We start from the raw sequence: 57,671 nt of genomic DNA, 5'->3' as shown, positions 1-57,671 counted from the left end.
ATGCCTCCGGTCGTCACGAGTCGGTCACGCATCGCCGCGTCGTCCGCCCGTGGGGTTCCTATGAGGGCATCGACCAGGGCGACCGCTTCCAGGTCAAGCGCATCATCGTGAACCCCGGCGCGCAGCTGAGCCTGCAGATGCACCACCATCGCGCCGAGCACTGGATCGTCGTGAAGGGCACGGCGATGGTCACGAACGGCGACAAGGAAATCATGCTGACCGAGAACCAGTCGACCTACATCCCGCTCGGCGCGACCCACCGGCTGACGAACCCCGGCAAGATCCCGCTCGAACTGATCGAAGTCCAGTCGGGCGCCTACCTCGGCGAGGACGATATCGTCCGCTTCGAAGACACCTACGGCCGCGCAGCGTCGTAAACACGGCGACTTCCGGGTCGTGCGCCGCAACTGGCGTCGATCCGATGCACCAAACGGGCAGCACGCACACGCGTCCTGCCCGTTTCTCATTACGTCAAGCAATGTCAGGCAGGTTGCCCGCCCCGCACAGGTCAGGTTATAAAAGCGCCACCCATCCGGTGCATGCGCCGCCCTTTCTACTCTTGACTTCGGAGAACGCATGATCGATCTCGCCACAGCCCAGCAATTCCTGATGACCCGCGGCCTCGACTTCGGCCTCAACCTCCTCGCCGCGATCGTATTGTGGTTCATCGGCCGCTGGGCGATCCGCATCGGCACGCGCCTGCTCGGCAAGGTCGTGCGCCGCAGCGGCAAGGTCGACCCGACGCTGACCGACTACCTGACCTCCGTCGTCGGCGTGCTGCTGACGATCCTGCTGATCCTCGCGATCCTGCAGATCTTCGGCGTGCAGACGACCTCGTTCGCCGCCCTGCTCGCCGGCCTCGGCCTCGCAATCGGCACCGCCTGGGGCGGCCTGCTCGCGCATTTCGCCGCAGGCGTGTTCATGCAGGTGCTGCGTCCGTTCAAGATCGGCGACGTGATCAACGCGGGCGGCGTCACGGGCACGGTCAAGGAGCTCGGCCTGTTCGGCACGACGATCATCACGCCGGACAACATCGTGACCATCGTCGGCAACAACAAGATCTTTTCGGACAACATCGCCAACTACAGCGCAACGTCGCATCGTCGCGTCGACCTGACCGCGAAGATCGCGAACGGCGTCGATGCGGTCGACGCGATCAACCGCCTGAAGGCGTCGATCCAGCAGATCCCGAACGTACTGACCAACCCGGCGCCGGACGTCGGCGTGCTGCAGTTCACGCCGGAAGGCCCGCTGCTGTTCGTGCGCCCGTCCACGGCACCCGAGAACTACTGGCAGGTGTACTGCGACACCAACCGCGTGATCCTCGACACGTTCCGCGACGCGCAATACCCGACGCCCGAAACCCCGTTCTCGCATCGCAACGCGTAACTGCGGCACCGGACGAAAAAAAAGCGCCCCGCAGGGCGCTTTTTTATTGTGCCGAAAAGGAAACGAAGCTCACCCGCTCAACGCCCCCCCGTCTTCTGCACATGATCCGACTGCCGCCCGCGCACGAGCTTCCACACCGCGCCGAGCGCGACCGGCACGATCGCCGCGCCGATCCCGACCAGCACGATCACGTTCAGGTACTGGCGGATGAACGGAATGTTGCCGAAGAAATAGCCGAGCAGCACGAGCAGCAGCACCCACACCAGCGCACCGATCACGTTGAAGAGCTGGAAGCGCGCGGCGCTCATCGACGACGCACCCGCAACGAACGGCGCGAACGTCCGCACGACCGGGATGAAGCGCGCGAGCACGATCGTCTTGCCGCCGTGCTTGTCGTAGAACGAGTGGGTCTTCTGCAGCGCGGCGCGATCGAGGAAGCGCTCGAGCACCGGGATATGCGTATTGAACACCTTCGGGCCAACCCAGCGGCCGATCATGTAGTTCACGGTGTTGCCGGCAATCGCCGCGACGAGCAGCAGCCCGATCAGCACACCGACGTTCATTTCCCCGGCCGCCGCGAACGCGCCGCCGATGAACAGCAAAGAATCGCCGGGCAGGAACGGGAACACGACGAGCCCCGTCTCGCAGAACACGATCAGGAACAGCACGAGATAGACCCATGCGCCGTATTGCCGGATGAAATCGCCGAGGAATGCGTCGATATGCAGGACAAGATTGACGAAATGAAGCAGCGTATCCAAATGCGATTCCTCGAAGGCGATGGGGCCGGAACGGCCGAAAAAGGCTGAAGCGCCCACCGGTCAAGGCGGCGCGTGTTACGGACCCATGATACCGAAACTACCTTAAGGCTCCGTGAAAAAACGTAACCGCCGGTCGCCCCGGCACGCATTCGCCGCCTCGCTATAATTCGGCCATGTCCGATATCACCGAAACGGCCGCGGGCGCCGCGCCCGCCCCCGCCCCGCGCCCGCTGCGCGCGATCCAGCCCCTGCCCGACCAGCTGATCAGCCAGATCGCCGCCGGCGAGGTCGTCGAACGCCCGGCGTCGGTCGTCAAGGAGCTGCTCGAGAACGCGATGGACGCCGGCGCCACGACGCTACGCATCGTGCTGGAAGAAGGCGGCGTCAAGCGCATCTCGATCACCGACGACGGCTGCGGGATTCCGCCGGACGAGCTCGCGCTCGCACTGATGCGCCATGCCACCAGCAAGATCCGCTCGCTCGAGGAGCTCGAGGCGGTGGCCACGCTCGGGTTCCGCGGCGAAGCGCTCGCGTCGATCGCGTCGGTCGCCGAGATGTCGATCACGAGCCGGACGGCCGATGCCGCGCATGCGATGAAGATCGACGCGCAGACGGGCGTGCTGTCACCCGCCGCCGGCGCGACCGGCACGACGATCGAGGTGCGCGAGCTGTACTTCAACACGCCCGCACGGCGCAAGTTCCTGAAGAGCGAGCAGACCGAGTTCGGCCACTGCCTGGAAATGATCCGCCGCGCGGCGCTCGCGCGGCCGGACGTCGCGATCTCGGTGCTGCACAACGGCAAGGCGGTCGAGCACTGGAATGCGACCGAGCCGGCACAGCGCGTCGCGAAGATCCTCGGCGACAGCTTCGCAACCGCGCACCTGCCGCTCGACGAGCAGGCCGGCCCGCTCGCGGTCTACGGCTGCGCCGGCCTGCCGACCGCGAGCCGCGGGCGCGCCGACCAGCAATACTTCTTCGTCAACGGCCGCTTCGTGCGCGACAAGCTGCTGACGCATGCGGTGCGCGCGGCCTACGAGGACGTGCTGCACGGCGACCGCTATCCGTCGTATGTGCTGTTCCTCGACCTGCCGCCCGAAGCCGTCGACGTGAACGTGCACCCGTCGAAGATCGAAGTGCGCTTCCGCGATTCGCGCTCGATCCACCAGTACGTGTTCCATGCGGTCCAGCGCGCGCTCGCGCGCCACGCGGGCGCGTCGCCGGAAACCACGGCGGGCGGCCATGCCGCGCAACTCTCGCCGGCACCCCGCGGGCCGGCTTCGTTCCTGGCTACGCCGCTTGGCCAGAGCCAGCAGGGCAATGCCATCGGCGGCAGCGGTTTCTCGCCGTCGTCGTCGCCCGCGTCATCAGGTAACACGTGGATGCGTCAGGCGCGGATGACCCAGGGCACGCTGCCCGTCGCGCAGCCGCTCGCGCTCTATGACGCGCTGTTCGGCCGCAAGGACACGGGCGCGGGCACACCGGACGGCACGACGATCATCGCCCGCGATTCGGCCGACGCGCCGAGCGCGCCGCTGCCGGGCTTCACCGCATCGCCGATCGCCGCCACCGCGCACGACGAGCAGCCGCTCGGCTTCGCGCTGGGCCAGATCCACGGCATTTACGTGCTCGCGCAAAACGCGCACGGCCTCGTGATCGTCGACATGCACGCGGCCCACGAGCGGATCCTGTACGAACAGTTCAAGAATGCGCTCGCCGACCGGACGGTCGCCGTGCAGGCACTGCTGCTGCCGATCTCGATGACGGCCACGCCGGTCGAGATCGGCACGGTCGAGGAAGAACGCGACACGCTCGAATCGCTCGGCTTCGACCTGGCGGTGCTGTCGCCGACGACGCTCGCGATCCGCGCGGTGCCGGCGCTGCTGAAGGATGCCGACCTGCAGTCGCTCGCGCGCGCGGTGCTCGCCGACCTGCATGCGTTCGGCGGCTCGCGCGTGCTCACCGAGCGTCAGCACGAGCTGCTGGGCACGCTCGCCTGCCATCACGCGGTACGCGCGAACCGGCGCCTGACGCTCGACGAGATGAACGCGCTGCTGCGGCAGATGGAGGCGACCGAACGCGCGGACCAGTGCAATCACGGCCGGCCGACGTGGTATCAGCTCACGCTGAACGATCTCGACCGCCTGTTCATGCGTGGCCAATGAGCGCTTCTCTGCAGTCCCCTCCGACGACGATCGCCTGCCTGCTCGGCCCCACCGCATCGGGCAAGACGGCCGCGGCGCTGGCGCTCGCCGCGCGCCGCCCGATCGAGATCGTCAGCGTCGATTCGGCGCTCGTCTATCGCGACATGGATATCGGCACCGCGAAGCCATCGCGCGAAGAACGCGCGAGCGTGCCGCATCACCTGATCGACATCATCGATCCGGCCGACGCGTATTCGGCCGCGAGTTTCCGCGCGGACACGCTGCGCCTGATCGGCGAGATCGCTGCCCGCGGTCGCACGCCGCTACTCGCGGGCGGCACGATGCTGTACTACAAGGCGTTGACGCAAGGGCTCAACGACCTGCCGGGCGCCGATCCGGACGTGCGCGCGGCACTCGATGCCGAAGCCGCGCGCGACGGTTGGCCCGCGCTGCACGCACGGCTCGCGCAAGTCGATCCCGACACGGCCGCGCGGCTCGCGCCGAACGATTCGCAACGGATCCAGCGGGCGCTCGAAGTGTTCATGCTGAGCGGGCAGCCGATGTCGGCGCTGCTCGCCGCGCCGCGGCGCACCGACGATGCGGCCGCCGCTTACCGCTTCGTGCCGGTCGCGCTCGAACCGTCGGATCGTGCGGTACTGCACGCACGGATCGCGCAGCGCTTCGATGCGATGCTCGACGCGGGCTTCATCGACGAAGTCGAGCGGCTGCGCCGTCGCGAAGACCTCCATCCCGACCTGCCGTCGATGCGCTGCGTCGGCTACCGGCAGGCATGGGAATTCCTCGACGGCGACACCGACTACCGGACGATGCGCGACAAGGGCATCTTCGCGACGCGCCAGCTCTGCAAGCGCCAGATCACCTGGCTGCGTGCGATGCCGGAGCGGATCGTCGTCGACTGCATCGCGCCCGATTCGACAGCCCGCGCACTCGACGCGCTCGAACGCGTGCTCGACGGCAGCACGCCGGGCTGACCGCGTCAGCCGCGCTCGCGCGCTGCCAGGCGCGCGCGGGCGCCATCGACGATCAACGCGACGCCACGCTCGAACGCTTCGTCGCCGCCGCGCGCGTGCAGCGCCGCCCAGCCCTTCGCGAGCAGCGGATACTCGGCCGCGTCCGGCAGCGGCGCATCGGCCTCGCCGCTGGGTTCCGCCTGCTCTTCCAGCACCCATCCGACCACGAAGCGGCCCAGCGCATACATCACGTCGACCGCCTCGTCCGGCGCGAATCCCGCGTCGCCGAGCAGCGCGACCTTGCGTTCGATCGAGCTGAAATGCAGCGCGCGCGGCCGCGTACCGGCATGCAGGCGCGCGCCGTCGCGATAGGCCAGCAGCGCGCGGCGGAAACTGCGTGCGTTGTCGAGAAGCCACGCATCCCACGCTTCGCCCGCTCGCGGCAGCGATGCATCGTGACGCTCGAGCATGATCGCCTCCGCCATCGCGTCGAGCAGTTCGGCCTTGTTCCGGAAATGCCAGTAAAGCGTCGGCGACTGCACGCCGAGCCGCTCGGCGAGCCGCCGGGTGGACAGCCCATCGATGCCGACGTCGTCGAGCAGTTCGAGCGCCGCGCGCAGTACGGTGTCGCGCGTCAGCCGCGCCCCAGTGTCCTTCATCTCTATCACCGATAGGGAAAGCTGTGGAATAATCACCACTCTATCACCGATAGAGTCACGCTCTTGAATCCGTCCCTGATTGCCATCCTGGCCACGGTCCTGCTCGACGCGATCGGCGTCGGGATCGTGATGCCGATCCTGCCCGGGTTGCTGCGCTCGCTGGCCGGCGCAGGCAGCACCGATACCCACTACGGGATCCTGCTCGCGCTGTACGCGTTCGCGCAGTTCCTGTGCGCACCGCTGCTCGGCGCGCTGAGCGACCGCTTCGGCCGCCGGCCCGTGCTGCTCGTGTCGCTTGCGGGCGCCGCGCTCGACTACCTGCTGATGGCGCTCGCGCCGACACTCGCCTGGCTTTACGTCGGCCGGCTGATCGCGGGCATCACGGGCGCGAACGTCGCGGTCGCGACTGCATACATGACCGACGTCACGATCGAACCCGATCGCGCCCGACGCTTCGGCCAGCTCGGCGCGATGATGGGCATCGGCTTCATCGCCGGCCCGTTGATCGGCGGCCTGCTCGGCGCGCTGCATGTGCGCGCGCCGTTCGTCGCGGCCGCCGTGCTCAACGCGCTCAATCTCGCGCTCGTCTGGCGCGCGCTGCCGGAATCGCGGCCGCGTTCGGCCCGCGAAGGCCATCCTGTCGGCGCACTCAACCCGTTCGCAAGCCTGCGCCGGCTGAGCGGCGCACCGGCGCTCGTGCCGCTGCTCGGCATTTACGTGGTCGTGGCGCTGGTGTCGCAGGCGCCCGCGACGCTGTGGATCCTGTACGGCCAGGAACATTTCGGCTGGTCGACGCCGGTCGCCGGGCTGTCGCTGGCGGGCTATGGCGCGTGTCATGCACTCGCGCAGGCATTCGCGATCGGGCCGCTGATCGCGCGGCTCGGCGAGCGCCGCGCGCTCGCGCTGGGCCTCGCGGGCGACGCGCTCGGGCTCGCGGCGATTGCGTTCGCGACCGCCGCGTGGGTGCCGTTCGCGCTGCTGCCACTGTTCGCGGCGGGCGGCATGACGCTGCCGGCACTGCAGGCGATGCTCGCGCGGCAGGTCGACGATGCGCGCCAGGGCGAACTGCAAGGCGCGCTCGCAAGCGTGGCGAGCCTGATCGGCGTCGCGGGGCCGCTGGTGGTCACGGCGACCTATGCGGCGACACGCGCGACGTGGCCGGGGCTCGTCTGGGCCGCGGCAGCGCTGCTTTATCTGCTTGTACCACCGCTGCTGGCCGGTGCACGCGCCTCGAACTCAGGCGCACCGCGCCCGTCGGCATGAAAAAAAGCCGCCCGGATCGACTCCGGGCGGCTTTCCTTGCTGGATCTGCTGCGGGCAGTGCGTCAGACCACGACCGTCTGCGCCTCGCCATCGCGAGTCGCGCGCACGGTGCCGATCTTCCACACCTGTTCGCCGGCGGCGGTCAGGTCGGCGATCGCTGCGTCGGCATCGGCCGCCGAAACGATCACGGCCATGCCGATCCCGCAGTTGAACACGCGGTGCATTTCCGCGTCGGCGACGCCGCCATGCTCCTGCAGCCACTTGAACAGCGGCGGCAGCGGCCATGCGTTCTGGTCGAGCTCGGCGGTAAGGCCTTCGCGCAGCACGCGCGGAATGTTCTCGACGAGACCGCCGCCCGTGATGTGCGCCATGCCCTTCACCGGCAGCTTCTGCATCAGCGCGAGCAGCGGCTTCACGTAGATGCGCGTGGGCGCCATCAGCGCGTCGGCCAGCGAGCGGCCATGGAAATCGGCCGACAGGTCGGGGTTCGCGCGCTCGATGATCTTGCGTACGAGCGAGAAGCCGTTCGAATGGATGCCGCTCGAGGCGAGGCCCAGCACCACGTCGCCTTCTGCGATCGTGCTGCCGTCGATGATCTTGCTCTTCTCGACCGCGCCGACTGCAAAGCCGGCCAGGTCGTATTCGCCGTCGGGGTACATGCCCGGCATTTCGGCCGTTTCACCGCCGATCAGCGCGCAGCCCGACAGTTCGCAACCCTGTGCGATGCCCTTGACGACGGTTGCAGCGGTGTCGACGTCGAGCTTGCCGCACGCGAAGTAGTCGAGGAAGAACAGCGGCTCGGCGCCCTGCACGAGGATGTCGTTCACGCTCATCGCGACGAGATCCTGGCCGACGGTGTCGTGTTTGTTCAGATGAAACGCCAGCTTGAGCTTGGTGCCCACGCCGTCGGTGCCCGACACGAGCACGGGCTCCTTGTACTTCTTCGGCACTTCGAACAGCGCGCCGAACCCGCCGATGCCGCCGAGCACGCCGTCGCGCAGGGTTTTCTTCGCAAAAGGCTTGATCTTGTCGATGAGCGCGTCGCCTGCGTCGATGTCGACGCCTGCGTCGCGATAGGACAGACCCTGAGCGTCAGGAGCGGATTTCGGAGGATTCATGGGGGAATGCGAGAAGGTCGGTAAAATGCGATTTTACCCGAAGCCGGCCGGTTGGCCGGAATTCCCAGCACCGAATCGTCAGGGATTGCATCTTGGTCAACACGTCCCCGTTTTCATCGCCGAGCAAACCGCGCCTAAACCGGCGTGGCGCCGTGCGTGCGGTCGCGCGTGAAGCCCGTGAAGACGCAGTCCCCGGTGCGTGCCCGGCGTATGGCACGCGTATTTTCAACCGACCCGCATTGTGACTGTTGTGTCCCGTCAACTGACGCTCGATCTCGGCACGCCGCCGCCCGCCACGTTCGACAACTTCATCATGAACGAGGAGAACGACGAGCTCATCTCGCGCCTGCAGAAGCTCGACCTCGCGCTCGCGGCGGGCCCCGTGCCGGATCGGTCGTTCTACATCTGGGGCGAGCCCGGCAGCGGCCGCACCCATCTGCTGCAGGCGCTCGTGAGCGACGCGTCGTACGGCTATGCGCGCTACCTGACGCCGCAGAGCCCGCTCGGCGCGTTCACGTTCGACCCGCGCATCGGCATCTACGCGATCGACGACTGCGACCGGATGAGCGACGCGCAGCAGGTCGCGCTGTTCAACCTGTTCAACGAAGTGCGCGCGCACCCGTCGAGCGCGTTCGTCGCGGCGGGCCCCGCGGCGCCGCTCGCGCTCGACGTGCGCGAGGATCTCCGCACGCGCCTCGGCTGGGGGCTCGTGTTCCACCTGTCGCCGCCGTCCGACGCCGGCAAGATCGCGGTGCTCAAGCTCGCGGCGAAGGAGCGCGGGATCGCGCTCACCGACGACATCGCCGCCTACCTGCTGACTCATTTCCGCCGCGACATGCCGAGCCTGATGGCGCTGCTCGACGCGCTCGACCGATTTTCGCTCGAGCAGAAACGCGCCGTCACGCTGCCGCTGCTGCGCCGCATGCTGGCGCGTCCCGGCGACGACATCACACCACCGGGCACGGGCCCGAACCGCTTCGAGTAAAATGCGCTTCCATGACTAATCTGGCACTCTTTGACCTCGATCACACGCTGATCCCGACCGATAGCGACCACGAATGGGGCCGCTTCATGGTGAAGCTCGGCATCGTCGACGCGGAAAGCTTCTCGCGTCAGAACGATCAGTTCTTCGCCGACTACAAGGCCGGCAAGCTCGACATTCACGCGTACCTCACGGCGATGCTCACGCCGCTCGCGAAGTATTCGCGCGCGCAACTCGCCGAATGGCATGAGCAGTACATGCACGAGGTGATCCGGCCCGCAATGACGCCTGCCGCGCTCGAGCTCGTGCGCAAGCACCTCGATGCAGGCGACCTGTGCTGCGTCGTGACGGCCACCAATGAATTCATCACGCGCCCGATCGCAACCGCGTTCGGCGTCGACACGCTGATCGCCTGCGAGGTCGAAACGACCGACGGGCATCCCGATTCGCCGTACACGGGCCGGCCGACCGGCACGCCGAGCTATCGCGAAGGCAAGATCGTGCGAACCGAAGCGTGGCTCGCGTCGCTCGGCAAACAATGGAGCGACTTCACGCACACCTACTTCTACAGCGACTCGCACAACGACATCCCGTTGCTCGAGAAAGTCACCGACCCGATCGCGACCAACCCTGACGACACGCTGCGTGCGCATGCAAGCACCCGCGGCTGGCGCATCCTCGATCTCTTCTGAACGTCGTGATCAAAAAATTCATCCGCAAGCTGCTCGGCCAGGACGAAACCGAGCAAACTTCTCCCGCAGCGGCCCCGGCCGACGAAGCGGCCCCTGCTGCCCCGCGCGCGCCGAAGGGCGCCCGCGGCGGCGGCGCGAAAAAGCCGCGCAGCAACCATGAGCCGACCGTCGTGCCGGCCAGCGTGCACGGCATCAATCCGGCGCTGATCTCGAGGAACGCCGTGCGCGTGACCGACACGCTGCAGCAGGCGGGCTTTCGTGCGTTCATCGTCGGCGGCGCGGTACGCGACCTGCTGCTCGGCATCGCGCCGAAGGACTTCGACGTCGCGACCGACGCGACGCCTACTGAAGTCCAGCGCCTGTTCCGCCGCGCGCGCCTGATCGGCCGCCGCTTCCAGATCGTCCACGTGCAGTTCGGCCAGGAACTGATCGAGGTGTCGACGTTCCGCGCGCTGGTCGATGCGCCGCCCGAGGCGGCCGCGGCTGCAGCCGAGCCGCCGAAGCGCCTGAAGCGCGACGAACTCGATCGCCGCACGCACGCGGTCGACGCGAGCGGCCGCGTACTGCGCGACAACGTGTGGGGCGAGCAGCACGAAGACGCCGCGCGCCGCGACTTCACGATCAACGCGATGTACTACGACCCGTCGACGCAGACGGTGCTCGACTACCACGACGGGATGGCCGACGTGCGCGCCCGCCTGTTGCGGATGATCGGCGATCCGGCCACGCGCTTCCGCGAGGATCCGGTGCGGATGCTGCGCGTCGTGCGCTTTGCGGCAAAGCTCGGTTTCGAGATCGAGCCGCATACGCGCGAGCCGATCAACGCGCTCGCCGACCTGATCAACAACGTGCCGGCCGCGCGCCTGTTCGACGAAATGCTGAAGCTGCTGCTGTCGGGCCATGCGCTCGCGTGCCTGCAGCGGCTGCGCAAGGAGGGCCTGCACCACGGGCTGCTGCCGCTCCTCGACGTCGTGCTCGAACAGCCGCAAGGCGAGAAGTTCATCACGCTCGCGCTGAACAACACCGACGCGCGCGTGCGCGCCGGCAAGCCGGTATCGCCGGGCTTCCTGTTCGCGACGCTGCTGTGGCACGACATGCGCCAGCGCTTCGAGCAATACACGGCCGAAGGCGAAATCCCGGTGCCGGCGCTCCATCGCGCGATGGACGACGTGCTCGACATGCAGACCGAGAAACTCGCGATCCACAAGCGTTATTCGGCCGACATGCGCGAGATCTGGGGCCTGCAGCTGCGCCTCGAGAAACGCTCGGGCCGCAGCGCGATGCGGCTGCTGGAACACCAAAGGTTTAGAGCGGGGTATGATTTCCTCCTGTTACGCTGCGAATCCGGCGAGCTCGATGTGGAAGTCGGACAGTGGTGGACGGATTTCATCGAAGGCGACGCGGCCGCTCGCGAGGCATTGCTCACGCAGGGCGGCTCGAAGGAAAAATCGCCCCGCAAGCGGCGCCGCCGCGGCGGCGCGCGAAACCGCAACCAGGGCGAAGGTGCCGCCGAGCAGGTACCCGGCGCCGCGGACGGTTCCGACGACTGACGCGCTCGCCGGCGAACGACGTAGGAAGTGATGCCATGACGGTTGCATATATCGGACTGGGGGCGAATCTCGGCGATGCGCGCCAGACCCTGAAGGACGCGGTGGTGTGCCTCGCGCAGCAGCGCACCATCTCGATCCTCGGCAAATCGAGCCTGTATCGCACGGCGCCCTTCGAAGCGGGCGGCGACGACTACTACAACTGCGTCGTCAAGCTCGACACGACGCTGTCGGCCCGCGAGCTGCTCGCGCTTTGCCAGAAGATCGAACATCACTTCGGCCGCGAGCGCCCGTATCGCAACGCGCCGCGCACGCTCGACCTCGACATCCTGCTGTTCGGCGCCGACTCGATCGACGAGCCCGACCTGATCGTCCCGCACCCGCGCCTCACCGACCGTGCGTTCGCGCTCGTGCCGCTCGTCGAGATCGAGCCGGCACTCGACATCCCCGCGCGCGGCCGTGCCGACGCCTTCCTCGCCGCCGTCGCGGACCAGCGCGTCGAGAAGGTGCAGACCTGCCAGTGCCTGATGCAGAAGGCGCTCGCTGCCAGCGAAGACGCCGACAAGAACCGCTGCCGATGACCCCCACTCCCCTCACCGTCACCGCGCCCGACCTGCGCGCCCCGCATCGCTATCTCGTGATCGAAGGCCCGATCGGCGTCGGCAAGACGACGCTCGCGCGCCTGCTCGCCGAACGCTGGTCGATGCAGACGCTGCTCGAGCGCCCGCAGGACAACCCGTTCCTCGAACGCTTCTATCGCGACACCGCGCGCTACGCGCTGCCCGTGCAGCTGTCGTTCGCGCTGCAGCGCGCGCAACAGGCGCGCGAGCTGATCGGCGCGCTCGAAACGGGCCGCCCGGTCATCGCCGATTTCATGCCGCAGAAGAACGACATCTTCGCGCGGCTGAACCTGCCGGAAGACGAATGGCAGCTCTACCGCTCGGTCGCGACGCACGTGGATGTGCCGCAGGCGCCGTCGCCCGACCTCGTCGTCTACCTGCAGGCCAGCCCTGAAGTGCTGTTCTCGCGCATCCAGAAGCGCGGGTTGCCGATGGAGCTGCAGATCAGCGATGCGTACCTGCGCTCGCTCGTCGACGCGTACAACGAATTCTTCTACCACTACGACCGCACGCCGGTGCTGACGGTCGCCGCGGAACATCTGAACCCGCTGGATTCCCCCGAAGATCTCGCCCTGCTGGTCGAGCGCATCGAGACGATGCGCGGCCGCAAGGAATTCTTCGTCAAGGGCGAGACGACGCGCTGACGCGTCCTCGCCTGTCGTTCCTCACCCATTCGAACCGGATTTCCCATGACCTATCTCCAGGAATCGAGCCGGCCTGCCGTGACGGTCCCCAAGCTGCAGGCAATGCGCGACGCCGGCGAGAAGATCGCGATGCTCACCTGCTACGACGCGAGCTTCTCCGCGCTGCTCGACCGCGCGGGCACCGACGTGCTGCTGATCGGCGATTCGCTCGGCAACGTGCTGCAGGGCCATACGACCACGCTGCCCGTGTCGCTCGACGACATCGCGTATCACACGGCCTGCGTCGCACGCGCGCAGCCGCGCGCGCTCGTCGTCGCCGATTTGCCGTTCGGCACGTACGGCACGCCGGCCGAGGCGTTCGCGAACTCGGTCAAGCTGATGCGCGCGGGCGCGCAGATGGTCAAGCTCGAAGGCGGCGAATGGCTCGCCGACACGATCCGCTTCCTCGTCGAACGCGCGGTGCCGGTGTGCGCGCACATCGGCCTCACGCCGCAATCGGTGCACGCGTTCGGCGGCTTCAAGGTGCAGGGCAAGACCGAAGCCGGCGCCGCGCAGCTGCTGCGCGATGCGCGCGCGGTCGAGGACGCGGGCGCGCAGCTCGTCGTGCTCGAGGCCGTGCCGACGCTCGTCGCGTCGGAAGTCACGCACATGCTGAAGATTCCGACGATCGGCATCGGCGCCGGCGTCGACTGCTCGGGGCAGGTGCTCGTGCTGCACGACATGCTCGGCGTGTTCCCCGGCAAGCGGCCGCGTTTCGTGAAGGATTTCATGCAGGGCCAGCCGAACATTCAGGCGGCCGTCGAAGCCTACGTGAGCGCGGTGAAGGATCGGTCGTTTCCGGGCCCCGAGCACTCGTTTTGAAGCACGGCCGGCGATCGCTGCAGCCCACTCACTGACGTGACCGGCAATGCAGGAGGGCATTTCTCGTACTGCATTGCCGGTCAGCGTGAATTTTTCTAACTCGTCCTATTTCTACTCGCCTTCGTCGCGATGACCATCAAACCTTCGTCAATCGAAGGAGTGGTGAAAGATGGCTCATGTGTATGAAAAGGCGGCTGAACTCGTCGGGCAAAAACTCGCGGGCGACGGAGAGTGCGTCGCGCTGGTCAAAATCTATACTTCCGTCGGTCCCACCTCCATCTGGCGCCCGGAAAAAAAGCTGGCGGCGATCGAAGTATTCGCGCCGGAACCGTCATTGCAACTTTCAAGAACGATCGTTACCCGAGCCGATCGCATGGCAACCATGCGGCGTTCTATCTGGGTCAGGATGTGCGCGGTATCCACGTCGTCGAACAATGGCGCTCACTCAAGGCAATTCAGAGCAGATGCATCCCGTTCAAAGGCACGGATAAGCATGGACGTTACATCGATCCGAGCAATAACGCCGATGCATTTTCGGTCGTGAAATGACGATGCTCATTCGCCAAACGTCGTACATGCTGCTCGCCATCGTAGTGCTCGCGTGCGGTCCGCTCGTTGCACTGCCCGCGTCCGCTGCGACAGCGGACTGCCCCGCGCGCATTGCAGTTACCCAGCAGCTCGACGGTCAGCCGCCCGAGGAGTGGAAAAGCTTCGACACGCAAAGCACCTATCCGCTTGCCAGCGTCACCTTCTGGTCGGGTCCGCCTGACAGGATGATGTCATTGTTGCCGAACCGCTCGCGCTCGGAATCCAAGAGCGACGTTTATATCTGGTCGCTCGCCGAAAACCGTGAAGACTACTGGGTATCGTGTGACTACGGCAATACGAGCGTCGTGATCGCACGGCCACTGGGCAAACACGCACAGACTTGCGTTGCACGCTACAGACGCGGACACGCCATCGTACAAAGCTGGCAATGTACGCCGCGGAAATAATCTGCGTTCAAGCCGGTGCGCAACCGTGAAGCAACCGCGCTGCCATCGGCCCGCGCAATGCATTGCAGATCATCAACTCTTCCGCGTTCAGCACGTCGTCAAGCGTCAGCGCACGCTCTTTTGCGCCTACTGCCGGATCATCGAGCAGCACGCCGCGCATCACGCCCGGCAGCACGCCGGACGCCAGCGGCGGCGTCACCCACTGGCCATCGAGCTTCACGAACAGGTTCGAGCGCCCGCCCTCCGTCACCTCGCCGCGCTCGTTGACGAACAGCATGTCGAAACCACCGAGCGCCTCGGCCGCCTGCCACGCGCGGTCGTATTCGGCGCGGCGTGTGGTCTTGTGCTGCAGCAGCGCATCGCCCGCACGGGTCGGCGCGAAGCCGTGCGCGGACGCCAGCATCACGCCGACCGCCCCGGCCGGCAGCGGCTTGAGCGGCGCCGCGGTGATTTCGATCGCGCCGTCCTTCGCGAGCGCGAGTTTCATCCGGTACGCATCGTCGCCGTCGAGCGCTGCACAGCGCGCGTCGATCTCGCGCCGCAACGCATCGGCGTCGAAGCGGAAGCCGAACGCGTCCGCGCTGCGCTGCAGCCGCGCGAGATGGCGGTCGAGATGCCGAATGCCGTCCGCACGCGTGGCCGCGGTCGTTTCGAACAACTGGAAACCGGGATCGGCATCCGTCAGGAATCGCGCTTTCAATTCGCACTCCGCATATTCGTCGGCCGCGACGCTGTCGAGCACAATGCCCGCGCCGACACCCATCGTCCCATGGTGCCGCGTTGCCGAACCAGCCATGTCGATATCGGTATCGGCCCCGTCGAGCGTCAGCGTGCGGATCGCGACCGACAGGCAGAAGTCGCCGCAGCCGTCCGCATGATCGCCGGGCGCGTCGAGCCAGCCGATCGCGCCCGTATAAAGCCCGCGCGGCGTCGATTCGATCGCGTCGATCAACTGCATCGTCTTGTACTTCGGCGCGCCCGTGATCGATCCGCACGGAAACAGCGCACGCAGCATCTGCGCAAACGTCGTCCCGTCGCGCCAGCCGGCCTCGACCGTCGACGTCAACTGCCACACCGACGCATACGGCTCGACGGAGAACAGCGCCGGCACGCGAACCGTCCCGGTGCGCGCGATCCGCGACACATCGTTGCGCAGCAGATCGACGATCATCACGTTTTCCGCGCGGTTCTTCGGATCGTTCGCGAGAAACACAGCCGCCGCCGCATCGTCGCGCGCGTCGGCCGAGCGCGGTGCGGTGCCCTTCATCGGCCGCGCACGCAGCACGTCGCCGTGCTTCTCGACGAACAGCTCGGGCGAGCACGACACGACCCACGCGCCGCCGGGCAGCGCGATCAGCGCGCCGTACCGCACGGGCTGGCGCTCGCGCAGCCGCCGGTACAGCGCGAGCGGCGTGCCGAACACGTCGAAATTCAGCCGGTACGTGTAGTTGACCTGGTATGAATCGCCCGCGCGCAGTGCGTCGTGCACCGCGGCGATCGCCGCGTCGAACGCGTCGCGCGACACGCTCTTCGCGACATGCGCGACGCCCGCGATCGACGGCGTGCCGCCGCCATCCTGCTGCGCGAGCCATGCGTCGACTTCGCCGCGCGACAGGCGCTCGCAGCGCGCATACAGCAAAAAGCGCAGCGGGGCATGGCCCGGCTGCGCTCGTTGCAGATTGCGTCCGAATTCGTAATCGCCGACGACGACCGCATGCAGCCCGTCGCGCAGATCCTGCGCCACCGCCGCATCGACTTCGTCGAGCCGCGCCGGATCCGTGCACACGCGTTCACGCACGAATCCCGAATACAAACGACTCGACCGCGCGAGCGCGGTCGAGTCGCAATCGTCCAAGAGCGCGAAGGACACGCTCTCGTTGCCTTCAGTCATGCTGTTACTCGCGTTACTTACTCGAAGAAGCTCTTCACACGATCGAACCAGCTCTTGCTCTGCGGGCTGTGACGCGCGCCACCCTCGGCCAGCGACTTCTCGAACTGCTTGAGCAGGTCGCGCTGGTTGTCGGTCAGCTTCACGGGCGTCTCGACCTGCACGTGAACGTACAGATCGCCCGCGATGCTCGAGCGCAGCCCCTTGATGCCCTTGCCGCGCAGGCGGAACGTCTTGCCCGACTGCGTGCCTTCCGGCACCGGGAACGACGCACGGCCGGCCAGCGTCGGCACCTCGATCTCGCCGCCGAGCGCGGCGGTCGTGAACGGGATCGGCATCTGGCAGTGGAGATCGTCGCCGTCGCGTTCGAACACCGAGTGCGGCTTGATGTGGATCTCGACGTACAGGTCGCCCGGCGGCCCGCCGTTGATGCCCGGCTCGCCGTTGCCGGCCGAGCGGATCCGCATCCCGTCGTCGATCCCGGCCGGAATCTTCACTTCGAGCGTCTTGGTTTCCTTCACCTTGCCCGACCCGTGGCAATGCACGCACGGCTCCGGGATGTAGGTGCCCGTGCCGTGGCACTTCGGGCAGGTCTGCTGGATGCTGAAGAAGCCCTGCGACATGCGCACCGTGCCCTGGCCGTGACAGGTCGGGCAGGTTTCCGGCTTCGTGCCGGGCTTCGCACCCGACCCGTGGCAGACCTCGCACGATACCCAGCTCGGCACGCGGATCTGCGTGTCGTAGCCGTGTGCGGCCTGCTCGAGCGTGATTTCCATGCTGTAGCGCAGGTCGGCACCGCGATACACCTGCGGGCCACCGCGGCCGCCGCGCGCGGCGCCGCCTGCGGCCTGGCCGAAGATGTCGCCGAAGATGTCGCCGAACGCGTCCGCGAAGCCGCCGAAGCCCTGTCCGCCCGCACCGCCCATGTTCGGATCGACGCCCGCATGGCCGTACTGGTCGTACGCCGCACGCTTCTGGCCGTCCGACAGCATTTCATAGGCTTCCTTCACTTCCTTGAAATGCTCTTCCGCATCCTTGCTGTCCGGATTGCGGTCAGGGTGATACTTCATCGCAAGCTTGCGATACGCCTTCTTGATTTCGTCGTCGCTCGCGTTCTTCGCGACGCCCAGAACCTCGTAGTAATCCCGTTTCGCCATATCGATTCACTGTGCCGCCACGCATCGCGCACGCGGCGGCTCCTTTCGCCTGCAGTAAAGTCTCTCGACTCGTCTGGCGCTGCGCCCGTCCGCGGACGGCTCGCGCAGCACCCGCCAAAAAACAAATGTGCCCGGAGGGCCGCGAAGCCCGCCAGGCGTGGAGTCGATCCGGCCATCCGGAAGGAAAGACAGACCGCTTGTCAGCCCGCCCGTCAGCCGCGCCGCGCGCGTGTTGCGCGCGCGGCGTGCGGCGCCGGGGCAACCCGGCTTAGTCCTTCTTCACTTCCTTGAACTCGGCGTCGACGACATCGTCGGCAGCCTGCTGCGCGCCGCCCGCGTGGGCCGCGCCTTCCGCTGCCCCCGCTGCGCCGGCCGCACCCGCTTGCTGGGCCTGCATGTCGGCGTACATCTTTTCGCCGAGCTTCTGCGAAACCTTGCCGAGTTCCTCGACCTTCGCGTCGATCGCAGCCTTGTCGGCCGACGAGTCCTTCAGCACGTCCTCGAGCGACTTCAGCGACGCTTCGATCGCTTCCTTCTCACCCGCGTCCAGCTTGTCGCCGTACTCGGTCAGCGCCTTCTTCGTGCTGTGGACCAGCGCGTCGCCCTGGTTGCGCGAATCGGCCAGCTCGCGCAGCTTGTGGTCTTCCGCTGCGTTCGCTTCCGCGTCCTTGATCATCTGGTCGATTTCAGCTTCGGACAGACCCGAGTTCGCCTTGATCGTGATCTTGTTTTCCTTGCCGGTCGCCTTGTCCTTCGCGCCGACGTGCAGGATGCCGTTCGCGTCGATGTCGAAGGTCACTTCGATCTGCGGCACGCCACGCGGTGCGGGCGGGATGCCTTCGAGGTTGAATTCGCCGAGCAGCTTGTTGCCGGCTGCCATTTCGCGTTCGCCCTGGAACACCTTGATCGTCACGGCGCCCTGGTTGTCGTCGGCCGTCGAGTACACCTGAGCGTGCTTCGTCGGGATCGTCGTGTTCTTGCTGATCATCTTCGTCATCACGCCGCCGAGCGTCTCGATGCCGAGCGACAGCGGGGTCACGTCGAGCAGCAGCACGTCCTTGCGGTCGCCCGACAGGACCTGGCCCTGGATCGCCGCGCCGACTGCGACGGCTTCGTCCGGGTTCACGTCACGGCGCGGATCCTTGCCGAAGAATTCCTTCACCTTCTCCAGCACCTTCGGCATGCGCGTCTGGCCGCCGACCAGGATCACGTCGTCGATGTCCGACACCTTGACGCCTGCGTCCTTGATCGCGATGCGGCACGGTTCGATCGTGCGCTCGACGAGGTCTTCCACCAGCGCTTCCAGCTTCGCGCGGGTGATCTTCAGGTTCAAGTGCTTCGGGCCCGACGCGTCCGCCGTGATGTACGGCAGGTTGATTTCGGTCTGCTGGCTCGACGACAGCTCGATCTTCGCCTTTTCAGCGGCTTCCTTCAGGCGCTGCAGCGCGAGCACGTCCTTCGACAGGTCGACGCCCTGCTCCTTCTTGAACTCGCCGATGATGTAATCGATGATGCGCTGGTCGAAGTCCTCGCCGCCGAGGAACGTGTCGCCGTTGGTCGACAGCACTTCGAACTGCATTTCGCCGTCGACGTCCGCGATTTCGATGATCGACACGTCGAACGTACCGCCGCCGAGGTCATACACGGCGATCTTGCGGTCGCCCTTCTCGGCCTTGTCGAGGCCGAATGCGAGCGCAGCTGCCGTCGGCTCGTTGATGATCCGCTTGACTTCGAGGCCCGCGATGCGGCCGGCGTCCTTGGTGGCCTGGCGCTGGCTGTCGTTGAAGTACGCAGGCACCGTGATCACGGCTTCCGTAACCGGCTCGCCGAGGTAGTCTTCGGCCGTCTTCTTCATCTTGCGCAGCACTTCCGCCGAAACCTGCGGCGGCGCGAGCTTTTCGCCGTGTGCCTCGACCCATGCATCGCCGTTGTCGGCCTTGATGATGGTGTACGGCATCAGGCCGATGTCCTTCTGGACTTCCTTCTCTTCGAAGCGGCGGCCGATCAGGCGCTTCACTGCGAACAGCGTGTTCTTCGGGTTGGTCACCGACTGACGCTTGGCCGGCGCGCCGACGAGCACTTCGTTGTCGTCCATGTAGGCGATGATCGACGGCGTGGTGCGCGTGCCTTCCGAGTTCTCGATGACCTTGACCTGGTTGCCTTCCATGATGGCAACGCACGAGTTCGTGGTGCCGAGGTCAATACCGATGATCTTTCCCATTTTTCCTAATCTCCAGAAATGCTTGTTTGCTGCGCAAAACCCCGCGTTTTGGGGCGGTTTCGCGCGCCAGAATTCAACTCTGTTCCCGAAATGCGTCCGTCCGGTCCGTTTTCAAGACCCGACGAGCGATGCGGATATTAAATTTTTTCAATCGCCGCCGGCTAGCGGATCGCCTCCAAGCGAATCGCTGCCCGCCGCGGCGATTTTCGCGCGCGCCGCCGACACCGCTGCCTGGAACTGCGCAAGGCCATGCCAGCCCGTCGCGCGGCCGAGCCGCTTGCCGCGGTGGAAGAAGAACCACGTCGGCACGCCGTGCAACCCGAAGCGGCGCCCCAGCAGGTGGTGTTCGTACACGTTGCAATGGAACCACTTCAGGCCCAGCGCGCGGATCGCGTCGGGCTGGGCGAGCATCGCCTTCTTCGCGATCTCGCAGTTGAAGCAGTCGACGCCCCAGAAGAACACCACCGCGAGCGCATCGCCCGCGCCGTCGATCGCCGCGTCGAACGTGCCGGCGTCCAGCGCCTGCATGTCGAACGCGTCAAATGCGGCCGGATCGACGCCGGCGGGCAACATCGCGGCCTTACTTCGGCTGGGCGACGGTGACGAGCGCCGGACGCAGCACGCGGTCGGCGATCGTGTAGCCCTTTTGCAGCACCGTGACGACGGTGTTCGGTTCCTGCTCGGCCGGCACCATCGAAATCGCCTGGTGCTGGTGCGGATCGAACTTCTCGCCGACCGGGTTGATCGCGACGACACGGCCCTTCTCGAGCGCGCTCGTCAGCTGGCGCAGCGTCAGTTCGACGCCTTCGCGCACCTTCGCGATGTCGCCGGACGTATCGTTGACGGCCGCTTCCAGGCTGTCCAGCACCGGCAGCAGGTGCTCCGCGAAGCTCTCGATCGCGAACTTGTGCGCCTTCGAGACGTCGTCCTGCGCGCGGCGGCGAACGTTCTCGGTCTCGGCCTTCGCCCGCAGGAAGCTCTCCTGCAGCTCGGCGACCTTGGCTTGAGCCTCCGCGAGCGCCGCGTCGGCTGCTTCGGCAGCGGGAGCAGCGCCTTGCGCCGCCTGCTTCTCGCTGCCGATATCTTCGGCCGATTGGGTAGCCGGGTTCTCTTGCGTATTTTCCATGTCGCTGAAAGTCGATTAGAGGTTGAAGCCAAATCGGCAACCGCCGAACCGTATACCCGGCGGCACCGCACATTGCTGGTGCAAATAAGGGTGAAAACTGCGATTTCAAGAGGGTGATTCGCCGGCATTCTCCAATGCCGCGAAACAACCGCGCGTCACGCCGGGGCATCGCCCGCATAGTCCGCCAGATCGGGCGAAACGGGCTGTAACAACGCTTACCTGGCAAGTACTAGCTTGGCACAGGCCCGCTGCACTACACTCCACTCAAGCGTCGGAAAAGCGTGTTTACCCCTAGCTGACCGCCGCCTGACAATCACCTGGCGCCGTTTTTACCCTTCTCCTCGAGGGGAGTACCGTGAAACTGACCTTTGCGATATCGGTGGTCGCGCTGGTACTCATTGCCGGCACCACCACCATCTGCCTGTCGGGAGCCGTCACCGACCGCACGACCGAATACGGGAGCGCGCGGGCGACGTTCGACCAGATGTTCAGCTCCCACCAGAAAATCTGTCGATGATGCGCCGGTCGCGCTTCGTCGGCCGGCCGTGCAATTCGGCCGCCGGCTCGCGATACGTGCGGCGCCGCTCGAGTTCGGCGAGCCGCGCGGCCCGCCCCGCTTCCGTTTCCGCGTAAAGCGTCTGCGCAACGCTGGCCGGCCCGCGCACGTCGCACACGCCAAGCACGGCAATGTGCCAGACGATGCCGTCGATCGCAATCTCGACCTCGTCGCCCACGCGCACGTCCTTCGCCGGCTTGACCGCCGCGCCGCCGATCTTCACGTGCCCCTTGTCGACCGCATCGGTCGCGAGCGAGCGCGTCTTGAAGAACCGGGCTGCCCACAGCCATTTGTCGATGCGCAGCTTCGCGCCCGGTTCAGTCGAAATCTTGTAATTCATGTCAGCCTCCGCCGGGCCGCCCCCACGGGGGGCGCCGTGCATGGGACCGGAGTAAGCGCTGAAGCGCCGGCTCCGGTCGACAGCGAACGAAGGGAGCGTGGAGGTCGTTTCATCTCAATTCACCGTTTCGGGCTGCGCGGCCCTGACGGGCCAGCCCTGCAGATTCTCGGCGACGATCTCGCCGAGCGCGCCGATCCACGCGGGCGCGGCGTTCAGGCACGGAATGCGGTGGAACGCCTTGCCGCCGCCGGCGAGAAACTCGTCGCGCACTTCCATGCCGATCTCCTCGATCGTCTCCAGGCAGTCGGCCGTGAAACCGGGACAGAACACGTCGGCCCGCCGTACGCCGGCCTCGCCGAACTCGCGCAGCGTCGGCGCGGTGTAGGGCTGCAGCCATTCGGCCTTGCCGAAGCGCGACTGGAACGTGACGCGGCACTCGGTCGTCGACAGCCCGAGCGCGGCCATCAGCAGCGCGCCCGTCTGCTGGCACTGGTCGTGATAGGGATCGCCGAGGTCGAGCGTGCGCTTCGGCACGCCGTGAAAGCTCAGCACGAGCTTGTCGCCGGCCGCGAAGTCGGGCCGGCCGTGCTGCGCCCAATACTGGCGCACCTGCTCGGCCAGCGCGTGGATATAGGCCGGATGGTCGGCGTAATGCCGCACCGTGCGCACCTCCGGCTGGTTGCGCATGCGTGCGAGCGCACCGAATGCGGCGTCGAATGCGGTGGCCGTGGTCGACGCCGAGTATTGCGGATACATCGGCATCAGCAGCACGCGCTCGACGCCCGCGCGCTTGAACTGCGCCAGCGCATGCGAAATGCTCGGGCTACCGTAGCGCATCGCAAAGTCGACCTGCACTTGATAGCCGTTGGACGCGAGCAGGTGCCGCACGCCGTCGGTCTGGCGCTCGGTGTGCACGCGCAGCGGCGAGCCCTCGGGCATCCAGACGGCCGCGTACTTCTTCGCGGACGCGCGGCCCCGCAACGGCAGGATCAGCGTGCGCAGCAGCACCTGCCAGACAGCCTGCGGAATCTCGACGACTCGCGGATCCGACAGGAATTCGGCCAGGTAGCGCCGCACCGCGCGCGGCGTCGGGGCGTCGGGCGTGCCGAGATTGATCAGCAGCACGCCGATGCGATGGGCGGCCGCGATGCTCGAAGGCGGCTCAAGATCGAAACGCATGGGCAAGAACGTGCTCGAGGCACGGAACCGGACGGCTCTCAATTATAGCGGGCCGCTCCGCGCCGGTCGGCCGGCCGTTCGGCCGACTGTCGGCTCGCGCGGTGCCGCGGCATGATGACGGGGCGGGATCGGGCTGGCGATTGCAGGCTACTGCTGGCTCAGCGTGAGCGACAGCAGGCGCGCGGTGATGTCGACGATCGGTATCACGCGGTTGTACGCCATGCGGGTCGGGCCGATCACGCCGAGCGTGCCGACGATCTGCCCGTTCACCTCGTAAGGCGCGGTAACGACGCTCATTTCCTCGATCGGCACGAGCGTCGATTCGCCACCAATGAAGATCTGCACGCCCTGGGCGTGGCTCGACACGTCGAGCAGTTGCAGGAGGCCCGTCTTTTGGTCGAATACGTCGAACAGCTTGCGCAGCCGTGCCATGTCGGAGGAAAGATCCGCCACCTCGAGCAGGTTGCGCTCGCCGGAAATCAGCACGGTGTCCTCGGTGTCGGGCACCTCGGTGCTGGCCGTCACCGCCAGATGCATCAGCGCGGTCATGTCGCCGCGCAACTGGTCGATCTCGTCGCGCAGGCGGCGGCGCACCTCGTCGAACGACAGTCCGGCGAAATGCGCGTTGATGTAGTTGGACGCCTCGGTCAGTTGCGACGGCGAGTAATCGCGCGGCGTCGCGAGCATCCGGTTCTGCACGTCGCCCTCGGGCGTGACGATGATCAGCAGGATGCGCTTGTCCGACAGGCGCATGAACTCGATCTGCTTGAACACGTGGCTGCGGCGCGGCGTCAGCACGACGCCCGCGAACTGCGACAGGTTCGACAGCACGCTCGCGGCGGCCGCCACGACCCGCTGCTGCGGCTCGCCGGCCTGCAGCGTGTTCTGCACCTGCCGCGCGACGGCTTCGGCGTCGATCGGCACCTCGACCGTCAGCATCGTGTCGACGAACAGCCGGTAGCCGCGCGGCGTCGGCACGCGGCCGGCCGACGTGTGCGGGCTCGACACGAGGCCGAGCTCCTCCAGGTCGGACATCACGTTGCGGATCGTCGCCGGGCTCAGCTCGAGCCCGGAGTAACGGGACAACGTGCGCGATCCGACTGGCTGACCGTCGACGATATACCGTTCGATCAGGGTTTTCAGGAGGGTTCGTGCGCGAGGATCTAGCATGGTGGAAAATTTTAGCGCAACCGCGCGACTGCGGCGAGTGGCACGGCCACCGATGCGTGGGCCGGCCCGATCCGGCCCCGCCTGCGCACAGCCGGTTCTTTTCGTCTACGAGCTATGGTGTAATGCCGGCATGAAAACCGGTAATCAGTTCAACACTGTCGCGCTCGTCGGCCGGAGCAACACGCCCAACATCGCCGAGCCGCTCGCCACGCTGGCCGCCTGCGTCGCCAAGCGGGGCTTCGAGGTCGTCTTCGAAGCCGAGACCGCGCGCGAGATCGGCATCGCCGGCTACCCGGCGCTGACCCCGGCCGAAATCGGGGCGCGCGCCGACGTGGCGGTCGTGCTGGGCGGCGACGGGACGATGCTCGGCATCGGCCGGCAGCTCGCGCCGTACAAGACACCGCTGATCGGGATCAACCACGGGCGGCTCGGCTTCATCACCGATATCGCGGCGGCCGACATGCAGGCGCTCGTCCCGGTGATCCTGTCGGGCAAGTTCGAGCGCGAGGAGCGCGCGCTGCTCGAGGCCCGGATCATGCGCGACGGCGAACCGATCTACCACGCGATCGCCTTCAACGACGTCGTCGTGAACCGCAGCGGCTTCTCCGGGATGGTCGAGCTGCGTGCGTCGGTCGACGGCCGATACATGTACAACCAGCGTTCGGACGGCCTGATCGTCGCCACGCCGACCGGCTCGACCGCTTACGCGCTGTCGTCGGCCGGCCCGATCCTCCATCCGCAGCTGGCGGGCATCGTGCTCGTGCCGATCGCGCCGCACGCGCTGTCGAACCGGCCGATCGTGCTGCCCGACGATTCGAAAATCGCGATCCAGATCGTCGGCGGGCGCGACGTCAACGTGAATTTCGACATGCAGTCGTTCACCGCGCTCGAACTGAACGACACGATCGAGGTGCGCCGCTCGAAGCACACGGTGCCGTTCCTGCACCCGATCGGCTACAGCTACTACGCGACGCTGCGCAAGAAGCTGCACTGGAACGAACACGCCTCGAACGAAGACGACAAGGCGTCCTGACGCCGCTCCGCCCGACACCATGCTCCGCCACCTCTCGATCCGCGACTTCGTCATCGTCGCCGCGCTCGATCTCGAATTCGACAGCGGCTTTTCCGTCTTTTCCGGCGAGACCGGCGCCGGGAAATCGATCCTGATCGACGCCCTCGCCCTCGCGCTCGGCGAACGTGCCGACTCGAGCGTCGTGCGCACCGGCTGCGGCCGCGCCGACATCACTGCCGAATTCACGCCGCACGACCGCGTCGCGCGCTGGCTCGACGAACACGCGTTCGACACCGAGGACACCGTGATGCTGCGCCGCGTAATCGATGCCAACGGCCGGTCGCGCGCGTTCATCAACGGCACCAGCGCGACGCTCGCGCAACTGCGCGAACTCGGCGAAATGCTCGTCGACATCCACGGTCAGCATGCGCACCAGCTGCTGATGCGGCCCGACGCGCAGCGTGAGCTGTTCGATACGCACGCGGGGCTCGTCGCCGATGCGGCGAACGTCGCGCGCGCGTGGCGCGTGTGGCGCGACGCGACGCAGGCGATCGACGCAGCGAAGGCGCACGAGCGCGAGCTGCAGCTCGAACGCGAAAAGCTCGCCTGGCAGCTCGCCGAGCTCGACAAGCTCGCGCCGCAAGCCGGCGAATGGGACGAAGTCAGCAACGAACACAAGCGCCTGTCGCATTCGGCCAACTTGATCGAAGGCGTGCGCGGCGCGCTCAATGCGCTGTCCGAGTCCGACGACGCGATGCTCGCGCAGCTCGGCGCGATCGTGTCGAAGCTGCGCAGCCTCGCCGACTACGACACCGCGCTCGGCGACGCGCTCGCGTCGCTCGAACCGGCCGAGATCCAGTTGCAGGAAGCCGTCTATTCGCTGTCGCACTATGCGCAGCGCGTCGATCTCGACCCCGAACGGCTCGCGCAGGTCGAAACGCGCCTCGATGCACTGCACTCGACCGCCCGCAAGTTCCGGCTGCCGCCCGACACGCTGCACGAAGAACACGCGGCACGCCGCGCGCAGCTCGCCGCACTCGATGCAGCCGCCGATCTCGGTGCGCTCGAGGCGGTGCAGGCCAAGGCGCGAGAAGCGTATCTCGCCGACGCCAGACATCTGTCCAAGGCGCGCGCGCAGGCGGCCAAGGCGCTCGGCACGGCCGTCACGACCGGCATGCAGGAACTGTCGATGGCGGGCGGAAGCTTCGAAGTCGCGCTCGTGCCGCTCGCCGACGGCGGCCCGCACGGGCTCGAGCAGGTCGAATTCCGGGTCGCCGGGCACCCCGGCGTGCCGCTGCGGCCGCTCGCGAAGGTTGCGTCGGGCGGCGAGCTCGCGCGGATCAGCCTCGCGCTCGCGGTGATCGCAAGCGCGGCAAGCCCCACACCGACGCTGATCTTCGACGAAGTCGATACGGGGATCGGCGGCGGTGTCGCCGAAGTGGTCGGCCGCCTGCTGCACCAGCTCGGGCGCGATCGCCAGGTGCTGTGCGTGACGCACCTGCCGCAGGTTGCGGCGCGCGGCGACCATCACTTCCAGGTCGCAAAAGGTGCCGACGAACGCGGCGGCACGGTGTCGACGGTCGTCGCGCTTGACCGCGCCAACCGGATCGAGGAAGTCGCGCGGATGCTCGGCGGGCTCGAGATCACGGCCACGACGCGCAAGCACGCGAAGGAAATGCTGGCGGCCTGACGCACGCACCCCGTTGGCCGAATGCAAAAAGACCGGCGCATGCGCCGGTCTTTTTTTGGCAGGCAGCCGCCCGATCGGCCCCACCCGCTCCACCGATTCGAACGCCCGGCTCAAACGCCCGTTTCAACTGCGCCGAACACGCGCATCCACAGCGCCGTCACGGCCGCCCGCTCGTCGGCCACCACGGCCGGATCGACCCGCGCCTTCTCCATCCCGTCGAGCCGCAGCTTGTGCTGCAGCTTCCGGTACTTGCGGTACGCCGCGCCGACGCGCTCGGCCTCGTCCTCGCCCATCAGCCCGAAGCGCGCGACTTCGCGCAGCAGCGCGATATTGCCCGTGTTGCGGATCAGCTCGGCGTCGCTCGACGCGTGCAGCAGCACCCAGTACTGGACGATGAACTCGATGTCGACCATCCCGCCGCGATCGTGCTTCAGGTCGAACAGCTCGGTCTGGTTCGGGTGCCCGGCAAACACCTTGCCGCGCATGTCGACGATCTCCTTCGCGAGCACGCCGCCGTCGCGCGGCGTCGTCAGCACCTGCTGGCGGATCGCCTCGAAGTCTGCGCCGATCTGCGCGTCGCCCGCGCTGTAGCGGGCACGCGTCAACGCCTGGTGCTCCCAGACCCACGCGGTATTCGCGGCGTCGCCCTCGCGCAGCTGGTAGCGGCGGAACGCGTCGAGATCGGTGACGAGCAGCCCAGCCTCGCCGTTCGGCCGCAGCCGCAGGTCGATGTCGAACAGCGCGCCCGCCCCGGTCGCCGTGGTGAGCCACGTGATGAGCCGCCGCGTGAAGGTCGTGTAGACGTCCGCCGAGCGCTCGTCGGCGTCGTCGTACAGGAAGATGAGATCGAGATCCGATGCGTAGCCGAGCTCCTTGCCGCCCAGCTTGCCGTACGCGATCACCGCGAACTTCGGCACGTCGCGGTGGCGCTTCGCGAGCTGCGACCAGACGACTTCGATCGTCACGTCGAGCACCGCGTCGGCCAGCTCGGACAGCCGGTCGCTCACGTGCTCGACCGACAGTTGCCCGGCCAGATCGATCAGCAGGATCCGGAACACCTCCGCGTGCTGCGCGTGCCGCAGCAGGTCCATCTGCTGCTCGGGGCCGTCGGCCGCGGCGAGGCGCGCGCGCAGTGCATCCTTGAATGCGGGCCAGTCGAACGGGCTCGCGATCACCTCGTCGTCGAGCAGTTCGTCGAGCAGTTGCGGGTGGCGGATCAGGTAGCCGCCGCCCCAGCGCGTCGCACCGAGCACCGACAGCACGCGGTCGAGCGCAGCCGGATATTCGGTCAGCAGCGCGAGATAGACGCCGCGCCGGCTGACCGTCTCGAGCAGGTCGAACAGGCGCACGATCGTATCGTCGCGGCGCGCGGCGTCGATGTTCGGCGCGGCCTCGAGCGCCCGCTGCGCGACGCTGTCGAAGCGCTGCCGGCTTTTTTCCGGCAGGCCTGTATAGCGCGTCGACTGCCAGATCGCGCGCAGCCGCACGAGCACGGAGGCCGGATCGGCAAAGCCGAGGCCGTCGAGGCGCGCGACCAGTGCGTCGTCCTCGCCGTCGTCGGCCAGTGCACCGCTCCAGATCCACGCGGCCGCCGTATCGTCGCCTGCCGCGCACGGGCCGCCGCTCACTTTGTCCGCGAAGATCTGGCGGAATTGCGCTTCGACGAACGTGCGGTGGCCGTCCAGCACCGTCATCAGCGCCGCATAGTCGGCAAAGCCGAGCGACAAGGCCAGCGCCGCGCGCTCGTCCGGCTCGACCGGCATCGCGTGCGTCTGCGCGTCGTTGCGGTACTGCAGCCGGTGCTCGAGCGTGCGCAGGAAGTTGTAGGCATCGGCCAGGCGCGCGCGCACGTCCTCGCCGATCAGTCCGCGCGCCTGTGCATGGCGCAGCACCGCGAGCGTCGGCCGCACGCGGAATTCCGCATCCTGGCCGCCGCGGATCAGCTGGAACACCTGCGCGCTGAACTCGATCTCGCGGATCCCGCCGCGCCCGAGCTTGATGTCGTCGGCCTTGTCGGGCCGCATCGACGCGCGGCGCGCGGCTTCCTGCCGGATCTGCTGGTGCAGCGAGCGGATCGCGCCGATCACGCCGAAATCGAGATAGCGGCGGTAGACGAACGGCTTGACGATGGATTCGAGCTGCGACTCCAGCCGCCGGGCCGCGTCGCTGTCGCCTTCCGACACGAGCCGCCCCTTGATCCATGCATAGCGCTCCCATTCGCGCCCCTGCACGTAGAAATATTCCTCGAGCATCCCGAGGCTGCAGACGAGCGGCCCCGAATCGCCGTTCGGGCGCAGCCGCATGTCGACGCGAAACACGTAGCCGTCTGCCGTGACCTCGGACAGCACGCCGATCAGGCGCCGGCCGAGCCGCGTGAAGTATTCCTGCGTGGACAGCGGCGAACGCACGCCGCCGGTCGTCTCGCCGTCGTCCTCGTAGACGAAGATCAGGTCGATGTCCGACGACACGTTCAGCTCGCGGCCGCCGAGCTTGCCCATCCCGACCACGCCGAGCACGACGCGCTGGCCGTCGGCGCCGCGCGGCTCGCCGTACTGCGCCTCGAGCTCGGCCGACAGCAGCGCGAGCGAGCGCTGCACGGCCACTTCCGCGAGATCGGTCATCGCGCCCGTCACCTCGGCGACGTCCGCCAGCCCGCGCAGGTCGCGTTCCGCGACCGCGCCGAATGCCTCGGCCCGCAGTTGCCGCAGTGCGCACTTCAGTTGCTCCTCGGTCGGCGCGGCGGTGCCGGCCGGCGTCGCGAGCAGTTCGGTGAGGCGCGCGTCGAGCTGCGCGCGGCCGAGCGGCGCGGCGGCCCATGCGGCAACCTGGTCGGCGAGCGCGGGGCGCGCAGCCGCCGCGCGAGCCAGGTAACGGGAATAGGACGTGCAGATCAGGGCGGAAGCGTCGGTCATCGAGAAGCGGGCCTGGCGGAAAGGCCGGCCGGCACGGGAAACGCATGCGCGCCCCGCCCCCGACCGGCCCCATGGACTCGGCGCGGCATCGCGGGGCGTGTGCGCCCGTCGCGAAACCGCGCGCCGGAAAGCCCGTGCCGCGCTGCCGCAAAGGCCGCCGGCACGAACCCGTGTGATACATTTCAACGTCAGTCTGCAAAACTACCATATCGCCGCCCGTCCGCCGCATGTCCGACCGTCAGGAATCCGCCGTAGCTGCGCCCGAAGCGGGACCTCCGAAGCACGATCATCCGGTCCTGCGTCGCGTGTTCAGGGTGACGCTGGCAGTCGGGATCGGCACCTACTTCGTCGCGTCCGGCGCGTTCCTCGGGCTGCGCTACGTGCTGCTGCCCCGCATCGACGAATTCCGCCCGCGCATCGAGCGCGCGGTGTCCGACAAGCTCCACGCGCAGCTTTCGATCGGCAAGCTTTCCCCGAACTGGTCCGGCATGCAGCCGGGCGTCGAACTCACGAACCTCACGATCCGCGGCCGCGACGGCAAGGTCGCGCTGTCGGTGCCGCATGCGACGGCCGCGCTGTCGTGGATGTCGCTGCTGCGGTTGTCGCCCGCGCTGTCGAGCCTGATCGTCGACCAGCCCGACCTGGTCGTCGCGCGTGCGGCCGACGGCTCGCTGAGCGTCGCGGGCGTCGGCGTGGCAACCACCCACGGCGGCAACGACACGTTCGGCACGTGGCTGCTGAAGCAGGAGGCGATCGTGCTGCGCGGCGGCACGCTGCGCTGGCGCGACGCGCAGCATGACGCGCCGGAACTCGTGCTGTCGGGCATCCGGCTCGCGGTGCTCAACGACGGCCGGGTACACAAGGCCGCGCTGCAGGCGCCCGCGAACGGCACGCTGCTGCTCGGCCCGCTCGATTTCCGCGCGCGCTTCAAGCACAAGCCGCTCGCACCGGTGGGCAAGCCGTCGAACTGGACGGGCGACGCGTACCTGTCGACGGGCCCGGTCGACCTGCAGACGCTGGCGCGCTACCTCGACGTGCCGCTCACGATCCACGCGGGCCGGATCGACAACGCGATCTGGGCAACCTTCAGCGACGGCCACCTGCATTCGGCTGGCGGCGACCTGCAAGGCGCGGACGTCGCGCTGCGCGTGCGCCCGACGCAGCCGCGGCTCGACGTGCCGACGGTCGGCTTCGGCTGGGACATGCAGCTCGACGCCGGCCACGACTACACGCTGCACCTGACGCGCTTCAACGCGGAGCTCGGCCAGCCAGCGCTGCCGGACGGCACGCCGCTCGCCCGCTCGCTCGCGCTGTCGACGCTGACGGCCCGCTACCGCGTGCCGACCGCGAGCCAGGGGCAGTTGTTGAGCGTCGTCGGCGACCGCGTCGATCTCGGCATCCTGAGCGAGTTCATTCGCGGGCTGCCGCTGCCGGCGCGCCTGCGCAACGAGCTGATCAAGATCGACCCGCGCGGCATGGTGTCGAACTATCACATCGAGGTCGAGCGCGCGAAACCCGCGCACCCGGACCTCGCCGACGAGGAGCGGCGCATGGGCGCCGCGCCGATCGTCCGCTATCGCTTCCTCGGCGACCTGCAAGGCATCAGCTTCGCCGCGCAGGAGCCGCCGCCCGGGCTCTCGCCGCGCGGCCACCCGCGCGCCGGCTGGCCGGGTGTCGAGAACCTGTGGGGCCGCGTCGATGCGAACGAGACGGGCGGCTCCGCGCATTTCGACACGGTCAACGCAGCCGTCACGGTGCCCGGCGAATTCGACGAACCGCGCCTGACGTTCAACCGGCTGCGCGGCAACGCCAGATGGACGATCACGCCCGCGCCCGGCGAGAAACACGCGCGCGTCGACGTGTCGCTGCCCGACCTGCTCGTATCGAACCCCGACGCCGAAATCGCGGTGTCCGGTTCGTACACGAACCCCGGCCACGGCCGAGGCTCGCTCGACCTGCGCGCCGATTTCGCGCGCGCGTCGGTGGCGCGCATTCCGCGCTACCTGCCGACCGGGATGTCCGAGCACCTGCGCGACTACCTCGGCCACGCGCTGCAGGCCGGCCAGGTGACCAAGGGCGCGTCGATCGTCGCCCGCGGCCCGCTCGAGAAATTCCCGTTCGAACACGAGCCCGACGCCGGCGTGTTCCACATCGTCGCGCCGTTCACCGGCGGCCGCTTCGAACCGACGCCGTACCCGCCGCGCAAGCTCGCGAACGGCACGCCGAGCGTCTGGCCGGCGCTGGACGGGATCGACGGCGTGTTCGAGCTCGCGCAGAACAAGCTGCGCTTCGACATCGACCGCGCGCACTACAAGCGCGTCGCGCTGACGAAGGTCGCGGGCCGCATCGACGATCTCGGCAATCCGACCCACTCGCCGCTCATCATCGACGGCCATGCGCAGGGCCCGCTCGCCGACCTGATCGACTATGCGGACAACAGCTCGCTCGGCACGATGAGCGGGCATATCGGCCAGCGAATCGATGCGCAGGGGCCCGCGTCGCTCGCGCTCAAGATCACGATTCCGCAGCACGTCGCGCATCCGCACACGCACGTCGAAGGCGCGCTCGCGTTCGGCGGCAATACGCTGACGACCAGCGGCGTGCCGCCGCTGTCGGCACTGCGCGGCAGTGTCCGGTTCACCGAGGCCGGCGCGTCGCTGCACGACCTGTCGGGGCGCTTTCTCGGCGGCCCGGTTCGCGCGAACGGCAATTTCCAGTCGCACGGCCCGTACACGGTGGACGTCGACGGCCGGCTCGCGCTCGACGCCGCGCGCGGCCTGAACCTGCACGGCCCGGCGGCCGCGCTGCTCGAGCACGTGGTGGGCGACGCACCGTACAAGGTCGCCGTGCGCGGTGCGCCCGGCCGCCTGCCCGACATCAACGCGCATTCCGACCTGACCGGCGTCGCGCTGAACTTCCCCGCGCCGTTCGCAAAGGCGGCCGGCACGCCGATGCCGTTCAGCTTCACGCTGCAGCCGGCGCCGCAGGCGGACGGCAAGCGCCTCGAGCACGCCGACCTGACGCTCGGCCCCGTGTCTGCGACCTACCTGCTCGACGCGACGCGCGGCCAGCCGCTGCGCGCGGTGCGCGGCGCGATGGGCATCCACCGGATGCCCGACATGCCGCAGGACGGCGTGAGCGCGGCCGTCGACGTCAACGAACTGGACGCCGACGCGTGGCTCGCGCTTGCCCATACGCTGAAGTCCGACACGCCGCGCGCGCCGGAGCCGCAGGCCGCGCCACGTGTCGATTTCGCGAGCTTCGCGCCGAAGCGCTTCGCGTTCCATTTCGGCACGCTGAAGCTGCTCAAGCGCAACTGGGAAAACGTGATCGTCGGCGCGTCGCACATCGACGAGCTCTGGCAGGCGAATATCGCGTCGAACCAGGTGTCGGGGTACCTGTCGTGGGCGCCGGGCGGCGGCCACAACGGCGCGGGCGTGCTGAACGCGCGGCTCGCGAAGCTCGTGATCCCGGACAGCGCGCAGCACGACCTCGTCGGCCGCGCGATGAACCTGCCGACGCCGACCGACCGCCCGATGCCGTCGATCGACCTGATCGTCGACCAGGTCGTCGCGCGCAACCATGACATCGGCCGCCTCGTCGTCAACGCGCGCAACATCGACGAAGCCGGCACACCGGTCTGGCAGCTCGACAAGCTCGAGCTGTCGAACCCGGCTGCGAAGCTGACGGCAACCGGCAACTGGCGCACGTCGCGCCGCGCGCTCGCCGGCGGCGCCGACGAAAACGATGCACCGCGCCGCACGGTATTCGACTTCAAGCTCGACATCGACAACGCGGGCGCGCTGCTCGACCGCGTCGGCCTGCCGCGCACGCTTGCGGACGGCCATGGCACGGTCACGGGCAAGGTCGGCTGGCGCGGCGGCCCGACCGCGCTCGACTTCCCGTCGCTCGGCGGCCAGGTTGCGCTCGACCTCGAGCACGGGCAGATCCTGAAGGTCGATCCCGGCGCGGCGAAACTCCTCGGCGTGCTGAGCCTGCAGAGCCTCGCGCGCTTCCTGACGCTGAACTTCCGCGACGTGGTCGGCAAGGGGCTGCCGTTCGACAAGATCACCGGCACCGGCCGGATCTCGAACGGCATCGCGCGCACCGACGATTTCTCGATGATGACGGGGCCCGCGAACGTCACCGTGCGCGGCGCGGTCGATCTCGGCACCGAGACGCAGGACCTGCATGCGCACGTCGCGCCGAAAATCAGCGCGGGCGCAGCCGCGATCGGGGCGGCAGTCATCAATCCGCTGCTCGGCATCGGCGTGCTGGCCGCGAACTACGCGCTGTCGGAGACGCTGTCGCACGCGTTCGCGCTCGACTACGCGATCACCGGCTCGTGGGCGCACCCGCACATCGAGCGAGTGAGGGGCGATCAGGGTAAGATGAATCACGGCTCGGCCGATGCGGTGAACCATTGAGCCGCACGCCGAACCGCGCAAGGTGCCGGGCCGCACCCCATTTATGACGCAACCGATCCTGCGATGACTGACCCTACCCGTTCCGCCACGCCCTTCCAGGTCGCCGCGCTGCAGATGGTGAGCACGCCGGACGTCGCGCGCAATCTCGCCGAAGCGCGCCGCCTGATCGCGGAGGCCGCCGGCGAAGGCGCGCAGCTCGTGCAGCTGCCCGAGTATTTCTGCTTCATGGGCCACCGCGATACCGACAAGCTCGCGCTCGCCGAACCCTACCAGGACGGCCCGATCCAGCGTTTCCTCGCGGACGCCGCGCGCCGCCACCGCATCTGGGTGATCGGCGGCACGCTGCCGCTGAAGGCGCCGGAGCCCGATCGCGTGCTCAACACGACGCTCGTGTTCGATCCGTCCGGCAACGAAGCCGCGCGCTACGACAAGATCCACCTGTTCAACTTCGAGAAAGGCGACGAGTCGTTCGACGAGGCGCGCACGATCCGCGCGGGCGATACGGTCGTCACGTTCGACGCGCCGTTCGGGCGGGTCGGCCTGTCGGTCTGTTACGATCTCCGCTTTCCGGAGCTGTATCGCAGGATGGGCGACTGCACGCTGATCGTCGTACCGTCGGCGTTTACGTATACGACGGGCCGCGCGCACTGGGAAACGCTGCTGCGCGCACGGGCCATCGAGAACCAGTGCTACGTGCTCGCGGCCGCGCAAGGCGGCAAGCACGAGAACGGCCGGCGCACCTGGGGCCACAGCATGCTGATCGACCCGTGGGGCGAGATCGTCGCGGTGCGCGACGTGGGCGCAAGCGTCGTGCTCGGCGCGATCGATCCGCAGCGCATCGCCGACGTGCGCCAGAGCCTGCCCGCGTGGCGGCACCGCGTGCTGACCTGAATCCGGCCGCGCCGCTTGAAACGCCGCGCGGCCAACCCATCTGCCCAGCAGCACCCGACAACTTTTTGAGAAACCCCGATATCCGCATGAACATCATCGAACCCGGCATCCGCAACCTCGCGCTGGCGAAGGACATCCTGCTCACGCCGTACGGCCTCGACGAAAGCCTGCTCACGCGCACGATCGCCGACATCTTCACGCATCGCGTCGACTACGCCGACCTGTACTTCCAGGCGACCCGCAGCGAGGCGTGGAGCCTCGAGGAAGGCATCGTGAAGTCGGGCAGCTTCAGCATCGACCAGGGCGTCGGCGTGCGCGCGGTCGCGGGCGACCGCACCGCGTTCGCGTACTCGGACGACCTGTCGCCGGAAGCCATCGCGCAGGCGGCCGCGGCCACCAAGGCGATCGCGGCGGCCGGCGGCGGCCGTCAGAAGATCAAGGCGGCGACCTCGCTGACGGGCATCTCGGGCCGCGACCTGTACCTGCCGTCCGATCCGCTCGCGTCGCTCGACGCGACGGCCAAGGTCAAGCTGCTCGAGCGCATCGAGCAGATGGCGCGCGGCCGCGACCCGCGCATCACGCAGGTGATGGCGGGCCTCGCCGGCGAATACGACGTCGTGCTCGTCGCACGCAGCGACGGCGCGCTCGCGGCCGACATCCGCCCGCTCGTGCGCGTGTCGGTCACGGTGATCGCCGAGCAGAACGGCCGCCGCGAGATCGGTTCGGGCGGCGGCGGCGGCCGCTTCGACTACGGCTACTTCACCGATGAAGTGCTGTCGCGCTACGTCGACGACGCCGTGCATGCGGCGCTCGTCAACCTCGACGCCCGCCCCGCCCCGGCCGGCGCAATGACGGTCGTGCTCGGGCCGGGCTGGCCGGGCGTGCTGCTGCACGAGGCGATCGGCCACGGCCTCGAGGGCGATTTCAACCGCAAGGGTTCGTCGGCGTTCGCCGGCCGGCTCGGCGAGCGGGTCGCCGCGAAGGGCGTGACCGTCGTCGACGACGGCACGCTGCCGAACCGCCGCGGCTCGTTGAACATCGACGACGAAGGCAACCCGACGCAGTGCACGACGCTGATCGAGGACGGCATCCTGAAGGGCTACATCCAGGACACGCTGAACGCACGCCTGATGAAGATGCCGGTCACGGGCAACGCGCGGCGCGAATCGTACGCGGCGCTGCCGATGCCGCGCATGACCAACACGTACATGCTGAACGGCGACAAGGATCCGCAGGAAATCATCGCGTCGGTGAAGAACGGCCTGTACGCGGTGAATTTCGGCGGCGGCCAGGTCGACATCACGAACGGCAAGTTCGTGTTCTCGGCGTCCGAGGCGTACATGATCGAGAACGGCAAGATCACCTACCCGGTGAAGGGCGCGACGCTGATCGGCAGCGGCCCCGAATCGCTGAAGGACGTAAGCATGATCGGCAACGACATGTCGCTCGACACGGGTGTCGGCGTGTGCGGCAAGGAAGGCCAGAGCGTGCCGGTCGGCGTCGGCCAGCCGACCCTGCGGATCGACAGGATGACGGTCGGCGGTACGGCATAACCGCATCGCGGCGCAGACATTCCGCGCATTTTGAAGAAAACGCGCGGAATGTCCGCATTTTTGACGTTTCCCGGTTGCCAGCCGCTCGGCGACGGGGTATAAATTCCGAATCAACTTTTTTGACGAACCGAATCTCTGTCATGTCCGCCAAGTTTTACTTTTACTTTTTTTGGCATCTCAGACCGCTGGCGGATCGAGAGGGTTGATGGCGCGTAAAGCGCAACCGAAATTCCCGAAAAAACCGCCGGCGAACCCGGCGGTTTTTTTTCGCCCTTCGCCACCCGGTCGCCGCCGCAGCGGTCCCGCGGCCCCGACCGAAACCACTGAATCGCTTGAATTGATGAATCTGCCGCACGCGCACTCGCACTGACCGAACGGCGCCCGGAACCAAGGAGAAACAGCATGCCCCCGCACAACACCGACGACGTCCGCATTCGCGAACTCAAGGAACTGACGCCGCCCGCCCACCTGATCCGCGAATTCGCGTGCTCCGAAGCCGCGTCCGAGCTGATCTACAACTCGCGCCAGTCGATGCACCGCATCCTGCACGGGATGGACGACCGGTTGATCGTCGTGGTCGGGCCGTGCTCGATCCACGACACGAAGGCGGCGATCGAGTACGCGGGCCGGCTCGTGAAGGAGCGCGAGCGCTTCAAGGGCGAGCTGGAAATCGTGATGCGCGTGTACTTCGAGAAGCCGCGCACGACGGTCGGCTGGAAGGGCCTCATCAACGATCCGCACCTCGACAACAGCTTCAAGATCAACGAAGGGCTGCGCACCGCGCGCGAGTTGCTGCTGCAGATCAACGAAATGGGGCTGCCGGCCGCGACCGAATACCTCGACATGATCAGCCCGCAGTACATCGCCGACCTGATCTCGTGGGGCGCGATCGGCGCGCGCACGACCGAGTCGCAGGTGCACCGCGAGCTCGCGTCGGGGCTGTCGTGCCCGGTCGGCTTCAAGAACGGCACCGACGGCAACGTGAAGATCGCGGTCGATGCGATCAAGGCCGCGTCGCAGCCGCACCATTTCCTGTCGGTGACGAAGGGCGGCCATTCGGCGATCGTGTCGACGGCAGGCAACGAGGACTGCCACGTGATCCTGCGCGGCGGCAAGGCGCCGAACTACGACGCGGACAGCGTGAACGCCGCCTGCGCGGACATCGGCAAGGCCGGCCTTGCCGCGCGCCTGATGATCGACGCGAGCCACGCGAACAGCTCGAAGAAGCACGAGAACCAGATCCCCGTCTGTGCCGACATCGGCCGCCAGATCGCGGCCGGCGACGCCCGCATCGTCGGCGTGATGATCGAATCGCATCTCGTCGAGGGGCGCCAGGACCTGAAGGAAGGCTGCGAACTGACCTACGGCCAGAGCATCACCGACGCGTGCATCGCGTGGGACGACAGCGTGAAGGTGCTCGAAGGCCTCGCGGAATCGGTGAAGGCGCGCCGCGTCACGCGCGGCAGCGGCAACTGACGGACGCAAGCATGCTGGCCGCATGACCCCGCCTGCCGGCGGGTTGGCCATGCGGCCAGCATGCAGAAGTATGGCGCTATCACGCCACGCTGATGCTGCGCGCCTGAACGCCATATGCGCACAACAAGAAAGCCCGGCTCGCGCCGGGCTTTTTCATTGGCCGGAGACACGCCGCCGGTACATCACTCGAGCGCGCCCGACCCGAAGATTTCGGTGTTCACGCGTTCCGGCGCGACGCCGAGCGCGATGAGCGCGTCACGCTGCGCCTTCATGAAGGCGATCGGGCCGCAGATGTAGTAGTCGGCGTCCGGCACCAGCGCGTATTGCTGCACGCGCTCCGGCGTGAGGCGCCCTTCCAGGTCGTAGTCGATGCCGGCGCGATCGTTCGGACCGACCAGTTCGTACAGCACCGTGCGCTTGACGTTCGCATGCTCGCGCACCGTATCGTTCAGCCAGTCGCGGAACGCGTGCACTGCGCCCGAGCGGCAGGCGTGGACGAACCGCACTTCGCGCTTGCTGCCCTCGGCAATCAGCGTCGACGCCATCGACATCATCGGCGTGATGCCGACGCCGCCGGAGATCAGCACGACCGGCGTCTCGACGCCGCGCTTCAGCGAGAATTCGCCCATCGGCGCAGTCACCTCGACGATCGCACCCGCTTCCACGCCGTCGTGCATCAGCGTCGACACCTTGCCGGCCGGAATGACTTCCGGCTTGCCGGCCTCGCGCTTCACCGAGATGCGCAGCCACTTGCCGTGCGGCGCGTCGGACAGGCTGTACTGGCGCGGCTGGTCGACACCGAGGTCGCCGACGAAGCGCTTCACCGTGACGTATTGGCCGGGCTCGAACGTCGGCGCCGCGCCGCCGTCGGCCGGCGTCAGGTAGAACGACGTGATCTCGTCGCTTTCGCGCACCTTGCGCTCGACCTTGAACGGACGGAACCCGCTCCACGCGGCGCCCGCGTACAGGTCGGCCTCGACCCCGATCAGGATCTGCGCGAGCTGGCCGTACGCGATGCGCCACGCCTCGAGCGTGTCGGCATCGACCGCGTCGCCCAGCACTTCGACGATCGACGCAAGCAGGTTCTCGCCGACGATCGGGTAATGCTCGGGGCGGATGTTCAGGCTCGCGTGCTTGTGCGCAATCCTGGTGACGGCGCCGCCCAGCGCGCCGAGGTTGTCGATGTTCGCCGCATACGCGTAGACGGCCTTTGCGAGCGTCTCCGGCTGGCTGCCCGTCTTCTGGTGCGTCTGGTTGAACAGGTTCTTCAGTTCCGGATGCCGCGCGAACATACGCTGGTAGAAGTGCTTCGTGATCGTCGCGCCGTGCACGGCGAGCACAGGGGCAGTGGCCTTCACGCGAGCCATCTGGTCAGCGGTGATGTGGGTCATGTTCGTTCTCCGTTAAACATGCAAATATGATACATGTTTAAAAATCGATGACCCTCGGGCAAATTGTCGCAGTGCGACAAAGGGGGCGAAGCGTCAGCGGACGCGGCCGCGCTCCCACAGCACGTCCGATCCGCCGTCGGTGCGGTTCAGCACGCGCGCCAGCACGAACAGCAGGTCCGACAGCCGGTTCACGTAGCGCCGCGGCGCATCGTTGAGCGTTTCGGTGCGCCCGAGCGCGACGATCGAGCGCTCCGCGCGGCGGCACACGGTGCGGCACACGTGCGCGAGCGACGCCGCACGCGAGCCGGCCGGCAGGATGAATTCCTTCAGCGGCGGCAGCGTCGCGTTGTAGTCGGCGAGCCAGCGGTCGAGACGCGCGAGATGCGTGTCGTCGAGCACCGTATGGCCAGGAATGCACAATTCGCCCCCGAGATCGAACAGGTCGTGCTGGATCGTCACGAGTGCCGTGCGGATATCGTCCGGCAGCGTTTCGGCGAGCAGCACGCCGAGGTTCGAGTTCAGTTCGTCGACGTCGCCGATCGCGGCGATCCGCGTGTCGTCCTTGCCGATGCGCCGGCCGTCGCCGAGGCCGGTGGTGCCATCGTCGCCCGTGCGCGTGGCGATCTTGCTCAAGCGGTTGCCCATGCGGATGTCCTCTCGTGCGCGGCCGCGACGCGGCCCGGTTGCGTTCGAACGCGATTATCGCAGCCCGCGGCGGCAGGCGCAGCGGGCGTTACAGCGTAGAATGGGCCGAAACCCTGCAGCACGGGAGCCGGGCCGGCGCCAACGCGCTCCCCGGATCGACAAGGAGACGTACGTGAATCACCCTGCCCCGCCGGCCGCCACGCGCCGCCCCCTTCCCCCCGCCATGCTCGATGCGCTGCGCGCCGCCTTCGGCGAGCGCGTGTCGACCGCCGACGCCGTCCGCGCCCACCACGGCCGCGACGAATCGCCGTTCGACCCGCAACTGCCTGACGCCGTCGTGTTCGCGCACAGCGCGGACGACGTGCGCGAAGTCGTGTCGCTGTGCTCGCTGTACAGCGTCCCGCTGATCCCGTACGGCGCCGGCTCGTCGCTCGAAGGCCACCTGCTCGCGGTGCGCGGCGGCGTATCGCTCGACCTGTCGGAAATGAACCGCGTGCTGTCGATCAACGCCGAAGACCTGACCGTGACGGTCGAGCCGGGCATCACGCGCAAGGCGCTCAACGAAGCGCTGCGCGACACCGGCCTGTTCTTCCCGATCGACCCGGGTGCCGACGCCAGCATCGGCGGGATGACCGCGACCCGTGCATCGGGCACCAATGCCGTGCGCTACGGCACGATGCGCGAGAACGTGCTCGGCCTGAGCGCCGTGCTCGCCGACGGCCGCGTGGTGAAAACCGGCTCGCGCGCCCGCAAGTCGTCGGCCGGCTACGACCTCACGCGCCTGTTCGTCGGCTCCGAAGGCACGCTCGGCGTGATCACCGAGATCACGCTGCGCCTGCATCCGCTGCCCGAAGCCGTGTCGGCCGCGATCTGCACGTTCCCGTCGATGGGCGACGCGGTGCGCACCGTGATCGAGACGATCCAGATCGGCGTGCCGATTGCGCGCGTCGAATTCGTCGACGCGCTCGCCGTGCGCTCGATCAACCGCCATTCGAACCTGACGCTGACCGAAGCGCCGACGCTGTTCTTCGAGTTCCACGGCACCGAGGCCGGCGTGAAGGAACAGGCCGAGCTCGTGCAGGCGCTCGCCGGCCAGAACAACGGCCAGGGCTTCGAGTGGGCAACCCGCCCCGAAGACCGCAGCCGGCTCTGGGCCGCCCGCCACAACGCGTATTTCGCGATGCTGCAGCTGAAACCCGGCTGCCGCGCGGTGACGACCGACGTGTGCGTACCGATCTCGCAGCTCGCCGCATGCGTCGAGGAAACCGAGGTCGACCTGCGCGCGTCGTCGCTGCCCTGCCCGATCGTCGGCCACGTCGGCGACGGCAATTTCCACGTCGCGATCCTGATCGACCCCGACAAGCCCGAGGAAATCGCCGAAGCCGAGCACATCAACGACCGGATCGTCGAACGCGCGCTGCGCCTCGGCGGCACCTGCACGGGCGAGCACGGCGTCGGGCTGCACAAGATGCGCTTCCTGCCGAAGGAGCACGGCGACAACGCGATCGATACGATGCGTGCGATCAAGCTCGCGCTCGATCCGCGCAACCTGATGAATCCGGGCAAGATATTCACGTGCTGACACGGCGGCGCGATGCCGCGCCGCCCGCTGCAGGAGACCCAATGAACGCTCCCGTCGAACTGTCGAGCGCGGCACGCGCGCAGCGCCAGCGTGAAGTCGTGCAGGCGCTGATGGCCGTGCTGCCGACGCACTGCCTGCTGTACCGCGACGAAGACACGGCACCGTACGAATGCGACGGCCTGTCCGCGTACCGCCGCCTGCCGCTCGCGGTCGCGCTACCCGAAACGGAATCGCAGGTGCAGCGGATCGTGCAGATCTGCCGCCGCATGGAGGTGCCGATCGTGCCGCGCGGTGCGGGCACGAGCCTGTCGGGCGGCGCGTTGCCGATCGCGCTCGGCGTCGTGCTGTCGCTGGCGCGCTTCACGCGCATCGTCGAAGTCGATCCCTACGCGCGCACGGCGACCGTGCAGCCCGGCGTGCGCAACCTCGCGATCTCGGAAGCCGCCGCGCCGTACGGCCTGTATTACGCGCCCGATCCGTCGTCGCAGATCGCATGCACGATCGGCGGCAACGTCGCGGAAAATTCCGGCGGCGTCCACTGCCTGAAATACGGGCTGACCGTGCACAACGTGATGCGGGTGCGCGCGGTGACGATCGACGGCGAGATCGTCGAGTTCGGCTCGCTCGCGCTCGACATGCCGGGCCTCGACCTGCTCGCCGTGATGATCGGCAGCGAAGGGATGTTCGCGATCGTCACCGAGGTCACGGTGAAGCTGATCCCGAAGCCGCAAACGGCCCAGCTCGTGATGGCGAGCTTCGACGACGTCGTCAAGGGCGGCGAGGCCGTCGCGGCGATCATCGCGTCGGGGATCATCCCGGCCGGGCTCGAAATGATGGACAAGCCGGCCACGCAGGCCGTCGAGGCGTTCACGCACGCGGGCTACGATCTCGAGGCGAAGGCGATCCTGCTGTGCGAATCGGACGGCACGCCGGAAGAAGTCGCGGAAGAGATCGTCCGGATGACGGCCGTGCTGCGCGAGCATGGCGCGACGCGCATCCAGGTTTCGCGCAACGAACACGAGCGGCTGCGCTTCTGGTCGGGCCGCAAGAACGCGTTCCCGGCCGCCGGCCGGATTTCCGCCGACTACTACTGCATGGACGGCACCGTGCCGCGCCGCGCGATCGGCCCGCTGCTCGCGCGCATCGAACAGCTCGAAACGCGCTACGGGCTGCGCTGCATCAACGTGTTCCACGCAGGCGACGGCAACATGCATCCGCTGATCCTGTACAACGCGAACGATCCGGACGAACTGCACCGCGCCGAACAGTTCGGCGCGGAAATCCTCGAATGCTGCGTGGAATTCGGCGGCAGCGTGACGGGGGAGCACGGCGTCGGCATCGAGAAGCTCAATTCGATGTGCGTGCAGTTCTCGCCGCAGGAGCGCGATGCGTTCTTCGCGGTCAAGCGCGCATTCGATCCGGCGGGGCTGCTGAACCCGGACAAGGGCATCCCGACCCGCGCGCGCTGCGCCGAGTACGGTCGCCAGCACGTGCGCGGCGGGCTGCTGCCGCACCCCGACCTGCCGCGCTTCTGAGCGTCGCGCGCGGTACGCCGGCCCGTGCCGGCGGCCGGGTCGCGGCGGACGGCCATGCCGGCGCGGCCCGTTCGCACGGCAGCGCAGGCATGCGGTCTTCAATACGGGGCTTAGGGATAGTCGCGATGTGGATTCGCGCCACCCCGGTACAATCGACCGAACAACAAGTCGAGGCAGCAACAGAACATGGAAGAGGACGACATCGTCGCCGGATGGGCCGAGCGCATTCGCGCCGCCAGTGCCGACGGCCGGCCGCTGCGGATTCGCGGCGGCGGCACCAAGGACTGGTACGGCCAGGCGCTCGAGGGCGAAATACTCGACACACGCGCGTTTCAGGGCATCGTGTCGTACGACCCGGCCGAGCTCGTCGTCACGGTCCGTGCGGGCACGCCGCTCGCGCAGCTTGAAACCGTCCTCGCCGAGTGCGGCCAGATGCTACCGTTCGAGCCGCCGCACTTCGGCCGCACGGCTACCGTCGGCGGCTGCGTCGCGGCCGGCCTCGCGGGCCCGCGGCGCGCCACCTGCGGCGCGCCGCGCGATTTCGTGCTCGGCGTCACGCTGATGAACGGCCGAGGCGAAATGCTGCGCTTCGGCGGCCAGGTCGTGAAGAACGTCGCCGGCTACGACGTGTCGCGGCTGATGGCCGGCGCGCTCGGCACGCTCGGGCTGATGCTCGACCTGTCGATCAAGGTGCTGCCGATGCCCGTCGCCGAAGTCACGCTGAAGTTCGAGATGACCGCGACCGACGCGGTGCGCAAGCTCAACGAATGGGGCGGCCATCCGCTGCCCGTCAGCGCGAGCGGGTGGCGCAACGGCACGCTCGTGCTGCGCCTGTCGGGCGCCGAAGCGGCCGTGAAATCCGCGAAAACGCTGCTCGGCGGCGAAGTCGTCGACGCGGTCGAGGCCGAGCGCTTCTGGGCCGGCCTGCGCGAGCATACCGACCCGTTCTTCAACGGCATCCCGCCCGGCTATGCGTTGTGGCGCCTCGCGCTGCCGTCGATCACCGAACCGATGCACCTGCCCGGCACCCAGCTGATGGAATGGGGGGGCGCGCAGCGCTGGTGGATCACCGACGCCGACGCGCAGACCGTGCGGATGAGCGCGAAGCAGGCCGGCGGCCACGCGACGCTGTTCCGCGCGGGCGACGCGTACGACCGCAGCGCGGGCGTGTTCACGCCGCTCCCCGCCCCGATGATGAAAATCCACCGCGGGCTGAAGGCCGCGTTCGATCCCGCGCGCATCTTCAACCGCGGCCGGCTCTATCCTGATCTCTGAGGGATCGATGCAAACGAACCTCGCCGATTTCATCCGCAATACGCCCGACGGCGACGAAGCCGACGCGATATTGCGCAAGTGCGTGCATTGCGGGTTCTGTACCGCGACCTGCCCGACCTACCAGTTGCTCGGCGACGAACTCGACGGCCCGCGCGGCCGTATCTACCTGATCAAGCAGATGGTCGAAGGCGCGCCCGTCACGCGCAGCACGCAGCAGCACCTCGACCGCTGCCTGACGTGCCGCAGCTGCGAGACGACCTGCCCGTCGGGCGTCCAGTACGGCCGGCTCGTCGAGATCGGCCGCAAGCACGTCGAGGCGCAGGTGCAGCGTCCCGTGCAACAGCGGCTCGTGCGCCGCATGCTCGCGAGCCTCGTGCCGAATGCCGCGCTGTTCTCGCCGGTGATGCGGCTCGGCCAGCACGTGCGTCCGCTGCTGCCGAAGCGGCTGCGCGACAAGGTGCCGCCGCGCACGCGGCTGCTCGAATGGCCGCACCAAACGCATACGCGCAAGATGCTGATGCTCGGCGGCTGCGTACAGCCGTCGATGCTGCCGAACATCAACATCGCGACCGCGCGCGTGCTGGACGCACTCGGCATCGAGACGGTCGTCGCGCCCGACGCGGGCTGCTGCGGCGCGATCCGCCTGCACCTGAACTATCACGACGAAGCGCTCGACGACGCGCGCCGCAACATCGACGCGTGGTGGCCCCACGTCGAACAGGGCGTCGAGGCGATCGTGATGAACGCATCGGGCTGCGGCGCGACGGTGCTCGAATACGCGCACCTGTTGCGCGACGATCCGGCCTACGCGGAGAAGGCGCAGCGCATCGTGTCGCTGACGCGCGACATCTCCGACGTGCTGCTCGCGTTCGAGGCCGAGCTCGCGACACTCGCGCGGCGCCGCGCGATCCATACGGTCGCGTACCACCCGCCGTGCACGCTGCAGCACGGCCAGCAGTCGCGCGGCAAGGTCGAACGCCTGCTCGAGACGCTCGGCATCGACGTGCGGCTGCCGGCCGACAGCCATCTGTGCTGCGGCTCGGCCGGCACCTATTCGCTGACGCAGCCGTCGCTGTCGTACCGGTTGCGCAAGCAGAAGCTGCTGAAGCTGCAGGCGCTCGAACCGCAGATGATCGTCTCCGGCAACGTCGGCTGCATCGCGCACCTGCAGAGCGGCACGCAGATTCCCGTCGCCCACTGGATCCAGCTCGTCGAGCATCTGCTGTACGGCTAGCGCCCGTTCATGCGAATGACGGGCGGGCGCTGGGCCTCGCGCGCGGCGTCCGTATAATGGGCGGATCGATGCGTCGCGTGCTGCGGCGCATCCGCTAGATGCCTGCTTCCGTGCCTGCTTCCGTGCCCGTCATGTCCGATCTCGCCGCCCGCCTCGAATCCGTCCATCGCCGCATCGCCGACGCCGCACGCACGGCCGGCCGCGATCCCGCCACCGTGTCGTTGCTCGCCGTGTCCAAAACGTTTCCCGCCGACGACGTGCGCGCCGCGCATGCGGCCGGGCAGCGTGCCTTCGGCGAAAACTACGTGCAGGAATCGATCGACAAGATCGACGCGCTCGCCGACCTGCGTGCGAGCCTCGAATGGCATTTCATCGGGCCGCTGCAATCGAACAAGACGCGCCCGGTTGCCGAACGCTTCGACTGGGTCCATTCGGTCGACCGGCTGAAGATCGCGCAGCGCCTGTCGGAACAACGCCCCGCGCACCTGCCGCCGCTCAACGTGTGCGTGCAGGTGAACATCAGCGGCGAGGCGTCGAAGAGCGGCGTCGCGCCGGCCGACGTGGCCGAGGTCGCGCGCGCGGTCGCCGCACTGCCGTCGCTGCGGCTGCGCGGCCTGATGGCGATTCCCGAACCGGCCGGCGACACCGACGCGCAGCGCGTGCCGCATCGTGCGCTGCGCGCACTGTTCGACGCGCTGCGCGCCGACGGCCTGCCGCTCGACACGTTGTCGATGGGCATGTCCGCCGATCTCGACGCGGCCGTGCTCGAAGGCGCGACGATCGTGCGCGTCGGCACTGCGATCTTCGGCGCGCGCGATTACTCGCACTGAACACCGCACCCTTTACGCCCTACCGTTCACTCACTCGCTCAATCGGACATCATGAAAATCGCATTCATCGGCGGCGGCAACATGGCCGCGGCCCTGATCGGCGGCCTGATCAAGCGCGGCGTTGCCGCTGACGGCCTGTATGCCATCGACGTCAACGAAGCAGCGCGCGCGCACGCCGCTCAGCAGTTCGGCGTGCGCACCGGCGCAGCCATCGACGCGACGCTCGCCGACTACGACGCGGTCGTGCTCGCAGTGAAGCCGCAGGTGCTGAAGGACGTCGCGCAGGCGCTCGCGCCGCACCTGAAGTCGCAGCTCGTGATCAGCATCGCGGCCGGCATCCGCGGCAGCGATCTCGCGCGCTGGCTCGGCGACTACGCCCGCGTCGTGCGCACGATGCCGAACACGCCTGCGCTCGTCGGCATGGGCGTCACGGGCCTCGCCGCGTTGCCGGGCGTCGATGCGGCGGGCCGCGAACTCGCATCGAACGTGCTCGGCGCGGTCGGCGAAATCGTATGGTTCGACGACGAATCGAAGCTCGACGCTGTCACCGCGATCTCGGGCAGCGGCCCGGCCTACGTGTTCTATTTCATCGAAGCGCTGCAGGAGGCCGCGCGCCAGCTCGGCATGACCGACGAACAGGGCCGTGCGCTCGCGGTCGCGACGTTCACCGGCGCCGCGCAACTCGCCGCGCAATCGGGCGAGCCGGCGAGCGTGCTGCGCGAGCGCGTGACGTCGAAGGGCGGCACCACGGCCGCCGCGCTCGCGTCGTTCGACGCGCAGGGCGTGAAGGATGCGATCGTGCGCGGTGCGCTTGCGGCCGAAGCACGCGCGAAGGAAATGGGCGACGAACTCGGCCGCGCGTAAGCGCGCTCGCAGTGCCGGCTCCGCGCTCGCCGCGCTGCACGCGCCGGGCGCCCTGCCCCGCTGCGCTGATTGGCGCGAACGACAAAAAAGCGGCCCAGGCCGCTTTTTTGTTGGTGCCGCGTGCCGCACGGCTTACCGCCTGCGGTGGACGGATCGCGAACCTCAGCTCCCTGCCAGCAGGTAATGCGCGGCGATCCCGGCGAACAGCACGCCGCCGAGCCAGTTGTTGTGCCGGAACGCCGCGAAGCACGGCATCCGTTCGCGGCCCTTGATCAGCGTGTAGTGATACAGCGCGCAGCCAACCGCCGCCGCCCAGCCGGCCCAGTACGCGAGCCCGAAGCCGCGCGTCACGCTGATCCACACGTAGATGCCGAGCGTCGCCGCGTAGCACAGCATGACGGCCGCGACGTCGAAGCGGCCGAACGTCAGCGCGGACGTGCGGATCCCGATCTTGATGTCGTCGTCGCGATCGACCATCGCGTATTCGGTGTCGTATGCGACCGACCAGAAAATGTTCGCGACCAGCATCACCCACGCGATCGTCGGCACCGTGTCCTGCACGGCCGCGAACGCCATCGGAATGCCGAAACCGAATGCGATGCCGAGATACGCCTGCGGAATCGCGAAGAAGCGCTTCATGAACGGATACGAGCCCGCGACGAACAGCGCGACGACGGACAGCTCCTTCGTCAGCGTGTTGAGCGGCAGGATCAGCAGGAACGAGATGAATGCGAGCCCGACGGCGATCGCAATGGCTTCCCACGCGCGGATCTTGCCCGACGTCAGCGGCCGGTCGGCCGTGCGCTTCACGTGGCGGTCGAAATCGCGGTCGGCGTAGTCGTTCATCGCGCACCCGGCCGAGCGCATCAGCAGCGTGCCGAGCGAGAAGATCACGAGCAGCGGCCAGCGCGGATGGCCGTCGGACGCGATCCACAGCGCGTTGAGCGTCGGCCACAGCAGCAGCAGGCTGCCGATCGGCTTGTCCATCCGGACGAGCCGCAGATACAGGGGAAAGCGGGCAAGCATGGCGAAGCACCGGGAAGATAACCCCGGCATTTTAGAGCCGAGCGGTGCCTCGCGTCATGTCGGCGCGGCCCGTGGCCGGCCGCTGCCGGACGCCAGCACGCTGCCGGCGCCCGCCGCACATGGCCGAGCCACGAAGCGCATCAATCAAGGGACAGAGCAAGCGCACGCGCGGATCCATCCAGCGCACCGGCCCGGGTACGGCCCGGCGCGGGCGGATCAATCAGGGCCGGCGCCGGTATGCGCGGGCGTCAGCCAGTCTGCTGAACATCGCACGCCTACGCGAGCAGCGAGCGCAGCATCCACGCGGTTTTTTCATGAATTTGCAGACGCTGCGTCAGCAGGTCGGCGGTCGGCTCGTCGCTGGCCGTATCGGCAAGCGGGAAGATCGCGCGCGCGGTACGCACAACGGCCTCGTGCCCCTCGACGAGCTGGCGGATCATGTCTTCCGCGATCTTCGTGCGGTCCTTGTCGCTGATGCCGATGTTGATCTCGGCAGCGCGAGTCTTCCTGGACATGTTCCGGACTCCTTATTCAATGAACCAGAGCAATGAAAGCGAATCGGGCGACCTGCCTGTCGACACCGCACTACCCGCACGCACGGCTCGCCACGACGTGTGGCGCGTGAAACGCCGCGCTCAGGCGGCCGCGATCGCGTGCAGCGCCTGCGACACCAGTTCGGCCGCACCGCCGATGACGATCGCGAATCCGACTACGTACCGCGCGATCTCGGCCGGCGTCGCCATGGCGGCGCGCATGTTCAGCATCATTTGCGTCATGATCGTCACTCCTTCAACGAAACCCGGGGTCAGGAAGAAACGGCCGGCCAACCGGCCGGCCGTTTCCCGTTACTGCATCACCGCACTACTGCACGGCGACGCTCAAGCGAGGTCGAAGCGGTCGAGGTTCATCACCTTGTTCCAGGCCGCGACGAAGTCGCGCGCGAACTTCTCCTTCGCATCCGCGCTGCCGTACACCTCGGCCAGCGCACGCAGCTGCGCATGCGAGCCGAAGATCAGGTCGACGCGCGAGCCGGTCCACTTGACCTTGCCCGTCGCACGATCGCGCCCTTCGAACACATCGTTCGCGGCCGACACCGGCTTCCATTCCGTGCCCATGTCGAGCAGGTTCACGAAGAAGTCGTTCGTCAGCGCTTCCGGACGATCGGTGAACACGCCCTGCTTCGCATCGCCGGCGTTCGCACCGAGCACGCGCAGGCCGCCGACGAGCACCGTCATCTCGGGCGCGCTCAGCGTCAGCAGTTGCGCCTTGTCGACCAGCAGCGCCTCGGCCGGCGTCTTGTATGCGTGCTTCAGGAAGTTGCGGAAGCCGTCCGCGACCGGCTCGAGCACGGCCATCGCTTCGATATCGGTCTCTTCCTGCGACGCATCCGCACGGCCCGGTGCGAACGGCACCGTCACCGCGACGCCCGCGTTCTTCGCGGCCTGCTCGACGCCGGCCGCACCGGCCAGCACGATCAGGTCGGCGAGCGACACCTTCTTGCCGCCCGTCTGCGCATCGTTGAACGCCTTCTGCACGCCTTCGAGCGTCGCGAGCACCTTCGCGAGTTCAGCCGGGCGGTTCACTTCCCAGTCCTTCTGCGGCGCCAGGCGGATACGCGCACCGTTCGCGCCGCCGCGCTTGTCCGAACCGCGGAACGTCGCAGCCGACGCCCATGCGGTCGACACGAGCTGCGACACCGACAGGCCCGATGCAAGCACCTTCGCCTTCAGCGCCGCGACGTCGGCGTCGTCGACCAGCTTGTGGTCGACGGCCGGAATCGGGTCCTGCCACAGCAGATGCTCGGCCGGCACGTCCGGGCCGAGATAGCGGGCACGCGGGCCCATGTCGCGGTGCGTGAGCTTGAACCAGGCGCGCGCGAACGCGTCGGCGAACTCGGCCGGGTTCTCGTAGAAGCGGCGCGAGATCTTCTCGTAGGCCGGATCGAAACGCAGCGACAGGTCGGTCGTCAGCATCGTCGGGCGATGCTTCTTCGACGCGTCGTACGCATCCGGAATCACTTCGCCTGCGTCCTTCGCGACCCACTGGTGCGCGCCGGCCGGGCTCTTCGTGAGCTCCCACTCGTAGCTGAACAGGTGCTTGAAGAAGTCGTTGCTCCACTGCGTCGGCGTCGACGTCCACGTGACTTCGAGGCCGCTCGTGATCGCGTCCGCGCCCTTGCCCGTGCCGAACGTGCTCTTCCAGCCGAGACCCTGCTGCTCGAGGCCCGCGGCTTCCGGCTCGGCGCCGACGTTCGAGGCCGGGCCGGCGCCGTGCGTCTTGCCGAACGTATGGCCGCCCGCGATCAGCGCGACCGTCTCTTCGTCGTTCATCGCCATGCGTGCGAACGTCTCGCGGATATCATGCGCGGCGGCGACCGGGTCGGGGTTGCCGTCCGGGCCTTCCGGGTTCACGTAGATGAGGCCCATCTGCACCGCGGCCAGCGGGCTTTCGAGGTCGCGCTTGCCCGAGTAGCGGCTGTTCGGGCCGCCGCTCAGTTCCAGCCAGATCTTTTCCGAACCCCAGTACACGTCGTCCGGTTCCCACGTATCGACGCGGCCGCCGGCATAGCCGAAGGTCTTGAAGCCCATCGATTCGAGCGCGACGTTGCCGGTCAGGATCAGCAGGTCGGCCCACGAGATGTTGCGGCCGTACTTCTGCTTGATCGGCCACAGCAGCCGGCGCGCCTTGTCGAGGCTGACGTTGTCGGGCCAGCTGTTCAGCGGCGCGAAGCGCTGCTGCCCGCCGCCCGCGCCGCCGCGGCCGTCGGCCGTGCGGTACGTGCCGGCGCTGTGCCAGGCCATGCGGATGAACAGGCCGCCGTAGTGGCCGAAGTCGGCCGGCCACCAGTCCTGCGACGTCGTCATCAGCGCGTGCAGGTCCTGCTTCACCGCCGCGAGATCCAGCTTCTTGAACGCTTCGGCATAGTCGAAATCCTTGTCCATCGGATCGGACAGCGGCGAATGCCGGTGCAGGATATTCAGGTTGAGCTGATTCGGCCACCAGTCCTTGTTCGTCGTGCCGCCACCAGCGGTGTGGTTGAACGGGCACTTCGTTTCGTTCGACATGCGATTTCTCCTTGGCTTGCTCGTATGACTCCATCCGTTCGCCCCGGCGGCATGCCGGGCGGTTGGTGGAGTGTCATTGCGGGGATGGGAAACGGAACAGGTTGGTCCTCCTGTCGTACTACGGGATGTCGTGCGTGGCCTGCGGCGTGCGTTCCCGCTGCGATGCGCCGCAGGCGCAACGCTCCGGGGACCGGCTGCCGGCAAGCGTCGTGCCGGCAGCGCGGGCGGTGTTCCAGCTTTCGGACATACGATGCGCCCTCATGGCTTGGCGGCGGAAGAATCGGGGGAACACTGAACCGGCGCGCGGCGGTCTTCAGCCACCATACACACGGTCCGCCAGGTATGCGAACGCAATCGGACGCAGGCTGCGGACCGCCGCCCTGGCGCGATGTACGACCGCGTCACGCGACGGGATGTTCCGCTGCGCGTGCTGCAATACCGACCGCATCATGACATCCTCCTTTGGCGCTTGCATTCAACGTGCTGATCAACCGTCGACACGACGCCGATCCATGGTGAGGATTCTATATACGTCTATCGATTAATAGAATTTGATTAATTTCATCTATGCGATAGAGAAAAATAAACGGGGTCGCAAGGCCCCGTTCATCGTGCTGCCACACGCGCATGCTGCAGCGTGCTCAGTTCATCGTCGCCGGCATGTCGAGCTTCGCGACGCCCGGCAGATCGCACGCTGCAATCGCGTCGCTGATCGCGTCGATCGCGGGCATCCGCGTGAAGCTCTTGCGCCATACGAGCACCACGCGGCGGTCGGGCACCGGCTCGTTGAACGGCACGTACGACAGCAGTTCGGCATCGGGGCCGTTCGCGCGCGGGCCGACTTCGGCGACCGACATCCGCGGCAACACGGTGATGCCGACGCCGCTTGCGACCATGTGGCGGATCGTCTCGAGCGACGAGCCCTCGAAGGTCTTCTGGATGCCGTCGGCCGTCTGCGAGAAACGCATCAGCTCCGGGCACACGCCGAGCACGTGATCGCGGAAGCAGTGGCCGTTGCCGAGCAGCAGCATGGTTTCCTGCTTCAGGTCCTCGGCGTCGATCTCGTCGCGCTTCTCCCACGGATGGCCGGCCGGCAGCGCGACGACGAACGGCTCGTCGTACAGCGGGCGCACCATCAGGCCGGTTTCCGGAAACGGCAGCGCCATGATCGCGGCGTCGATCTCGCCCTGCTTCAGCAGTTCGAGCAGCTTGAGCGTGTAGTTTTCCTGCAGCATCAGCGGCATCTGCGGAACACGCTGGATCATCTGCTTGACGAGCGTCGGCAGCAGGTACGGCCCGATCGTGTAGATCACGCCAAGGCGGAACGGGCCGACCAGCGGATCCTTGCCCTGCTTCGCGATCTCCTTGATTGCGAAGGTCTGCTCGAGCACGCGCTGCGCCTGCGTGACGATCTGGTCGCCGATCGGCGTCACGCTCACTTCGCTCGCGCCGCGCTCGAAAATCTGCACGTTGAGCTCGTCTTCGAGCTTCTTGATCGCCACCGACAGCGTCGGCTGGCTCACGAAGCATGCTTCGGCCGCGCGGCCGAAATGCCGTTCGCGCGCGACCGCGACGATGTATTTCAATTCAGTCAGCGTCATTGTGGGTCAATCAGAGATATACAGGCGATAGGTTTAATTTATACACCCTGTGACACCGGTTCGCCAAGTTTCTCAGCACTGGAATGCGTCAAACGGCTGTTTTAAATCCGGCCCCAACCCGTGGATCAGGCCTTCAGGTACTGCTCCCGCGCGCCGAGCCAGCGCGCCAGATGCTGCGTCACGACCTCGGGATACGCGGCAATCAACCGCGTCGCGGCTTCGCGTGCCGGGTCGATCAGCCAGCCGTCGGTCTCGAGGTTCGCAAAGCGCAGCATCGCCGCGCCCGACTGGCGTGCGCCGAGGAATTCGCCGGGGCCGCGGATCTCGAGGTCGCGCCGTGCAATCTCGAAGCCGTCGGTCGTCTCGCGCATCGTCTTCAACCGCTCGCGGCCGGTCAGCGACAGCGGCCCCGTGTACAGCAGCACGCACACCGACGCCGCGGTGCCGCGCCCGACCCGGCCGCGCAACTGGTGCAGCTGCGCGAGGCCGAAGCGCTCCGCGTGCTCGATCACCATCAGCGACGCGTTCGGCACGTCGACGCCGACCTCGATCACGGTCGTCGCGACGAGCAGTTGCACGTCGTTGCGCGTGAACGCCTCCATCACGGCCGCCTTGTCGGCGGGCGACAGCCGGCCGTGCACGAGCCCGACCTTCAGCTCCGGGAGTGCCGCGGCCAGCGTCTCGTAAGTCTCGACGGCCGTCTGCAGCTGCAGCGTCTCGCTCTCCTCGATCAGCGGGCACACCCAGTACACCTGGCGCCCGGTCAGCGCGGCCTCGCGCACGCGGGCGATCACCTCCTCGCGCCGCGCGTCGCCGACGAGGCGCGTCAGCACGGGCGTGCGGCCGGGCGGCAGCTCGTCGATCGTCGAGACCTCGAGATCCGCGTAGTACGTCATCGCGAGCGTGCGCGGAATCGGCGTGGCCGACATCATCAACTGGTGCGGCTGGAAGTCGCGCGCGCCGTTGGCCGCATTCGCAGCCTTCGCACGCAGCGCGAGCCGCTGCTCGACGCCGAAACGGTGCTGCTCGTCGACGATCACGAGGCCGAGCCGCGCGAATTCGACCGTGTCCTGGATGATCGCGTGCGTGCCGATCACGAGTTGCGCGGTGCCGAGCGCGGCCGCCTCGATCGCCGCGCGCTTCTCCTTCGCCTTCAGGCTGCCCGCGAGCCACGCCACCGTGACGCCGAGCGGCTCGAGCCACGCGCGCAGCTTGCGCGCGTGCTGTTCCGCGAGGATTTCGGTGGGCGCCATCAGCGCGGCCTGGTAGCCCGCGTCGATCGCCTGCGTGGCGGCCAGCGCCGCGACGACGGTCTTGCCGCTGCCGACGTCGCCCTGCAGCAGGCGCTGCATCGGGTGCGCGAGCGTGAGGTCATTCGCGATTTCGTCGACGACGCGCGCCTGCGCGCCCGTCAGCGTGAACGGCAGCGCCCCGTAAAGCCGGGTCGTCAGTGCATCGGCATCGCTCGCGGTACGGCGCGGCATCGCGGGCGCCGCACGCGTGCGGCGCTCCTCGTGTGCGCGCTTGAGCGACAGCTGCTGCGCGAGCAGCTCCTCGAACTTGATGCGCGTCCACGCCGGATGCGAGCCGTCCATCAGTGCGGCTTCGTCGGAATCGACGCGCGGGTGGTGCAGGATGCGCACCGCCTGCTCGAGCGACGGCACGTCGAGCGGCTTCAGGTAGTCGCGCTGGATCTCGGGCGGCAGCAGCTCGGGCAGCGGCGTGCGCTCGACCGCGTTCTCGATCGCCTTGCGCAGATACGCCTGCGACACACCGGCCGTGCTCGGATATACGGGCGTGAGCACCTGCGGCAGCGGCGCATCGGCTTCGACCACGCGCACCGCCGGATGCACCATCTCCATCCCGAAGAAGCCGCCACGCACGTCGCCGCGCACGCGCAGCCGCTGGCCGACGGCCATCTGCTTGACCTGCGAGCCGTAGAAATTCAGGAAGCGCAGCACGAGGTGCTCGCCGTCGTCGTCCTGGATCTTCACGACCAGCTGGCGGCGCGGCCGGTACGCGACCTCGTTGTCGAACACGACGCCTTCGGTCTGCGCGATGCCGCCCGGCAGCAACTCGCCGATCGGCGTGAGCGTGGTTTCGTCCTCATAGCGCATCGGCAGATGCAGCACGAGATCGATCGAGCGCGTGAGGCCGAGCTTCGCGAGCTTGTCGACGGTCTTCACGGGCTTATCGGCGGCCGGCTTCTTCTTGCGCTTCGCGCCGGCCGCGCCCGCTGCGTCGCCCGCAGCAGCGCCATCGGCATCGGCATCGGCATCGGGCGCGGCGGCCGCAGGCTGCGCGAGCCTGCCGTCGGCACCGCGTTTCGGTCCGGCCCGGCGCGGCACGGCGCGCGCCGCGGAAGCACGCTCCTCCGCGCTTCGCGCGGGTAGCGCAACATCCTCCGCGTCGAACGGATCGGCGGAATCGGCAACGGCAGCGGAGGAACGGCGTGGTGACACAGGCATCGGATCGTCTGGGTGCTTCGCAAGGCAAGTACAATAGCGGCTTTCACGTCGTCCGAACGAACGACGCCGGCCAGGCCGCGCATCCCGTCATCATAGCGGCTCGCGCGCCCCATTTACGCGTTTCCGCCCTGCCGGCGACGCCTGCCGGCCGCTTCGAACCAGCCCGCATGTTCACGCTTTCCGATTTCGATTTCAATCTGCCGCCCGAGCTGATTGCTCAAACCGCGCTGCCCGATCGCACCGCAAGCCGCCTGCTCGAGGTCGACGGCACCGTCGCGCCCGCACGCCTGGTCGACCGCCACTTCACCGCGCTGCCGTCGTGCATCTCGGCCGGCGACCTGCTCGTCTTCAACGATACCAAGGTGCTGAAGGCGCGTTTCTTCGGCCAGAAGGCCAGCGGCGGCAAGATCGAGGTGCTGATCGAACGCGTGACCGGTACGCACACGGCACTCGCGCAGATCCGCGCGAGCAAGTCGCCGGGCGCCGGCACGACGCTGCGCCTCGCCGATGCGTTCGACGTGACGGTCGGCGAGCGCGTCGAGCCGTTCTTCACGCTGAACTTCCCCGAGCCGTGCCTCGAGCTGATCGAGCAGTACGGCCGCCTGCCGCTGCCGCCGTATATCGAGCACGATCCGGACGCGACCGACGAGACGCGCTACCAGACCGTCTACGCGAGCAACCCGGGCGCGGTCGCCGCGCCGACGGCCGGGCTGCACTTCGACCAGCCGATGCTCGACCGGCTCGACGCGATGGGCGTCGAGCGCGCGACGCTGACGCTGCATGTCGGCGCCGGCACGTTCCAGCCGGTGCGCGTCGACAACATCGCCGAGCACAAGATGCACAGCGAGTGGTACGACCTGCCGCAGTCGCTCGCCGACAGGATCGCCGCGACCCGTGCGCGCGGCGGCAACGTGATCGCGGTCGGCACGACGTCGATGCGCGCGCTCGAAGCCGCCGCGCGCGCGGCCGACGAAGCGGGCCGCCCGCTCGCGGCAACGCAGGCCGAGACCGACATCTTCATCACGCCCGGCTATCGTTTCCGCGTGGTCGACCGGCTCGTCACGAACTTTCACCTGCCGAAGTCGACGCTGCTGATGCTCGTGTCCGCGTTCGCGGGCGTCGAGACGATTCGCGCCGCGTACCGGCACGCGATCGACGAACGCTACCGCTTCTTCAGCTACGGCGACGCGATGCTGCTCACGCGGCGCGACACGCCGGAGACGACCGCCGGCGCGTGACCGGCATACGCGCCACGTGCCGCAAGCAGCGCAGCGCGCGGCAACACCCGCCCGCTGCGCGCGTTACGATGGCGCGCACCTGACTTTTCCCCGCCGCCGGTCTTCCGGCGGCGTTTCCAACATGCGCCGGACTTGCGATCCAGAGTTAGCGCTTTAGCGGTTACTCTGGTCCCATGCAGAGCAGCCCGGTAGCGAGGAGAATGACGCGATGACCGAAGGTTCATCCCACGATACGCACGCCCCCGTGCAGGACCGCCCGGCGAACGGGCTCGAATTCGAACTGCTGACGACCGACGGCCATGCGCGCCGCGGCCGCGTGAAGCTCAACCACGGCGTGGTCGAGACGCCGATCTTCATGCCGGTCGGTACGTACGGCACGGTGAAGGCGATCCAGCCGCGCGAGCTGCACGAGATCAAGGCCCAGATCATTCTCGGCAACACGTTCCACCTGTGGCTGCGACCGGGCCTCGACACGATCGATGCGCACGGCGGCCTGCATGGCTTCATGGGCTGGAACAAGCCGATCCTGACCGACTCGGGCGGCTTCCAGGTGTTCTCGCTCGGCGACCTGCGCAAGATCACCGAGGACGGTGTCACGTTCGCGTCGCCGATCAACGGCGACAAGCTGTTCCTGTCGCCGGAAGTGTCGATGCAGATCCAGAAGGTGCTGAACTCC

The 57,671-nt window shown here is 67.8% G+C and carries 48 protein-coding genes and 1 pseudogene (2 of these 49 cut by a window edge); 28 read left to right on the top strand and 21 right to left on the bottom strand.

The annotated features are described in order from the left end of the window. Both B7G54_RS26715 and B7G54_RS26710 read left to right on the top strand, forming a co-directional pair. Window positions 1-377 carry the end of a mannose-1-phosphate guanylyltransferase/mannose-6-phosphate isomerase gene (locus B7G54_RS26715; protein WP_085041803.1) on the top strand. It extends 1,051 nt beyond the left edge of the window, so the window shows 377 of its 1,428 coding nt (coding positions 1,052-1,428); the start codon falls outside the window, past its left edge; the stop codon is at window positions 375-377. A 199-nt stretch (window positions 378-576) separates the two neighbouring features. Next, window positions 577-1,389, top strand: a complete 813-nt coding sequence (locus B7G54_RS26710) for a mechanosensitive ion channel family protein (RefSeq protein ID WP_085041802.1) — start codon at window positions 577-579, stop codon at window positions 1,387-1,389. A gap of 77 nt (window positions 1,390-1,466) precedes the next feature. Here the strand turns inward: B7G54_RS26710 and B7G54_RS26705 are convergent, their stop codons facing one another. Continuing rightward, window positions 1,467-2,150, bottom strand: a complete 684-nt coding sequence (locus B7G54_RS26705; protein WP_085041801.1) for a DedA family protein — start codon at window positions 2,148-2,150, stop codon at window positions 1,467-1,469. Between the two features lie 173 nt (window positions 2,151-2,323). On the opposite strand from B7G54_RS26705, the gene mutL reads away from it, so the two are divergent. After that, a complete protein-coding gene (gene mutL, locus B7G54_RS26700; RefSeq protein ID WP_085041800.1) occupies window positions 2,324-4,312 on the top strand; it encodes a DNA mismatch repair endonuclease MutL in 1,989 nt (662 codons plus the stop codon). Beyond that, window positions 4,309-5,283, top strand: a complete 975-nt coding sequence (gene miaA / locus B7G54_RS26695; protein ID WP_085041799.1) for a tRNA (adenosine(37)-N6)-dimethylallyltransferase MiaA — start codon at window positions 4,309-4,311, stop codon at window positions 5,281-5,283. The genes mutL and miaA overlap by 4 nt, the downstream gene beginning before the upstream one ends. 5 nt (window positions 5,284-5,288) lie before the next feature. Here the strand turns inward: miaA and tetR are convergent, their stop codons facing one another. Further along, on the bottom strand, window positions 5,289-5,921 hold the full coding sequence (gene tetR, locus B7G54_RS26690) for a tetracycline resistance transcriptional repressor TetR (RefSeq protein ID WP_085041798.1): 633 nt from the start codon (window positions 5,919-5,921) through the stop codon (window positions 5,289-5,291). Between the two features lie 63 nt (window positions 5,922-5,984). On the opposite strand from tetR, the gene tet reads away from it, so the two are divergent. Next, window positions 5,985-7,184, top strand: coding sequence for a Tet(A)/Tet(B)/Tet(C) family tetracycline efflux MFS transporter (gene tet, locus B7G54_RS26685; RefSeq protein ID WP_085041797.1), 1,200 nt, complete (start codon window positions 5,985-5,987; stop codon window positions 7,182-7,184). Window positions 7,185-7,246: 62 nt separating this feature from the next. Here tet and purM read toward each other — a convergent pair whose 3' ends face one another. Further along, a complete protein-coding gene (gene purM, locus B7G54_RS26680) occupies window positions 7,247-8,302 on the bottom strand; it encodes a phosphoribosylformylglycinamidine cyclo-ligase (RefSeq protein ID WP_085041796.1) in 1,056 nt (351 codons plus the stop codon). A 250-nt stretch (window positions 8,303-8,552) separates the two neighbouring features. Here purM and hda point away from each other — a divergent pair, with 250 nt between their 5' ends. The 8 genes from hda to B7G54_RS26640 all read left to right on the top strand — a co-directional run bounded on the left by hda (window position 8,553) and on the right by B7G54_RS26640 (window position 14,643). Next, entirely contained in the window at window positions 8,553-9,287 is a 735-nt protein-coding gene (gene hda, locus B7G54_RS26675; protein WP_034187176.1) for a DnaA regulatory inactivator Hda, read from the top strand. An 11-nt stretch (window positions 9,288-9,298) separates the two neighbouring features. Next, window positions 9,299-9,976 carry a histidinol-phosphatase gene (locus tag B7G54_RS26670; RefSeq protein WP_085041794.1) on the top strand — a complete coding sequence of 226 codons (678 nt, stop codon included), beginning with the start codon at window positions 9,299-9,301 and terminating at the stop codon, window positions 9,974-9,976. Between the two features lie 5 nt (window positions 9,977-9,981). After that, window positions 9,982-11,526, top strand: a complete 1,545-nt coding sequence (pcnB, locus tag B7G54_RS26665; RefSeq protein WP_085041793.1) for a polynucleotide adenylyltransferase PcnB — start codon at window positions 9,982-9,984, stop codon at window positions 11,524-11,526. A 35-nt stretch (window positions 11,527-11,561) separates the two neighbouring features. After that, a complete protein-coding gene (folK, locus tag B7G54_RS26660) occupies window positions 11,562-12,104 on the top strand; it encodes a 2-amino-4-hydroxy-6-hydroxymethyldihydropteridine diphosphokinase (RefSeq protein ID WP_043189526.1) in 543 nt (180 codons plus the stop codon). Next, the gene (locus B7G54_RS26655) at window positions 12,101-12,787 is read left to right on the top strand and encodes a deoxynucleoside kinase (RefSeq protein WP_085041792.1); all 687 of its coding nucleotides are present in this window, start codon (window positions 12,101-12,103) and stop codon (window positions 12,785-12,787) included. The genes folK and B7G54_RS26655 overlap by 4 nt, the downstream gene beginning before the upstream one ends. A 45-nt stretch (window positions 12,788-12,832) precedes the next feature. Further along, on the top strand, window positions 12,833-13,648 hold the full coding sequence (gene panB, locus B7G54_RS26650; protein WP_085041791.1) for a 3-methyl-2-oxobutanoate hydroxymethyltransferase: 816 nt from the start codon (window positions 12,833-12,835) through the stop codon (window positions 13,646-13,648). A 231-nt stretch (window positions 13,649-13,879) separates the two neighbouring features. Further along, the gene (locus B7G54_RS26645; protein ID WP_244289437.1) at window positions 13,880-14,197 is read left to right on the top strand and encodes a BPSL0067 family protein; all 318 of its coding nucleotides are present in this window, start codon (window positions 13,880-13,882) and stop codon (window positions 14,195-14,197) included. Beyond that, window positions 14,194-14,643: an STY0301 family protein gene (locus B7G54_RS26640; RefSeq protein ID WP_133059224.1), complete on the top strand. Its 450-nt coding sequence runs from the start codon at window positions 14,194-14,196 to the stop codon at window positions 14,641-14,643. Before B7G54_RS26645 ends, B7G54_RS26640 begins: the two co-directional genes overlap by 4 nt. A 7-nt stretch (window positions 14,644-14,650) precedes the next feature. On the opposite strand, the gene pabB is transcribed toward B7G54_RS26640, so the two are convergent. The 5 genes from pabB to grpE all read right to left on the bottom strand — a co-directional run bounded on the left by pabB (window position 14,651) and on the right by grpE (window position 21,035). After that, on the bottom strand, window positions 14,651-16,534 hold the full coding sequence (pabB, locus tag B7G54_RS26635) for an aminodeoxychorismate synthase component I (RefSeq protein WP_085041789.1): 1,884 nt from the start codon (window positions 16,532-16,534) through the stop codon (window positions 14,651-14,653). A gap of 17 nt (window positions 16,535-16,551) precedes the next feature. Continuing rightward, window positions 16,552-17,688, bottom strand: a complete 1,137-nt coding sequence (gene dnaJ / locus B7G54_RS26630) for a molecular chaperone DnaJ (RefSeq protein ID WP_085041788.1) — start codon at window positions 17,686-17,688, stop codon at window positions 16,552-16,554. 268 nt (window positions 17,689-17,956) lie between these two features. After that, window positions 17,957-19,909: a molecular chaperone DnaK gene (gene dnaK / locus B7G54_RS26620; protein WP_085041786.1), complete on the bottom strand. Its 1,953-nt coding sequence runs from the start codon at window positions 19,907-19,909 to the stop codon at window positions 17,957-17,959. A 147-nt stretch (window positions 19,910-20,056) separates the two neighbouring features. Beyond that, window positions 20,057-20,482 carry a thioredoxin family protein gene (locus tag B7G54_RS26615; protein ID WP_085041785.1) on the bottom strand — a complete coding sequence of 142 codons (426 nt, stop codon included), beginning with the start codon at window positions 20,480-20,482 and terminating at the stop codon, window positions 20,057-20,059. Window positions 20,483-20,489: 7 nt separating this feature from the next. Beyond that, entirely contained in the window at window positions 20,490-21,035 is a 546-nt protein-coding gene (grpE, locus tag B7G54_RS26610) for a nucleotide exchange factor GrpE (RefSeq protein WP_085041784.1), read from the bottom strand. A 355-nt stretch (window positions 21,036-21,390) separates the two neighbouring features. Between grpE and B7G54_RS39185 the strand changes: the two genes are divergently transcribed. After that, a complete protein-coding gene (locus tag B7G54_RS39185; protein WP_006476841.1) occupies window positions 21,391-21,552 on the top strand; it encodes a hypothetical protein in 162 nt (53 codons plus the stop codon). On the opposite strand, the gene B7G54_RS26600 is transcribed toward B7G54_RS39185, so the two are convergent. From B7G54_RS26600 to hrcA, 3 genes are all read right to left on the bottom strand, one after another. Continuing rightward, on the bottom strand, window positions 21,524-21,931 hold the full coding sequence (locus B7G54_RS26600; protein WP_043189537.1) for an RNA-binding S4 domain-containing protein: 408 nt from the start codon (window positions 21,929-21,931) through the stop codon (window positions 21,524-21,526). The genes B7G54_RS39185 and B7G54_RS26600 overlap by 29 nt on opposite strands. A 114-nt stretch (window positions 21,932-22,045) precedes the next feature. After that, complete coding sequence (gene hemH, locus B7G54_RS26595; RefSeq protein WP_085041783.1) at window positions 22,046-23,110, bottom strand: ferrochelatase; 1,065 nt, start codon at window positions 23,108-23,110, stop codon at window positions 22,046-22,048. A gap of 147 nt (window positions 23,111-23,257) precedes the next feature. After that, window positions 23,258-24,280 carry a heat-inducible transcriptional repressor HrcA gene (gene hrcA, locus B7G54_RS26590; protein WP_085041782.1) on the bottom strand — a complete coding sequence of 341 codons (1,023 nt, stop codon included), beginning with the start codon at window positions 24,278-24,280 and terminating at the stop codon, window positions 23,258-23,260. 130 nt (window positions 24,281-24,410) lie between these two features. Between hrcA and B7G54_RS26585 the strand changes: the two genes are divergently transcribed. Both B7G54_RS26585 and recN read left to right on the top strand, forming a co-directional pair. After that, on the top strand, window positions 24,411-25,313 hold the full coding sequence (locus tag B7G54_RS26585; RefSeq protein WP_085041781.1) for an NAD kinase: 903 nt from the start codon (window positions 24,411-24,413) through the stop codon (window positions 25,311-25,313). 19 nt (window positions 25,314-25,332) lie between these two features. Further along, the gene (recN, locus tag B7G54_RS26580; RefSeq protein WP_085041780.1) at window positions 25,333-26,982 is read left to right on the top strand and encodes a DNA repair protein RecN; all 1,650 of its coding nucleotides are present in this window, start codon (window positions 25,333-25,335) and stop codon (window positions 26,980-26,982) included. A gap of 110 nt (window positions 26,983-27,092) precedes the next feature. Here the strand turns inward: recN and glnE are convergent, their stop codons facing one another. After that, a complete protein-coding gene (gene glnE / locus B7G54_RS26575) occupies window positions 27,093-29,894 on the bottom strand; it encodes a bifunctional [glutamate--ammonia ligase]-adenylyl-L-tyrosine phosphorylase/[glutamate--ammonia-ligase] adenylyltransferase (protein ID WP_085041779.1) in 2,802 nt (933 codons plus the stop codon). Between the two features lie 227 nt (window positions 29,895-30,121). Here glnE and B7G54_RS26570 point away from each other — a divergent pair, with 227 nt between their 5' ends. The 3 genes from B7G54_RS26570 to tldD all read left to right on the top strand — a co-directional run bounded on the left by B7G54_RS26570 (window position 30,122) and on the right by tldD (window position 36,765). Continuing rightward, window positions 30,122-34,321 carry a YhdP family protein gene (locus B7G54_RS26570; protein ID WP_085041778.1) on the top strand — a complete coding sequence of 1,400 codons (4,200 nt, stop codon included), beginning with the start codon at window positions 30,122-30,124 and terminating at the stop codon, window positions 34,319-34,321. A gap of 63 nt (window positions 34,322-34,384) precedes the next feature. Beyond that, window positions 34,385-35,212, top strand: coding sequence for a carbon-nitrogen hydrolase family protein (locus B7G54_RS26565; RefSeq protein WP_085041777.1), 828 nt, complete (start codon window positions 34,385-34,387; stop codon window positions 35,210-35,212). An 86-nt stretch (window positions 35,213-35,298) separates the two neighbouring features. Further along, a complete protein-coding gene (tldD, locus tag B7G54_RS26560; protein WP_085041776.1) occupies window positions 35,299-36,765 on the top strand; it encodes a metalloprotease TldD in 1,467 nt (488 codons plus the stop codon). Window positions 36,766-36,875: 110 nt separating this feature from the next. Here tldD and B7G54_RS39180 read toward each other — a convergent pair whose 3' ends face one another. Next, entirely contained in the window at window positions 36,876-37,169 is a 294-nt protein-coding gene (locus tag B7G54_RS39180) for a hypothetical protein (protein ID WP_165765626.1), read from the bottom strand. On the opposite strand from B7G54_RS39180, the gene aroG reads away from it, so the two are divergent. Then, window positions 37,168-38,241: a 3-deoxy-7-phosphoheptulonate synthase AroG gene (gene aroG, locus B7G54_RS26550; protein WP_046544980.1), complete on the top strand. Its 1,074-nt coding sequence runs from the start codon at window positions 37,168-37,170 to the stop codon at window positions 38,239-38,241. The two genes, B7G54_RS39180 and aroG, sit on opposite strands and share 2 nt — an antisense overlap. Before the next feature lie 182 nt (window positions 38,242-38,423). Here aroG and hmpA read toward each other — a convergent pair whose 3' ends face one another. Further along, complete coding sequence (hmpA, locus tag B7G54_RS26545) at window positions 38,424-39,632, bottom strand: NO-inducible flavohemoprotein (protein WP_085041775.1); 1,209 nt, start codon at window positions 39,630-39,632, stop codon at window positions 38,424-38,426. A gap of 93 nt (window positions 39,633-39,725) precedes the next feature. Beyond that, on the bottom strand, window positions 39,726-40,277 hold the full coding sequence (locus tag B7G54_RS26540) for a cob(I)yrinic acid a,c-diamide adenosyltransferase (protein WP_048022312.1): 552 nt from the start codon (window positions 40,275-40,277) through the stop codon (window positions 39,726-39,728). Between the two features lie 172 nt (window positions 40,278-40,449). On the opposite strand from B7G54_RS26540, the gene B7G54_RS26535 reads away from it, so the two are divergent. From B7G54_RS26535 to proC, 6 genes are all read left to right on the top strand, one after another. Continuing rightward, window positions 40,450-41,859 carry an FAD-binding oxidoreductase gene (locus B7G54_RS26535; RefSeq protein ID WP_085041774.1) on the top strand — a complete coding sequence of 470 codons (1,410 nt, stop codon included), beginning with the start codon at window positions 40,450-40,452 and terminating at the stop codon, window positions 41,857-41,859. A gap of 41 nt (window positions 41,860-41,900) precedes the next feature. Further along, on the top strand, window positions 41,901-43,394 hold the full coding sequence (locus tag B7G54_RS26530) for an FAD-linked oxidase C-terminal domain-containing protein (protein ID WP_011351007.1): 1,494 nt from the start codon (window positions 41,901-41,903) through the stop codon (window positions 43,392-43,394). A gap of 186 nt (window positions 43,395-43,580) precedes the next feature. Then, window positions 43,581-44,669 (top strand): glycolate oxidase subunit GlcE, encoded by a 1,089-nt coding sequence (glcE, locus tag B7G54_RS26525; RefSeq protein WP_085041773.1) that lies wholly within the window; start codon window positions 43,581-43,583, stop codon window positions 44,667-44,669. 7 nt (window positions 44,670-44,676) lie between these two features. Beyond that, the gene (glcF, locus tag B7G54_RS26520; RefSeq protein ID WP_085041772.1) at window positions 44,677-45,903 is read left to right on the top strand and encodes a glycolate oxidase subunit GlcF; all 1,227 of its coding nucleotides are present in this window, start codon (window positions 44,677-44,679) and stop codon (window positions 45,901-45,903) included. 131 nt (window positions 45,904-46,034) lie between these two features. Next, window positions 46,035-46,733 carry a YggS family pyridoxal phosphate-dependent enzyme gene (locus B7G54_RS26515; RefSeq protein ID WP_085041771.1) on the top strand — a complete coding sequence of 233 codons (699 nt, stop codon included), beginning with the start codon at window positions 46,035-46,037 and terminating at the stop codon, window positions 46,731-46,733. 51 nt (window positions 46,734-46,784) lie between these two features. Then, entirely contained in the window at window positions 46,785-47,597 is an 813-nt protein-coding gene (gene proC / locus B7G54_RS26510) for a pyrroline-5-carboxylate reductase (protein ID WP_085041770.1), read from the top strand. A 162-nt stretch (window positions 47,598-47,759) separates the two neighbouring features. Here proC and ubiA read toward each other — a convergent pair whose 3' ends face one another. The 6 genes and pseudogenes from ubiA to recG all read right to left on the bottom strand — a co-directional run bounded on the left by ubiA (window position 47,760) and on the right by recG (window position 55,757). Beyond that, window positions 47,760-48,623 carry a 4-hydroxybenzoate octaprenyltransferase gene (gene ubiA / locus B7G54_RS26505; protein ID WP_085041769.1) on the bottom strand — a complete coding sequence of 288 codons (864 nt, stop codon included), beginning with the start codon at window positions 48,621-48,623 and terminating at the stop codon, window positions 47,760-47,762. Between the two features lie 275 nt (window positions 48,624-48,898). Then, window positions 48,899-49,099 (bottom strand): annotated as a pseudogene (locus B7G54_RS26500) (Dps family protein); the annotation flags it as partial. A 159-nt stretch (window positions 49,100-49,258) separates the two neighbouring features. Then, window positions 49,259-49,399, bottom strand: a complete 141-nt coding sequence (locus tag B7G54_RS39175; RefSeq protein ID WP_165765627.1) for a hypothetical protein — start codon at window positions 49,397-49,399, stop codon at window positions 49,259-49,261. A 102-nt stretch (window positions 49,400-49,501) separates the two neighbouring features. Beyond that, window positions 49,502-51,688 (bottom strand): catalase/peroxidase HPI, encoded by a 2,187-nt coding sequence (gene katG / locus B7G54_RS26495; RefSeq protein ID WP_085041768.1) that lies wholly within the window; start codon window positions 51,686-51,688, stop codon window positions 49,502-49,504. 641 nt (window positions 51,689-52,329) lie between these two features. Continuing rightward, window positions 52,330-53,289, bottom strand: coding sequence for a LysR substrate-binding domain-containing protein (locus B7G54_RS26490; RefSeq protein WP_006760053.1), 960 nt, complete (start codon window positions 53,287-53,289; stop codon window positions 52,330-52,332). A 125-nt stretch (window positions 53,290-53,414) separates the two neighbouring features. Next, window positions 53,415-55,757 carry an ATP-dependent DNA helicase RecG gene (gene recG / locus B7G54_RS26485; RefSeq protein WP_085041767.1) on the bottom strand — a complete coding sequence of 781 codons (2,343 nt, stop codon included), beginning with the start codon at window positions 55,755-55,757 and terminating at the stop codon, window positions 53,415-53,417. A 167-nt stretch (window positions 55,758-55,924) separates the two neighbouring features. Here recG and queA point away from each other — a divergent pair, with 167 nt between their 5' ends. Together queA and tgt are read left to right on the top strand one after the other, a co-directional pair. Beyond that, complete coding sequence (queA, locus tag B7G54_RS26480) at window positions 55,925-56,995, top strand: tRNA preQ1(34) S-adenosylmethionine ribosyltransferase-isomerase QueA (protein WP_085041766.1); 1,071 nt, start codon at window positions 55,925-55,927, stop codon at window positions 56,993-56,995. Window positions 56,996-57,203: 208 nt separating this feature from the next. Further along, window positions 57,204-57,671: the 5' portion of a tRNA guanosine(34) transglycosylase Tgt gene (gene tgt / locus B7G54_RS26475; RefSeq protein ID WP_085041765.1), read on the top strand. It continues 720 nt past the right edge of the window; 468 of the gene's 1,188 nt are visible here — the first part of the coding sequence; the start codon lies at window positions 57,204-57,206; the stop codon falls past the right edge of the window.

The sequence above is a fragment of the Burkholderia puraquae genome, assembly GCF_002099195.1.
Classification (GTDB): domain Bacteria; phylum Pseudomonadota; class Gammaproteobacteria; order Burkholderiales; family Burkholderiaceae; genus Burkholderia; species Burkholderia puraquae.
This window is presented reverse-complemented; position numbering and strand designations above follow the sequence as displayed.

Coding starts and splice junctions, on each gene's coding strand:
- B7G54_RS26710 (WP_085041802.1), top strand. CDS start 577: ATGATCGATCTCGCCACAGCCCAGCAATTCCTGATGACCCGCGGCCTC.
- mutL (WP_085041800.1), top strand. CDS start 2,324: ATGTCCGATATCACCGAAACGGCCGCGGGCGCCGCGCCCGCCCCCGCC.
- miaA (WP_085041799.1), top strand. CDS start 4,309: ATGAGCGCTTCTCTGCAGTCCCCTCCGACGACGATCGCCTGCCTGCTC.
- tetR (WP_085041798.1), bottom strand. CDS start 5,921: ATGAAGGACACTGGGGCGCGGCTGACGCGCGACACCGTACTGCGCGCG.
- purM (WP_085041796.1), bottom strand. CDS start 8,302: ATGAATCCTCCGAAATCCGCTCCTGACGCTCAGGGTCTGTCCTATCGC.
- B7G54_RS26670 (WP_085041794.1), top strand. CDS start 9,299: ATGACTAATCTGGCACTCTTTGACCTCGATCACACGCTGATCCCGACC.
- folK (WP_043189526.1), top strand. CDS start 11,562: ATGACGGTTGCATATATCGGACTGGGGGCGAATCTCGGCGATGCGCGC.
- B7G54_RS26655 (WP_085041792.1), top strand. CDS start 12,101: ATGACCCCCACTCCCCTCACCGTCACCGCGCCCGACCTGCGCGCCCCG.
- panB (WP_085041791.1), top strand. CDS start 12,833: ATGACCTATCTCCAGGAATCGAGCCGGCCTGCCGTGACGGTCCCCAAG.
- B7G54_RS26640 (WP_133059224.1), top strand. CDS start 14,194: ATGACGATGCTCATTCGCCAAACGTCGTACATGCTGCTCGCCATCGTA.
- pabB (WP_085041789.1), bottom strand. CDS start 16,534: ATGACTGAAGGCAACGAGAGCGTGTCCTTCGCGCTCTTGGACGATTGC.
- dnaJ (WP_085041788.1), bottom strand. CDS start 17,688: ATGGCGAAACGGGATTACTACGAGGTTCTGGGCGTCGCGAAGAACGCG.
- dnaK (WP_085041786.1), bottom strand. CDS start 19,909: ATGGGAAAGATCATCGGTATTGACCTCGGCACCACGAACTCGTGCGTT.
- B7G54_RS26615 (WP_085041785.1), bottom strand. CDS start 20,482: ATGTTGCCCGCCGGCGTCGATCCGGCCGCATTTGACGCGTTCGACATG.
- grpE (WP_085041784.1), bottom strand. CDS start 21,035: ATGGAAAATACGCAAGAGAACCCGGCTACCCAATCGGCCGAAGATATC.
- B7G54_RS26600 (WP_043189537.1), bottom strand. CDS start 21,931: ATGAATTACAAGATTTCGACTGAACCGGGCGCGAAGCTGCGCATCGAC.
- hemH (WP_085041783.1), bottom strand. CDS start 23,110: ATGCGTTTCGATCTTGAGCCGCCTTCGAGCATCGCGGCCGCCCATCGC.
- hrcA (WP_085041782.1), bottom strand. CDS start 24,280: ATGCTAGATCCTCGCGCACGAACCCTCCTGAAAACCCTGATCGAACGG.
- B7G54_RS26585 (WP_085041781.1), top strand. CDS start 24,411: ATGAAAACCGGTAATCAGTTCAACACTGTCGCGCTCGTCGGCCGGAGC.
- recN (WP_085041780.1), top strand. CDS start 25,333: ATGCTCCGCCACCTCTCGATCCGCGACTTCGTCATCGTCGCCGCGCTC.
- glnE (WP_085041779.1), bottom strand. CDS start 29,894: ATGACCGACGCTTCCGCCCTGATCTGCACGTCCTATTCCCGTTACCTG.
- B7G54_RS26570 (WP_085041778.1), top strand. CDS start 30,122: ATGTCCGACCGTCAGGAATCCGCCGTAGCTGCGCCCGAAGCGGGACCT.
- B7G54_RS26565 (WP_085041777.1), top strand. CDS start 34,385: ATGACTGACCCTACCCGTTCCGCCACGCCCTTCCAGGTCGCCGCGCTG.
- tldD (WP_085041776.1), top strand. CDS start 35,299: ATGAACATCATCGAACCCGGCATCCGCAACCTCGCGCTGGCGAAGGAC.
- aroG (WP_046544980.1), top strand. CDS start 37,168: ATGCCCCCGCACAACACCGACGACGTCCGCATTCGCGAACTCAAGGAA.
- B7G54_RS39180 (WP_165765626.1), bottom strand. CDS start 37,169: ATGCTGTTTCTCCTTGGTTCCGGGCGCCGTTCGGTCAGTGCGAGTGCG.
- hmpA (WP_085041775.1), bottom strand. CDS start 39,632: ATGACCCACATCACCGCTGACCAGATGGCTCGCGTGAAGGCCACTGCC.
- B7G54_RS26540 (WP_048022312.1), bottom strand. CDS start 40,277: ATGGGCAACCGCTTGAGCAAGATCGCCACGCGCACGGGCGACGATGGC.
- B7G54_RS26530 (WP_011351007.1), top strand. CDS start 41,901: ATGAACGCTCCCGTCGAACTGTCGAGCGCGGCACGCGCGCAGCGCCAG.
- glcE (WP_085041773.1), top strand. CDS start 43,581: ATGGAAGAGGACGACATCGTCGCCGGATGGGCCGAGCGCATTCGCGCC.
- glcF (WP_085041772.1), top strand. CDS start 44,677: ATGCAAACGAACCTCGCCGATTTCATCCGCAATACGCCCGACGGCGAC.
- B7G54_RS26515 (WP_085041771.1), top strand. CDS start 46,035: ATGTCCGATCTCGCCGCCCGCCTCGAATCCGTCCATCGCCGCATCGCC.
- proC (WP_085041770.1), top strand. CDS start 46,785: ATGAAAATCGCATTCATCGGCGGCGGCAACATGGCCGCGGCCCTGATC.
- ubiA (WP_085041769.1), bottom strand. CDS start 48,623: ATGCTTGCCCGCTTTCCCCTGTATCTGCGGCTCGTCCGGATGGACAAG.
- B7G54_RS39175 (WP_165765627.1), bottom strand. CDS start 49,399: ATGACGCAAATGATGCTGAACATGCGCGCCGCCATGGCGACGCCGGCC.
- katG (WP_085041768.1), bottom strand. CDS start 51,688: ATGTCGAACGAAACGAAGTGCCCGTTCAACCACACCGCTGGTGGCGGC.
- B7G54_RS26490 (WP_006760053.1), bottom strand. CDS start 53,289: ATGACGCTGACTGAATTGAAATACATCGTCGCGGTCGCGCGCGAACGG.
- recG (WP_085041767.1), bottom strand. CDS start 55,757: ATGCCTGTGTCACCACGCCGTTCCTCCGCTGCCGTTGCCGATTCCGCC.
- queA (WP_085041766.1), top strand. CDS start 55,925: ATGTTCACGCTTTCCGATTTCGATTTCAATCTGCCGCCCGAGCTGATT.